The following is a 48,518-nucleotide window of genomic DNA, read 5'->3' as shown; positions in this document are numbered from 1 at the left end:
CATCTAGCAAGCTAGATCTGTTACCGCTCGACTTGCATGTGTTAGGCCTGCCGCCAGCGTTCAATCTGAGCCATGATCAAACTCTTCAGTTTACAATCATTGTGATCCTTACTCGCTTACCCAAGGACTAGCCGAAGGCAGCAAAAGCGGATCAAACTTGGCTCAAGGTTCAAACGAATTCATTCAAAACAGGTTTCGAAAAACCTTATTGCTTGAGTCGCTTGCCTTGATATTTGGTGATTTGCCACCAACATCAGCAAGCGCCCACATGAATTACCTGATCAAATTGTTAAAGAGCTGGTCATCAAGGCCGTGCCCCGTTGACGTGTGGCGTATACTACCCGAATCTCCGGCAAGGTCAACAGTGAAGTCCATATTTATTAGTAAAATATCACTACCAATCAACGCCCACCCACCAAAAACTGCCCAGACGCAAACATTGACCCAAGACAAAACAACATTTCCTCCCTTACGTAAGCTTAAGAATAAGCGGACTCAAACCGCCGTTCGTAAAAGCAAGGGAGAAATAATGATGACTATAAAAGCTATCGTCATACCTGTTCTGATAGCGGGTGCTATTCTTACAACCAATATGGCAAGCGCAGAGAACGGACTGGAAAACTATCGTAACCGCTTCGAAGCGCTGCCTCACTTACCGCCTATTCCAGCAGATAACTCACTTACAGAAGAGAAGATTGAGCTGGGTAATATGCTTTTTTTTGAACCACGTATATCTTCTAGCGGTGTAATCAGTTGCGCCACTTGCCATAATCCAGCCCTTGGCTGGGCTGACCGCATACCGCGAGCGGTGGGTCATGATGGGCAAATCGGGGAACGTAACACCCCTACCGTGCTAAACAGTGGTTTTTTGGGATCCCAGTTCTGGGATGGCCGAGCTGCTGATTTAGAAGCCCAAGCGTTAGGGCCAATTGAAGCACCAGTAGAAATGGCCATGGATTTAGAAATGGCGCTAGATCGGTTAGTCGGGTTCGAGCTTTATCAGGAAAAATTCAATGAAGCGTATCCTAACCAAGAAGACCCCATCACCGATGACAACCTAGCGCATGCACTGGCCGCGTTCCAACGCACACTCAACACACCCAACTCACCTTTTGATCGTTACCTACACGGCGATCAAGAAGCAATTAGCGAACAAGCCAAAGATGGCATGGTGGCCTTTGTTGATAATGGCTGTATCGCTTGTCATCGTGGTTCAAACTTTACCGACAGCCAATTCCATGCGATTCAAGTGCCGGGGTCAACCGACCTAGGTCGCTATGTTGTCACAGAAGAAGAGAGCGATAAGTACCGTTTCAGAACTCCCACGCTCCGCAATGTGGCGGTGACCTATCCTTATATGAATAACGGCGCCACCGAAACACTAGAAGAAGCTGTCGCCATAATGGGACAGGAAATGCTGGGGCGAGAGTTTGATGATGACACTATTGGTGACATAACTGCTTTTTTGAACACACTCACCGGCGAAATGCCCGAGTTTGAAGTCCCCGCACTGCCTTAAGTCACTTATTTTAACGAAGCAGCCGCCTGACCAGTATTGCCAGGCGGCAATATTTTATATCGCAACCAAACGGGCCAGCAGCTCTTCGCGACGCTCTTGAGTAGTAAAGGCTTCTTCAATAGCATTACGCGTTAACTGACGAAACACTGCCTCGTCCCAGCCAAATGCTTCAGCGCAAGCGATGTGATTAGTCAGCATGCCGCCACCAAAGTAGGCGGGATCGTCAGAGCTAATCGTCACTTTGAGCCCTTCAGCCAACAGCTTAGGAAGCGGATGATCGCGAAGATCCTCTACCACCTTTAAGCTCACGTTAGAAAGTGGGCAGACCGTTAGTACAATTTGCTCGCTGCGCAAACGCTCCACTACCTCAGCACTTTCTAAACAGCGCACGCCATGATCAATACGTTGAACATCAAGTAGATCCAGGGCTTCTTGAATATATTCTGCAGGGCCTTCCTCTCCTGCATGGGCCACTCGAACAAGACCAAGCTGCTTGGCACGCTCGAACACCTCGACAAACTCAGCAGGCGGATTATTTTGCTCAGCGCTATCTAAACCGACGGCATCCAGCATTTTCCAATAGGGAGCCGCCTGCTCAAGCACATGCAATGCCTCATCTGCAGGACGATCACGTAGAAAAGCCATAATCATGCCGATAGAGAGATCGAGTGTCTCCTCGGCTTCCTGCTTGGCTTTTAATAATCCAGCCATGACTACTTCGAGAGGAACGCCACGCTGCAGATGTGCTTGGGGGTCAAAATGCATGTCGATATGCACTACGCCCTCTCCCCGCGCACGCTTGAAATAGTCCATCGCCAAGTCGTAAAAATCCTCTTCATTACGAAGCACATTCATGCCTTGGAAATAGAGATTCAGGAAACCTTGCAGGTCGCTGAAATGGTAAGCATCTTTGGCTTCTTGCACCGAGGCATAGGGTAAATCAATGTCATTACGCTTCGCCAAGGCAAACATTAATTCTGGTTCCAGAGAGCCTTCGATATGCAAATGCAGCTCTACTTTAGGAAGGTTGCGTAAGAAATCGTGCATGGAGGGCTCCGTGCTGTCGTATTAACTAATTATTCACTCAAGCATTGGCTAAGTTTACCGGCATCTAGATGCCAGTGGTACTCGACGCCAGGCAATAGGTTCAGCGAACTAATTTGATGGACAAAGAAAATAGCCGTGCGATTAACAAGCCATTTATCAAGTGAAGCAGCGACATGCTGTGCCGTTTTGGCATCAACGCCCGCAAATGGCTCATCAAGAATCACTAGTTGCGGGTTGCATAGCATCAGGCGGGCCAATGCCAAACGCCTACCCTGACCACCCGAAAGCTGCTGGCCTTTCTCGCCCACCGCCGTAGCTAAGCCTTTCGGCAGCTGTTCAACCCAGCTATCCAAGGCAACGTCACTCAATACGTCCCAAAGCATGTTATCGCTAGCGGCGGGGCTGGCAATACGCAAGTTCTCGGCTAAAGAAGCATCAAACAGATCCACTTGCTGAGTGAGTATGGCGAAGTGTTTGGCACGGCTCTCCTCCGAGAGTTGCCACGCTGGCACGCCGCCTACCATCACCTCACCCTGCGTGGCTCTTAAACGTCCCACCAACACACTGGCTAAAGACGATTTACCGGCCCCGGAGTTACCGGTAATCACCGCTCGCTTTCCAGCGGGCAGCTGAAAATCAATACGACTTAACGCGGGCTCTAATGTTTGCGCATAATGAAGAGAGAACTGATTCGCCTGAATGCTTAAACCAACATCATTAGGTAGCGTAACCGCGGAGACAGCCGACGGTGGCTCACCGGTGAACTCATTTAACCGGCGCACCGCCGCGTAGCTCGCGCCCAGCTTCACAAAACTAGCGGGCAGCGTCAGGTAGGCTTCGTTCACCCCCAATGCAATCAATACCGCCATGACTACAATAGGCCCCGTCACCAGCTGCTGGCTAAATATCAAGCTGGCCAGCCACAGTACTGCCAACACCATCAAACCACTAACGGCACTCACCAAGCAGTTTAACAACGCTGTCTTGCGACCTAAACGGCGCTGATTACTGAACGCCTGCTTTTCTTGGCTAGCGATAAGCGTCCGGTGCCACTGGGTAGTTTGATAACTCATCAGCTCAGCCGAGGCCTGCACTTGATCAACCACTAGGCGGCGCAAGGACTGCTGATCCACTACCTGCTGATAGCTTTGCGAAAATCCCCAGGTAGCAGCAAAGAGAGTCACCAGCAACCAGAGCAAGCCCAATGTCACCGCCATCAGCAAGGCAACGCTGGGCAACCAAATAGCCACAAAAAGCGACACAGCCACCATGCCAAGCAGCGTCACTAACGGTGGCACTAAAAGGCGCAGGTATAAATTATCCAGGGTATCGATATCCGCCGTTAACCGGCTAAGCCAGTCACTGGCACGCTTACCATGCAAACGAGCATCGTCTAGCCGCGTTAAATAGCCAAACACGCGATAACGCAAGTCAGCAAGCAGCGTTAACACCGTATTATGGTTATAGAGCCGCTCAATATAACGCGCAATAGTACGTGCCAAGGCGAAGAAACGAATGCCGCCACCGGGAACATAAACATCGAGTCGCGCAGGAATACCCAGCGCTAAGGCGATACCGGCCAGGGCACTGGCCGTAATAAACCAGCCCGACAAACCCAGCAGGGCAAGCCCAGCGATAAGAGTGACCCAAACCAGCAAAGCACCCACCAAAAAGCGCTGACGCCGTCGCACTAACAGCTGCAGCCAGGGAAGGAAGTCTCGAAAAATGGAACTCATAGGATTGCCTCTACCAACTCGCCCTTATTAAAAGCAAAGTGGCGCTGGGCAACGGCAATCACCTCTGGATGGTGAGTCGCTATCACCAGAGTGCGTCCCTGCTGGGCAAGCTCAAGCAAAGCCGACATAACGAACTGCTCAGTCTCCTGATCTAAGCTCGCTGTAGGCTCATCCAACAGCACTAGCGGAGCATTGCTGAGATATACGCGCGCAAGAGCAAGGCGCTGGGCCTGCCCACCTGACAACCCGACTCCGCGTTCACCAATTAGCGTATCCAGGCCATCAGGCAGCTGGGTTAAAAGAGACCCAAAACCTGCTCGCTGAAGCGCAGCCACCATTTCTTCACGGGAAGCGCGAGGTGACGCTAAACAAAGATTATCAATCAAGCTGCCATGCAAGAGGCAAGGCTGCTGATCTAACCAAGCGTATTGGCTATTGTCTTGACGGCGATACTCACCTGAACTTGGGGCAATAAAGCCTGCAAGCAACGCCAGCAGGGTCGATTTCCCACTGCCCGAGGCTCCGCTAATCGCCACCACCTCTCCCTGTTTAATCGTAAGATTAATAGGGCCAATGACGTGCCCACGTACGGGATAAGCAACGCTAACGGTCGTTAACTCAATTACCGATGACGCCGATAACGGCGGTATAGAGTCACGCTCACTCACAAAGGAGGGTTGATTGAGTATACTCACCACGCTTTCAGCAGCCCCCAGCGCCGCCGCACGGTCATGGTAATGCTGAGACAGCGTGCGCAAAGGCTGGAAAAACTCAGGAGCCAGCAATAGCACTGCTAAGCCTGAAAAAAGCGTGAGTGACGATGAAGGCCCATACTCGATATAACCCAGCAGTCCGAAGCCCACATACATGGCCACAACGGCAATCGCTACCGAGGAAAAAAACTCAAGTACCGCGGAGGAAAGGAAGGCCAGGCGCAAAGTACGCATACTAAGACGCCGATAACTATCAGTGGCATGCCAGACATCCTGCTGGGCAGCTGACGTCCGCCCAAACAGTTGCAGCGTGGTCATACCGCGCACACGGTCAATAAAGTGGGCTGAAAGACGTGAGACGGCAACGAATTGATCACGATTAAGACGTTCAGCGCCCATACCCACCAGCGCCATAAAAAGGGGTATAAGCGGGGCAGAAAGCAGCAAAAACAGTGCTACCAAATAGTCCAGCCACCCCACCACCGCCACTATTAATAGCGGTAAATAAAGCGTAATTCTCAGTTGCGGATAAAAGCGTGCAAAATAGCCTTCCAACGTATCAATGTGCTCAACCACCTGACTGGCTAGAGAGCCGCTATGTTGGCTGGTCAGCCAAATCGGCCCTAGCGCGGACAATTTATCCAACAGCTGAGCCCTGGCGCGCTGACGGATTCGCAAGCTTGCCTCCAGGCTCAAGGTCTCATGGCCCCACTGAAAGGCTGCACGTAACAGCACGCTACCCACCAGCAGGGCAAATACCGGCAACAGATCAATGGGTAAACGATCATGCACAATCAGTTGATCAATCAGCCACGCCAAGCCAACGACTACCACAACCGTTTGACTGCCGGCCAGCACACCGCAAAGAGCAGAGCCCAGCAGACGTTTGCGCTCTCCCCTCGCCAGCGTTTTCAGCCAGCTGCGCGGCGTAAGGGAGAACGCCTCATCAGTTACCATCCGCTTAGTGGTATCCCTCGCCTACACGCACCTTGCCGCGGAACACCCAATACGTCCAAGAAGTGTACGCAAGGATGATGGGGATAACGAAGAGCATGCCAATCAATAAGAAAAGCTGCGATTCTGGGGCTGAAGCTGCATCCCACAACGTATAGTTCGGGGGCACAATGACCGGCCATTTACTGACAATCAAACCTAAATAGGTAAATAGATAAATACCGATGGTGGCGATAAAAGGAATACCTTCGTCCCGACGCTTAACCGAACGATAAACCATAAACGCCGATAGCAATGCCAGCGCAGGGAATATCCAGATCAATTGCAGATTGCCAAACCAGCGCTCCCACACCATTGGGTTAACGAACGGCGTCCAAATACTGATAATCGCGAAAACCCCTAGCACAAGCGCCAATAGCATAGGGGTAATTTTATAGGCCCAGTCTTGAATATGGCCTTCTGATTTAAGTATCAGCCAAGTAGCTCCAAGTAGCGCGTAGCCTGCCATTAAGCCAAGGCCGGTTAATACAGAAAAAGGCGTCAGCCAATCAAATGCCCCGCCCACATAGGCGAAATCCTCAACCGGGAAACCTTGAATATAAGCACCTACCACGGCACCTTGCGCAAAGGCAGCGATCGCCGACCCCCAGCAAAACGCGCGGTTCCACCAGTGCCGATTACGCCTGGACTTAAAGCGAAGCTCGAAAGCAACACCTCGGAAGATCAACCCAGCCAACATCAAGAAAACACCAATGTATAAAGCTGGCAAAAACACCGAATAAACCAGCGGAAATGCGCCTAACAACCCTGCACCACTTAGCACCAGCCATGTTTCGTTGCCATCCCATATTGGCGCCACCGAATTCATCATCACATCCCGAGCATCTTCATCAGGTGCAAAGGGATAAAGAATCCCCAGACCCAAATCAAATCCATCCATGAGCACGTACATCATAATGCCGAAGCCGATGATAAAGGCCCAGATCAACGTTAAATCAAACATTTCCATGTTTAGCTCCTCACCGGTTCAACGTCGTCATCATAGGGGGTATGGGCAGCCGACATAGGCCGCATCGGTCGCTTGAAGTGATTATCAGTCGTAGAGTCCTGCTCCTCAGGTAACATGCCGTTGCGCACGACCCGAGTGAGGTAATACACACCCGTATAAAACACTACGCCGTAGACTAAGACATAACCAATCAAAGTGAATAACGCCATTGGACCCGTCAATGAAGGCGTCAGCCCTTCTTCATGGGTCATCATGCCGTAAACCAACCACGGAGACCGACCTGATTCAGTGACAATCCAACCCGCCAATACAGCGACAAAAGGCATCGCAATCATGCCAGTGAGTGTCTTTAAAAACAGTGGCTGTTCATAAACACGCCCCTTGCGGCGCAGGATCAGTCCTGCGAACGCTACCGCTATCATCAACAGACCAATCCCCACCATTACACGGAATGCCCAGAACACAATGATGACAGGCGGTTGCTCTTCCGGTGGCGCTTCACTGATGCCAGGAATCTCCCCGTCAGGTGAGTGAGTAAGAATGAGGCTTGCTAGATTAGGAATACCAAACGCAAAGTGATTGGTCTGGGCCTCCTGGTCAGGAATGGCAAAAAGAAGCAATGGCACATTGGTAGAGGTCTCCCAATGACCTTCCATCGCAGCAACCTTGGTCGGCTGGTGCTCCAAGGTATTCAAACCGTGAAAATCGCCAATAACCGCTTGTGTAGGGGCTAAAAAAAGCAACAACCAAAGGCACATCGAAAGTGCACGGCGGTTTGCCTCCGGGTCGCGATCACGTAACAAGAACCATGCGCTAACCCCCGCCACCACAAAGCCGCCTGTTAAGAAAGAGGCAACGGCCATATGCAAGAAACGGTAAGGGAATGACGGGTTAAAGATTGCCTCGCGCCAAGAGGTAACATGGAAGCGAAAGTCAATCAGCTCAACGCCTGCTGGTGTATGCAACCAACTGTTGGCAGATAAAATCCAAAAAGCCGAAATGAACGTCCCAATCGCTACCATAATAGAGGCAAACAGATGCACCCCTTGAGGCACCTTACCTCGACCAAACAAGAGCACGCCTAAGAAAGCGGCTTCCAGAAAGAAAGCTGTCACCACCTCATAGCTCAGCATGGGTCCGAGGAAGTTAGAAGAAGCTAGGGAAAAATTGCTCCAGTTAGTACCAAACTGAAACGACATCACAATCCCGGACACGACTCCCATCCCAAAGACAACGGCGAACACCTTTGTCCAGAAAAGCGAGAGACGATCCCAAGCTGGATTGTTGGTCTTAAAGAATAGGCCATGAAGCAGCGCAATGTAGGACGCCAGTCCAATAGTAAACACGGGGAAGATCGCGTGAAACGACACAACGAATGCAAATTGCAATCGCGATAATACGAGCGGATCAAGTTCCATTTCACTCTCCTAAGGCCTGAATCGATATTCCATCAACGAGTTAACACAAGCTTAGTTGAGCCTTAAGGGCAGCGCACTTTTAGTTATAAGCACTAAGCTTATTTCTTAACTATGTTAATTTTTTAAACATATTATACATTAAGTCACCATCATACATTGACAGCCTAACACCCAAGATGGGTCGCATTGACGCACCAAGCACCATAGCGCTGCGCTATTAGGAACATACGTCTAACGAGACATAATCACGACGCTTACCATATAGCCGGTGTACGCGATAAAAAGCGCCAGCAATATCCCACCTTCCAAGCGATTAATACGCCGCGTGCGGCCACGCCAAGAAAACGCAAATAGAATCATCAGCAGTGTCATACCGGTCATCACGCTCCAGTCGCGCACCAATACTTCCCGACCTGCTTCAATGGGGGCAATGACCCCCGCCAGGCCAACGACCGCCAAGCTATTAAACAGGTTAGAACCGACCACGTTGCCCAACACCATGTCGTGTTCTTTCCGACGCAGAGCGCTGATAGAAGAGGCAAGTTCCGGCAGCGAGGTACCAATAGCGACGACGGTTAGACCAATAATCAAATCACTGACACCGAAGCGAACCGCAATTTCAACCGCCCCCCAAACCAACAGACGTGAACTAGCGATTAAAAACAGCAGCCCTACCAGGGTCCACATAATGGATTTACCCCGGGACATCGGCTTGCTATCCAGGGTCTCAGCTACTTCAGATACGATTGCGTCGTCAGGCTGACTACGTGAGCGAATAATGCTAACAACGATAAAAGCCACTAATGCCAGTAAAAGACAGACGGCTTCCCAGCGTGCTACAAAACCGTCCAGTAGCATTAAACCAGTCGCCAGCATGACCAGCATAAGTATTGGCATTTCTTTACGGATAACGCTGGAATGAACAGCTAATGGCGAAATAAGCGCTATCAGCCCCAGTATCAAGCCGATATTGGCAATATTAGAGCCGTAAGCATTACCTACCGCCAGCCCTGGGTTACCATCTATTGCCGCCAGCACTGATACCATCATTTCAGGGGCCGAGGTACCAAAACCGATGACAAGCATCCCAATCAACAGCGGCGAAAGCCCAAGCCAACGCGATGTTGCTGCAGCGCCATCAATAAATTTTTCGGCACTCCAAACCAATAAGATCAAACCAAACACAACCGCTAATGTGGGAAGCAACATTTCATTTCCTTCATGGCATAATGATCGGCACTAATTTCAATGTTTTGTATCTTAGTGCCACTTCATAGCGAGGGCGCTAAGATGATTTTACTAGCAACGCTAACTATCACGTTGCGACCTCTTGCTGAGGAGCTATCCTGGCAGAGAAGCAAACGGCAGTGCTGTTCATCCGCTGCCACTCGCCATTGCGCCGCAGCATCGTTGTCTAAACTGATGCCATGGTCAAGCGGCTTGTCTATGTTTTTGAACATTATTTCAGCCACATAGGCTTGCTATAATGTTCAATTAACAGCTTAATTCGCCATATCCTAGTAGCTTAGCTAGGGATTCGCACTGAGAGTTTTGGTTTTTGCCCTCACAAAGATTAACCAAGCGCCGCACATTACCGGTCAACACACCGCTCGTTGACCGCTCGCCACCTGAGGTAAGAACTCAGCGACGGCGTTTGCGTGCCTGTCATGAATGTGACTGGGTCTCGGCGCTCCCACCACTCAGCTCTGGTGAAAAAGCCAGCTGCCCGCGCTGCTCTCATGTGTTAGTCACACGCCACCGCTACCCAGCACAGCGGAGTATGGCATTGGCCATCGCATCACTGATCGCGCTGATAGTAGCGGTGTCATTTCCCTTTATTAGCTTTACGGTTAGCGGTGTTAGTAACCGTATTGAGCTGACTCAGACGGCCACCACGTTGATTGGCTTTCATCAGCCTATCGTCGCCATCGCCATCATAATGACGATTGTGGTACTGCCAGCCGTCTACTTATTCGGTGTACTTTGGCTTCAGTTTGGTCTTCTGCGCAATCATCCCATGCCCTATAGCCGGGATATTGCCCGCACATTAGCGCACTTAACGCCCTGGATGATGGCCGATGTATTTATTATTGGCGCTCTAGTAAGCCTGATCAAAATAGCTGGCCTAGCCGATGTTGATCTAGGCATATCCTTTTGGGCATTTTGCGTGTTTGCACTATTACTACTGATGACCACTCAATCTATCGACGCAGATTGGATGTGGTTCTCGCTAGAGGGAGAACCCTTGGCCCCAGACGGCACTCAAACTGGAATTCCTGCCGCTGGCCAAGGGTTAACTGGGTGCCCCACCTGCGGGCTTATTAATCGCCTATCGCCACAAGGACGAGGATATTGCATTCGCTGCCATGAAAAGCTTCACCAGCGGTTACCGAATAGTTTGCAGCGCACATGGGCACTGCTGGGCGCCTCAGCGATTATGTACATTCCTGCTAACGTTTACCCGATTATGACCACCACAAGCCTGGGCAGCTCTTCCCCGTCAACCATCATAGGCGGCGTCGTTCAACTGATACAGATGGGCTCCTGGCCAATTGCAGCCGTCATTTTCATTGCTAGCGTTATCGTACCCGTCGGCAAATTAGTTGCCTTAACCTGGCTTTGCCTAGTCGTTAGACGCAGCAGTGTCTTGAATGCCCAAAGCCGTACTCGGCTTTATCGCTTAACGGAATTTATCGGCCGCTGGTCGATGGTCGATGTGTTTGTGGTCGCTATTTTGGTGGCGCTAATCCGTGCAGGATCATTAATGTCGATTACACCAGGTCCCGCTGCACTCGCCTTCGGCTCTGTGGTTGTGTTAACCATGTTGGCGGCAATGACATTTGACCCACGCTTAATATGGGATAACTCACCTCCCCATAGAAACGCTTTTCGCCACTTTCTTCTTCGCCGTAAAACGGCCACCAAGGAACCTGTTGATGGCTAATGAAACAACTCCGCCTACTTCCAACCAGGCTAATGCTGACTCCACCAGCGAACAGGATTTAAATAAGGCTAAGACATCGCGTCAAACGCGCCTTTCGCCTATTTGGGTAGTGCCTATCGTCGCCATCGCGATTGGCTTATGGCTGGTATATGACAACTATTCCAGTCGCGGCACCCAAGTCACGCTTACCATGGATAATGCAGAGGGCATCGAGGCGGGCAATACACTGATCCGCAGCCGCAACGTTGAGGTTGGCCGTGTTCAGAGTGTGCGTCTATCCGATGATCTCTCTCATGCGGTATTAACCGCCCGCATCCAGCCGGAAGTCGAGGATATGCTGCGCGAAGATAGTCGCTTCTGGGTGGTTAAACCGCGCATTGGACGTGAAGGGATTAGTGGCTTGGGTACCGTACTATCCGGCGCTTACATTCAGCTTGAGCCCGGCACAGAAGAAGCACCAAGACGCGAGTTTCCTGTTAGCGACATCCCTCCCGTCGCCCCGGCCGGGCAGGCAGGCCTGCGCCTAAGCCTAACCAGCCAATTGGGAAACTCTCTTCGCGTTGGCGACCCGGTTTCCTATCAGGGCTACACCGTGGGACGCATTGAAGAAAATAGCTTTGAACCTGATTCACGCACTATGCAGCATCAGGTATTTATTGAAGAGCCGTATACCGACTTAGTGACCGACAGCACACGTTTTTGGACCTCTAGTGGTATCGATTTTCGTTTAGGTGCTGATGGTGTACGCGTTAACGTCGAATCCATTGAAGCATTACTCGGCGGCGGCGTTACGTTTGGCGTACCTGAAGACCTACCCATGGGGCAGCCAGTCGAAGCCAATACCCGCTTCACCCTTTATGCCGATGAAGATGCTGCACGAGAAGGAACCTTTAATCGTTATTTAGAGTATGTACTACTCGTAGATGAAACGGTTCGCGGTCTATCCAAAGGAGCCCCTGTGGAATTTCGCGGGGTGCGAATGGGCACTGTTGCCGCGGTACCCTGGAACTTTACCGCTCCTCAGCCTGACTCGCGCGCGCGCTTTGCAATTCCTGTCTTGATCAGGATTGAGCCGCAACGTCTGGGTATTGAAAATAGCGATATTAATCTAGAAGAGTGGCAAGCTCGTTTTGACCGCATGTTTGGCCTGGGGCTACGCGCGTCACTCAAAAGTGGCAACCTGCTGACAGGCGCACTGTTTGTCGACTTAAACTTCCAGCGTGACCTCGCCGACGAGTATGTCGCCGAACGATTCTCTGAGCGCGACGTATTCCCTACCGTGGCGGGCGGGTTTGCGCAGATTCAAGCACAAGTGACCGATTTGCTTGAGAAATTGAACAGCCTTGAGGTTGAACCGCTACTCGCTGGCTTGGATCGCAACTTGCAGGCCTCCGAGAGCGTACTTAATGAAGTGCGTGAAGTAAGCACTTCCATCAATCAGCTGCTGAACGACCCTGAGACCCAGGCTATTGGTGGCAATCTAAACGGGACTCTTGAGGAACTGCGTAGCACGCTGGAAGGGCTGTCTCCGTCATCGCCCGCTTACCAAGAGCTCACTACAGCAATCGAACGACTGGATCGCTTAATGCGTGATTTGCAGCCACTTACCCGCACGCTTAACGACAACCCTAGGGCTCTGCTGTTTGACAACCTGGATGCCCAGGACCCCATCCCGCGCGCGCCACGTGATTAAGGAGGCCTCCATGCTGATAGGAACAAGTATGACGAAATGGATCAAGTGTTTACTGCTAGTAATGGTCTGCGCACTGGTATCGGCTTGTGCCAGCAGTGTCGCCCCTCCTGCGCGCTATATGCTGCCGACCGACCAAATAAGCAGCACCACAAACCAGCCCGAGGGTACGCTCGTCCTGAGCGCGCCTCGGCTGGCCCACTACCTAGATGTAGACGGCATAGTGATGCAACTGGACGACATTACGCTGAACGCTGCACGTGAACATCAGTGGGCGGAAGGATTGAATAGGCAGTTAGAGCGCCGCATGCGCGCCAATTTATCGCAAGCAATGCCCACACTCAGGGTAATGCGCGCAGAGGGCGAGCCCGCTGACGCATTGACCCTGCGCCTTACTGTTGATCAATTCCAAGGCCGTTATGATGGTGTCGCCGTTGCAAGTGGCCAATGGCAATTAGTCAACGGTGCTGGCGAACTGTTGGTAATGGAGAATTTCTACTCGGAGACACCGCTTGAAAAAGATGGCTACCCAGCGCTTGTGCGCGCGCTGAGCGAAAGCTGGGATCAAGCCGCCGAGCTTATCGCCAATGAAATACGCCAAGGCCATTATTTTAATTAATGTAAGGCTTACTAACCGTGGTTTGCTGAACTACGCTAAATATCAGCCTTATCAGGGATGTTCTTATGATAGATGAAACGAACAACACTGCTGAATTGCCCGCTGAACAACTGCGCGAGGCGGTCAATGCGTTAATGCAGACAGTGACATCCCTGCTGGAGGGAGAGGCACCACTCGCAACCCTTGAAACAGCCCTGCATAGTCACGACGCCCTACTCGATCAGTTAGCCATTCACTCGCTCGACGCGTCAACACTAGCCGCGCTTGAGCGTATTGAGCAATTTATTACTCTGCACGCGGGGAATTACTATCAAACCGCCAGTGCCGAGCTCGATAACAAACAAAAAAATCGGTTTATTTCTCTCTTTGCACGCCGACTACTCGCCCTTGATGGGCTGGGGCCGGCAACGGCACAACAGCTATTTCAGCTAGGCGTACACACACCCGAGCAATTTTTTGCGTTAACACCTGGCGAGCTTGCCCAGCTGCAATTACCGCCCGCGACATTAGCTCGTTTAATCCCTCTTCATGCCCAGCATTCACCACTGACACGAGACAGCTAAACAGGCTGGCATCGTATATTCGTGGTACACTGCTCGGCTAATTACTGATACGTAAGTTTTCTGGTGTGCCCGTGCACATCAGTCTCAGCATTTCTTAGCGCTGTAATCTTCACGTCTCCTTTCACGGTCATCCACGGCTAACTAACGACCATCGCGGCATGCTGAGATATCTGGCACACTTCGCTGCCGCGAAGGTCAATCAACCTCGCTTTTTGAACATTACATCTAGTGACAACAACCACTTACCGGTATTAACTCACTAGGTGATTGCGGAGAACGCATGAGCTTTTCTGAACTTGGCCTGCACGCCGATTTATTACGCGCTGTCACAGCGCAAGGTTACACCGTCCCTACCCCGATACAGCGACAAGCTATCCCTGTCGTGCTAGAAGGTCGCGACATGTTAGCCAGCGCCCAAACCGGCACAGGCAAAACCGCCGGTTTCACACTGCCCATGTTGCAACGCTTAAACACAGGCAAGCGACCGGGCAAACGTCAGGTTCGCGCCTTGGTATTAACCCCAACCCGTGAACTCGCCGCCCAAGTAGGCGAAAGCGTCACCACCTATGGCCAACATTTAGCATTACGCTCGCACATTATCTTTGGCGGTGTCGGTCAACAGCCTCAAATCGATGCGCTTAAAGCTGGGTTAGATGTACTTGTCGCCACACCAGGGCGCCTTCTTGATCTTCACCAGCAGGGCCATGTAGATCTTTCGTCCGTTGAGATCTTAGTCCTGGATGAAGCTGACCGTATGCTTGATATGGGCTTCATCCACGACATCAAACGACTCCTGCGCCTAGTCCCTAAAAAGCGTCAAAACCTGTTGTTCTCGGCAACGTTCTCGAATGAGATTCAAACCCTGGCTCAACAGTTGCTGGACAACCCAGCGATGATTGAAGTAGCGCCGCGCAATACCACCGCGGAGAAAATTGAACAGGCCATTTACCGCGTAGATCGCGAGAAAAAACGCGAGCTGCTGGCCCACTTAATTCAGCAAAATGGCTGGTTCCAAGTATTGGTGTTCACGCGAACCAAACATGGTGCCAACCGCTTGGCTGAGCAGCTCTCTAAGCAAGATATTCCTTCGATGGCGATCCACGGCAATAAAAGCCAAGGCGCACGTACTCGCGCGTTAACAGCGTTTAAAAGTGGCGACCTGCAAGTATTAGTGGCTACTGATATCGCCGCCCGAGGCCTCGATATCAACGAGCTGCCCCATGTGGTCAACTTTGATCTACCCAACGTGGCGGAAGATTATGTGCACCGTATTGGGCGTACCGGACGCGCAGGCAGTAATGGCGAAGCCGTCTCGCTGGTATGTGTCGATGAGGACGCGCTGCTGGGAAATATTGAACGGCTGATTAAACAGACGTTGCCCAAGCATATAGAACCCGGCTTTGAGCCTGACCCAAGTATAAAACCTGAGCCCATCGAGAATGGTCGCCGCAATCAACGCCAGCCTCGCGCCAAACGCAAACCCGAAGGCCAGAGCGCAAATACTAGTGGCGAACGCAAACGTCGCGCCCGCCGCTAGCCTGATAGGCAGGAATATGCGAAGGTGTCGCCTTTGCATATTCCCCCTCCTATATTGAGCAGCTATTTTAAGCCGTTAGGCATGAACCCCTTATTCATGGAGTGATTATGGCGTCTTCTCAACTTATGGCCGATTACCGCCAATGGCTGACATTTCAACGTCAAGAGCAGCTCAGCCGTGAGCATCAAGGAATTGTGCAGCGTTTAGAGGACGCTCGAGCCTCAGCGAATCAAGTGTCTCAGGCTTACCGCAGCATGGCTGAAAAGGCATCTGTTGAAGGCGCTTGTTACCGCACGATTTTTTTACGCCAACGCGATGATAACCATGCACTGCCCTGCGAAGGGTGGTTGTTTGTGCGCCGCGTACTGAGTGAAGGTAACAGTACCCGTGTGCGTGTCACCCTGCTGGAAACGTTTACCCTGGAAGACGGCATTATGGCCCCAGGCGATAAGCCTGCACGCAAGCTCACGTTAGAAATATTTGACCAGCTGCTAATGGATAAAGGCATGCGCACTAACGTTAGAGTAGATAGCCTGGACTCCTCACAGGATTATCATTTCATCACGCTACTCGATGCTGTTCGCGGAGACTTGCGCCCTCACCTTAAATAAACGTTGGCGTGAAATAAGCATCGATATGGCATCCCGTCGTTCAATTACCTTTATTCTGCTGATGGTCGTGGTAGGGCTAAATTTACGCCCTGCCATGTCCTCAGTTGCCCCTTTGCTGACGCGCTTACAAGAGAGTGCGGGTCTCTCAGCCACTGCCGCGGGACTACTGACCACGCTTCCCGTGCTCTTTTTAGGCCTCTCCGCACCGCTAGCCCCTGCACTTGCCAAACGCATAGGCAGTGAACGCGCACTGAGTGCGGCGCTGATTCTTCTCGCAGCAGGTCTTATTTTGCGTGGCTTACCGCTTCCCGGCGTGTTATTCGTCGGTTCTGCAATGGCGGGGGGCGCAATAGGCATTGGCGGCACCCTACTACCCGCCTTGGTAAAACGCGAACTGCCCCAGAGTGCCGACCTGCTCACCGGCTTATATACCATGGCACTCTGCTTGGGTGGCGCCTTAGGGGCCGGATTTAGCGTACCGCTAACACAGCTGCTCGGCAGTTGGCAGGCAAGCTTAATGAGCTGGGCACTACTGGCACTGTTTGCGCTTGTTTTATGGCACTTTCAAATGCCACGCTCACTGCAATCGAACACGCTCAATCCGCCTAAAAGTGGCCTTTTACGACTGCTTAAGCAGCCGCTTACCTGGCACGTTATGCTGTTTATGGGTATTCAGTCCTCCATGGCTTATATCGTTTTTGGCTGGCTGCCCACCTTATTAGTTGCTCGCGGCTATAACGAGGCCGATGCAGGCTGGACCATGGCGGTTTCGATTATGTGTCAACTAGCCTCCGCGCTAGGCGCACCTTGGCTAGCACGTCTGGGGCGGGACCAACGTCCCGCTTTATTACTGGTGCTATTCAGTACGGCCGCGGGGCTGTGGATGCTGCTTATCGCACCATTAATATGGAAATGGCCCGGCGCGGCCCTCCTTGGCATCGGTCAAGGTGGCAGCTTTAGCTTAGCGCTCAGTTTGTTAGTGTTACGTACAGCCAACTCACGTCTTGCAGGGCAGCTTTCTGGTCTAGTTCAAGGCGGTGGTTATACATTGGCAGCGCTAGGACCTTTCGGCGTCGGGGTGATGCTTCAATCGGGCGCTAACATCTCGCATATCGCCTGGCTGTTAATCGCCCTGCTTACCGTATGCTGTGGCTTTGCATTGCTGGCTGGACGTAATCAGCGTCTAGATGACCAGAGTGGTGGACTTTTGGTAGAGCGCATTACACGCTCATAATGATTTCCCAGTATCGTAACAGGCCCAGGAGATGCCTATGCCCCCCTACTCCCCGCTAGCTAGCAGCAGCGCTTCCCAAGAGCGCATCTTGGTCATTTACACGGGGGGCACGATTGGCATGCAACAGCATGCCAATGGGCTTGCTCCCGGTGGCGACTTTGCCACTCGAATGACCAAGGCCCTTGCTCAGCTTCCGCTTGCTCACCAGCAGTCCCTTCCAGCCTATGACGTCGTTAGCTATTCGACCTTAATTGACTCAAGCGCCGCTACGCCGCTTACTTGGCAGCAGCTTGCACGCGATGTTAGCAGCCAATTAACGGTCTACGCAGGCTTTGTCATCATTCACGGCACCGACACCCTCAGTTGGACTGCTGCTAGCCTTGCCTATCAGCTACAAGGTTTAGATCGCCCGGTGATCGTGACGGGGGCCATGCGCCCGCTGGAAGCTCCCGGCAGTGATGCACTAGATAATCTGCACGGCGCGCTGCAGTTCGCCGCCAAGCCCGAGCTACAAGAAGTAGCTATTTACTTTGCCGGGCAGTTGCTTCGCGGTGTCCGCGCCATAAAACAGCACAGCGAAGCGCTCAATGCCTTTGCAAGCCCCAACTACCCCTTGCTCGGCGAACGGGTGGGCGACGATTTCGTTTATTACCCCAGTCGTGGGCTGGCCCTGCAACAACGGGGAGCACCACGCTTTGAACTGCCCGACTACCGTTTGATTAATCAAGGGGAAGTGGTTCGTATCATGCTCTGGCCTGGCATCACAGCCTGGCAGCTTGAGACGTGGCTAGGTGATTCGCGCGTTAAAGGCGCGTTACTCCAGCTCTGGGGCGCAGGGAACCTGCCCGACGACCCACACTTGCTGGACGTGCTGGCCAGAGCCAGTGGAGAGGGCAAGCTACTGGCCGCCATTAGCCAGTGCCCGCAAGGGAGCATCCAACTGGGCGCTTACGCTGCTGGCCACGGCCTGAGCGATGCAGGCATTCTGGCGGGCGACGACATGACACCGGAAGCAGCATTCACCAAACTGGCTCACTTACTGGCCCAGCCGATCTCATTAGAAGATCAGCGCCAGCGCTTTTTAACACCACTGATCGGCGAACGATAACGTAGCGGAATTTGCGCAGCGCTGGCATACCTTGAGATTCCGTCTATGGTGTAGAAGGGTAACCTAACAGTTTGAAGGAACAATAAATTATGGAAAAGCCAGTACATCATTTCAGTGAACTGTTTGAGCAGCTGGGCCTTGCGTCTGATGCTGATTCCATCGAGCGCTTCATTAAGCGCAATGCCCCGCTCCCCGAGTCAATGCCATTGGCAGAGGCACCCTGCTGGAACGAGGGTCAAGCGGCGTTTCTAAAAGAAGCCGTGGATGAAGATGCCGATTGGGCCGAAGTTGTTGATCATCTGGACGCTTCAATGCATAAGCCTCACTAACCTCGGCAACCACTCGTTGGGTGCGCCGTTAAAAAGCAGCGCCCTAACCGTTTAAACGCGCTTCAACGCGGTCAAGAATTTGCCGGCTGACTTTTCCCACCAGCGGCTTGGCCGCTTTGTTAACGGCCTTTTCCATTAGGCGGTTGCGAATTTCATAGCTTAGCGTCAGCGCCACTTCAGTCCCTTCCGGCACTTCGCGAAGACGGTATCGCCCCTGGTTTTTAACCCCATCCAGCGACTCCCAGGCAAGCACATGGGGCGGTTGAACTTCGGTGACCATGACATCAAACGCCCAATCCATACCGACAGCGCGCACGTGCCATCGATAGCGGTTCTCTCCCAATGTGTCGATGGAGCGGATTAGATCCGAGTAATCAGCAAAATCCTCGACGCGACGCAGTAACTCGAACACCTTTTCGGGGGGAGCGTTAACAATTTCACTGTGTTCAATGGTAGCCATTGGTTGCCCTCTAACAACGTGGATGATTAGCGTAGCATGTTGATATTAATGCTGCCCGCCCATGCCGCAATTACCCCAATATGCGCTAGAACTGGTCAGATTAGCCGCTATTGCGTAAACTGCCGCCTTTCCGGACCGGACCCCGGAACGCCGCGCCAGCAAATTGCTGCTCGCGATCAATAAATTCTCCGACAACGAGTGTTTTCTCATGTCATCAATACCCCCTGTGGCCGCTGATAGCGCCACGACTGTCGTTATCTATTCCGGTGGAATGGACTCTTTTACCGTGCTTCACCGCGCGCTGCGCGAAGGACTTACCGTCCACGCGCTCTCGTTTGACTATGGCCAGCGGCATGCTCGTGAACTCGACACTGCTCGTCAGGTCTGCGCCACGCTTGGCGTGCCCCATCAGTTGGTCGATATTCGCGCCATCCACGGTCTGATTGATAATTCAGCGCTGACCAACCCAGACCAAGCGATGCCCCACGGCGACTACGCCGCGGACAATTTACGCGCTACGGTGGTGCCTAATCGCAATATGATTTTACTCTCTTTGGCGATTGCCAAAGCGGTCAATATTGGCGCAGAGCGAGTCGATTACGGCGCCCATAGCGGCGATCACATATTGTACCCGGACTGCCGCCCCGAGTTCGTTGAGGCCATGAACCACGTCGCAGGCATTGCCAACTTCGAGCCCGTCACGCTCCACGCGCCTTACCTTTCTTCAAGCAAGGCAGAGATCCTGCGTGAGGGCTTGGCCATGGGCTTGGACTACCGCCACACCTGGACGTGTTACGAAGGCCGAGAACTAGCCTGCGGCGTTTGCGGTAGCTGCCGCGAACGACTAGCCGCCTTTGCCGCTAACGGGGTGACAGACCCATTGGCATATACCCCAGACACCGCAGGACAACGCTGATGTACCAAGTTAAAGAAGCGTTTTATACCCTGCAGGGGGAAGGCGCCCAGGCCGGAAGAGCAAGCGTTTTTTGTCGTTTTAGCGGCTGCAACCTGTGGTCGGGCCGCGAAGTGGATCGTACAACGGCTAAGTGCACGTTTTGCGATACCGATTTTATTGGTACTAACGGTATCAACGGCGGAAAGTTTGCCACTGCCGAGGCCCTTGCCGAGCACATTGCAGCCCTTTGGCCTGCCCAAAGCGGTGGTGAAAAGCCCAAGGCAACACCCTATGTCGTGTTTACCGGTGGTGAGCCTTTGCTGCAGCTTGACGAGACATTGATTGCCACGCTGCACCGCCATGGGTTTGAGGTAGCCGTCGAAACCAACGGCACGCTGGCGCCACCCCCTGGCATTGACTGGCTGTGCGTCAGCCCCAAGGGCAACAATCCCTTGGTCGTTACCCATGGCGACGAATTAAAGCTCGTTTACCCCCAGGCTGATGCGCCCCCGGAGCAGTTTTCAAGCTTGGACTTTCAGCACTTTTTTTTACAGCCGATGGATCTTGCTCCCCTCCACCAGGACAAGACAACCGTTGCTGAGACGACCGCTTACTGTATGGCTAATCCACAATGGCGTCTTTCGCTGCAAATGCACAAATTAGCAGGTTTTGATTAATGGCTTTATTCGTTCAACAACTGACCCATATCGACATCTCGCTTTGGTGCGCCAAGCGCGGCTTGGTCGGCTGTAGCTGGCAGGTAGACGCGGTGCTGGAGGGCGAGCTGGGTGAAGACGGCATGCTGTTCGATTTTGGTGAAGTGAAGCCGTGGATTAAGCGTACCCTGGACAGCGGGCTGGACCATACCCTACTGGTCCCCACCGAGGCATCAGGTATCAGTGTCTCCGAGTGCCCTGAAGGGTTATGCGTCCGTACCACGACGCCCTACCCAATGGAAGTACGCGGGCCGGAAGAGGCATTCACCCTGCTTCCCTGGCAAGCTATTACGCTTGAAATGGTCGCTGAACATTTAAGCCACCAACTGACCGAGCAGCGTCCTGAAAATGTTGATCGGGTTTCCCTAACACTTAGCGATGAACCCAACGACGGCGCCGCATACGGCTACAGCCACGGCCTGAAGCGGCACGCAGGAAATTGCCAACGCATTGCCCATGGCCACCGTTCACGACTGTATATCTGGCAGCAGGAAGCGCGCCAAACCCTGCTTGAGCAACAGTGGGCGGCATGGCTGAATAATCGCTACCTTCTTGAAGAAGCAGATATCGCGGCTCGCAATAGTGAAACCCTTACCTGCCGCTACCGAGCTGCCCAGGGGGATTTTTCCATTACCTTGCCACCGTCGTTGTGTACCGTGCTGCCCGGGCCAACCACGGTAGAAAATATTGCGGCCTGGCTGGCACGGGAAGTCGCCACACAGAGCGGTCAAGTCACACGCATTCAGGCGTTCGAGGGTATCAACAAGGGCGCGATTGCTATGTTTTCACCAAGTGCTGCGCTATGAGCGAAGGATGTCGTGCGGGGTGTGGCGCCTGCTGCATCGCGCCTTCGATTAGCTCTGCTATCCCCGGCATGCCAGAAGGCAAGCCGGCAGGGGTACGCTGTGTTCAGCTAGATGAATACAACCTGTGTCGTCTATTTGGTGACCCGAGCCGCCCCAAGGTTTGCGAACGTTTTAACTTTGATGCCAGCGTGTGTGGCGAGCACCGAGAAGAGGCGCTCGCCACGCTGACCTGGCTAGAAGAAGATACACGTTAGAAAGCGCACTTTCTCCACCTCCGCCAAAGCCAACTCCCTTGGGCTAACTCCCTAGGGGCTGGCTCCCTTGTGACTAGCTTTCAATACTCACGGGGTGTGGCAAACGGCGGTCCAGCAGGCTGATCCAGCGTGTCAGTACCGGGGCATCACTGTGACTGACTTCGCTCAACAAGCGCCTGAAACTCTCTTTGGCCTGCTGGTCATTAGGCTCAATGCGCGTCAACCATAGTTCAAGGGCCGCCAGTTCCTGGTGGCGGTTGCCATGCTCGCGAGCTTGATTAATCGCCATCTCAGCTAATGCTTTCACTTCATTGGCGGGATGCCCAAGCAGATCACGCACCTTGGCAAGCTGGGTGGCTAATTCCGGCAGGAATAGCGTTGTCCTTTCACGGGCGATCACTAAGCACTGATCCAGGTAATCCTCTGCAGCGTTTAGCTCGCCCAGCTCAATACACGCGTCCGAATACCAGAGTACTGGCCGCTGATAGCGGTTACGCCCTTTCAGCTCGGCCATCTGGTCTAGACTGTCACGCAGTTGGATAAGCCCCGCTGTATCCCCTGCCAACGCCCGCTGCCAGCCGAGAATAATTTGTGCGGAAATTTGCCATAACTGCAAATCTGGTGTGCCGGTCATAGCGGCCGCCCGTTCGGCGTGCCGAGCAGCCAGATGAACGTGTCCCAATTGACGATAAAGCGCCGCGGCAAATAATAGCGCCATCGCCAAAGTACCAGGGTGTGCAATCTTCTCCGCTAGGCGAATCGCCGACGAGACTTGACGTTCAGCGCGCTGATAATCGCCACGCAAACAAAGCGCCCAGCCTTGAAAGCAGGCAGCAGAGACTTGCGGGTGATCAGAGAATGGCAGCCACTCAATCATCATCTGCGCATTCAGCGGATCAATTTCATCCAAGTGATCGTGCGCCTGCTGAATGCGTCCAGCCCAATACTCGCAATTAGCCCGGGCATAATCGGCTAAACGGCGATAACGCGGGTCTTCGAGACGGGACGCGATATCGGCCAGAGTTGAAGCCAAAGCAAACGCATCCGCATGGGCATAGCGCTGGCTACGACCGACCCAGAGCCCCCATTTGACCAGGAATATCTGTTCCAGGTCTTCAGGGTCTTCGAGACTATCACTGCCCGATTCACGCAGTAGCTCCCGAGCACGCACAAAACTTTCGTGGGCAGTCGGTGAGCCGTGTCCCTCTAACGAAAAAGCCGCCTGACCGCGAACGGTGAGCAGGCTCACTTCACGCTCGATCTCGTGCTCAACATGGCGAAGGCTCGCCAAACCGAAATCCGCCATACGCAGAGCGGTTCGGTTGGCACTGACCTTGAGTGCTTCTCGAGCGGCCAGCTCAAAGTAACGGGCGCCACGAGCATAGTGCCCACTACGACGGAGGTGGGTAGCGAAATCACCGGGGTGACGGCTGATCCATACCGGAAAACGCTCTTCTATTAAAGTCACCACCTGCTGGTGCAGCTTGACCCGCACATCTCTCGGGCAAGAGAGATAAGCGGCTTCCTGCAGCAACTGGTGACTAAACTGGAACTCGTGGTCGCCACTCTCTTTATCAACCGGCTCAACGATTTCCAGCACTCGCATATGCTCAAGCGCTTGGTTCAGCCGACCTTTTTCCCAGCCACTGCACTCAAGTAGAAAATCCAACCGGAAGCGCTTACCCAGTACCGCTGCTACGTGGGCAATTTCACGGTCGCCCTCAAGTTGATCAATACGGCTTGCTAAAAGCCCTAACAACCCCTTGGGCAGTTCTTCAAACTGGACACTGCGCCCTTCTCGGCGATCCATATCCAAACGACGGCAAATCTCCTGCATATACAGAGGCACACCATCGCAGCGCTCAATAATTTGATTACGCAACCGCGGACTCAGATGGATGCGGTAACGGCGGGAAAGTTGTGATAAAAGCCGCGAGGACTGCAACGCATCCAGATTACCTAAGCTGATTTGCTGATCCCAATGCAGTTTCACCGGCAACGCTTCACGCCCATGATGACTAGCTACCAACATAAAAGCGGTGTTGATAGGTAATCTTGCCTGCAGCCCTGCCAATACTTTAAAAGAGGGTTCATCCAGCCACTGTAAATCATCAATCATTAACACCAGCGTGTGCGTCGTTGCTTGCCGCTCAATTAAGCGGTGCAAAAGCATCACGACCAGCTCAACGGCTTCGCCACTTTGGGCAAGCTGGGTAATCTCCTGTACTTCATGTACGCCAAGCGCCTGCTCCAGCAGATGCTGTCGGTCAGCCGCAAGCTGATCAAACCCTAGCGTTGTCTGTAGTTCGTGAATGGCTTCAACAGTAAGCGCTTGCTTGAGATACCAGCCAACCAATGTGCGGGCCACCCCATAAGGGTCTAGCACCGAAAGACGCGTAGTGGGCTGCCAGCATATCGCCGCATCACGACTAAGCTCTAATTGGCGAAAACCGACCATTAACGCCGACTTTCCCATCCCCGAGGCACCACGCACCAATACACTTTGGCGCAAGCCAATACCTGCCCGCGCCAGCGCATCGCGCAGGGTACGCAGCGATGTTTCACGGCCCACCAAGCTGGGGGGAAGTGCATCGCGGCCGCCTTCGTTTTGGCCCAACACCAGCGCACGCAAACGTACACGGCCATCACTGGCGATCAAACGCGACACCAGGCGTGGCTGAAGGTCAAGCGCGGGTGGCATATGCTGACTGGCTTCTTGTGAAATAACCAGCTCACTACCTTCTGCTGCGCTCATGAGCTCCAAAGACATTTGCGTGACTTGCCCTAACGGGTCCGCTAACTGACGCTCGGGTAGGTACACCACACGACCGCTGTGCAAGCCAGCGGCCAACTCAAAGTGCGGTATATTACCCTCACCAGTCCAGTGGCGCCCGCTCTCTTGGGGAAGGGCCTGACGACAATGCTCATAAAGCGCCACTAGTTCCGCCAACTGATGCGCGGGGCCATGAGTGCCGAAACAGGCCAAGCCTAAGCCGCCCGTAGCACCTGGAAGCCAAAAGCCACCTAAGTGATGGCACTGCTGCTCTAACCAGCGTAGTAATTCCAACTGCAGCGTAAGGCAGTGGCGTGTCGCCGCGCGATCTTGCCACTCCCCTTTTAGATGCAAGCGTATAGCCATCACGGAGAGCTGACGCAGTTCGATTTCATCTTCACGTAGCGGCTTACTATCCGCTGCCAGCGCGCGCGAAAAGGCGCCTTGAGGGCTCATCATTCGCGGGTCGTGGTGGCCATCTGACCAATAGCTGGCTAACTGCAGAAAGCTTGGCTCAGGCTGCTGGCCCGACAGCGCTAACAGCTGTAAATAGCTGTTGTATTGCTCATGGGCAGCAGCCATTTGGTTTTGTTCGGCGAGTTGACGAACCAAACGCTCATGAAAGGGACCGTAGCCTGAAAAGCGGCTGACCAACGCTTCCAAAATTGAATCAGGTACATCGGCGTGAGCTTCGAGCACCTGCTCAGCAAAACGAATGACACGCTGACGCCACTCATTACGAACTTGGACTAACCAGCGCTGAAATTCGCTACAGTTGGCCAGTTGCAGCTCTTCAATCAAGTCGCCTTGGTAACAAGACATCAGCGCTTCAAGGGTATTTAAATCGCGGGGTCCTTCTAGGAGCTGCTGCAGCGTATGGAGGTCAACCTGCCAGTTATTAGGAAGTTGAAAAGCAATCGTTTGCCGGGAGACGCTTAATACTTGGTCGGCGCTCTCACCTAACGATTGGCGCAAACAGTGCAGCGCATGGCGCAGGTTGGTTCTGCCTGATGACAAACCTTGGTCGGGCCACAACAGCTCTGCCAGAGCAGCCCGATTGACCGGCTGGCGGTGCAGCAAAAGATAAACAAGCAGCGCTTTCACTTTGTCGTAACTAAAGTGGGTCAATACATCTTCGCCCTGGGTAAGCGAAAAGTGGCCGAATAAGGTTAACTGGTCTGTCTCACGAGCATCGCGCATGATAAACATCCTGCCGGGCTAAGCGGCTTAAGCTGGCACACCGCTATGAAAACGAAAAGCCGTATCGGGCGAAGTAATCAGCTCCGCTTCACGCGCCACAAAAAAAGCGATCCGCTCGTCAATAGAGCTTGCTGTTTGCTGGCGAGCCAGCAACAAATAGTCTTCAAAATGACGGCCTTCTGACTTCACAAGCGTGCGATAAAACTTGGCAAGCTCTTCGTCTAAATAAGGAATCAAACAAGCAAACCGTTCACAGCTACGTGCTTCAATAAGTGCACCGATGATTAACACATCAATTAGCCGTTCGGGATCATTACTACGCAAGTGTCGCCTAAGCCCTTCAGCGTAACGTGATGCCGTTAAATGTTGGTAGGCAACGCCGCGTGCTTCCATAAGCGCGACTACCTGCTCGAAATGGAGCAGCTCTTCACGGGCTAATTGCGACATTTTGCTGAGCAACAGCGGCTGATCAACATAGCGATAGAGCAGACTCATTGCCGTAGAAGCGGCTTTTTTTTCACATTGCGCGTGGTCAATTAATAGCGTTTCAGGATTTTCGAGCGCCCACTGCAGCCATGCGTCAGGGGTTGCACAGGCCAGAAACTGGCGCAGGCTTTCAGGCAACAGATCATCCGCTTTTAACGCATGGTCAGCCCTTTGCAAGGCATTCGTTTGTAATTTATCAGTTTGGAAAGTACTGGTTTGGAAAGTACTGGGTTGTATCGACATAACACCATTACCAATCTTGTGTTTCACTATTGTACAACATATAAGCGCTCAAAACGCTCAGTCCCTGTTAGGTACAAATATTTATACCTTGCATCGCCTATTACTAATGTAGTTATTCGCTCAAAAATGCTCCACACACTTTATAAGCACACTATTAGTAGGATGCCTCTAAGGTTATAAATTGAGGTCTATGGTAACCCGCTGTAACCTCAATCACACCCGCACAAGCCTATGTTAACTTAGAAAATGGTAAAAACTTTCCTGAACTTGAGCCAAACGACTAATAAAAAGGTGTTTTTTGATTCATTTAGATCGTGACATCAACATAAAGTACAACAGAGGTCACGCCATGCCAGCTTAACATTGTCGACAGTTTGCCGTAGAATCTCGGCCATCCAACCATATGCTGTTTGTCAAGCGTATGTCCTATGTGATTGGTCCACTTTCCAACACTGCGCAGCCAATACGGTGCTACGTGTAGGCCGTCACCATAAAGTAAATCAGAACGTAGATGAGAGGGCCCCAACGTGCTTGAAGCTTACCGCCAACATGTCGAGGAACGTGCTGCTGAGGGCATCCCGCCCAAACCCCTAACCGCCGAACAAGTAGCGTCAGTAGTTGAGCTGCTTAAAACGCCACCGGCCGGTGAAGAGGAGTTTATTCTCGATTTAATCACCAATCGCGTACCGCCCGGTGTTGATGAAGCCGCCTACGTAAAAGCGGGTTTTCTAACTGCAGTCGCGAAAGGTGAAGCAAGCTCGCCGCTGATCGACAAGGTGCATGCTGTTAAACTGCTTGGCACCATGCAGGGCGGCTACAACATTGTTTCAATGGTTGAACTTCTCGATAACGAGGAGCTTGCCCGTGAAGCAGGTGAACAGCTCAAGCACACATTGTTGATGTTCGATGCCTTCCATGATGTCGAAACACGCGCCAAGAACGGCAATAGCGTTGCTAAAGACGTTATTCAATCGTGGGCGGAGGCTGAATGGTTCCTCTCTAAACCGGCCCTAGCTGAAAAAATCACTCTCAGCGTGTTTAAAGTACCCGGCGAAACCAACACGGATGACTTGTCGCCGGCGCCAGATGCCTGGTCACGCCCTGATATACCGCTGCACGCTAATGCGATGCTTAAAAACGAGCGTGATGGCATTGAACCCGTTGTGCCAGGCACAACCGGCCCGCTCAAGCAGATTGAAGACGTTAAAGCAAAAGGCTTTCCGGTCGTTTACGTTGGTGACGTCGTGGGCACTGGCTCATCGCGTAAATCAGCGACTAACTCCGTACTCTGGTTCTTTGGCGACGACATTCCTTACGCCCCCAATAAGCGCGCTGGCGGTTTCTGCTTTGGTAGCAAAATCGCGCCTATCTTCTTCAACACCATGGAAGACTCAGGCGCCCTGCCGGTAGAGATGGACGTCAACAACCTGAACATGGGCGACGTCATCGACGTTTATCCTTATGAAGGCAAAGTCTGCAAGCATGGCACCGATGATGTCATCACTACGTTTGAACTTAAAACGCAGCTGATCCTAGATGAAGTACGTGCTGGCGGCCGTATCCCGCTTATCATTGGTCGCGGACTAACCGGCAAGGCGCGTGAGTCGCTGGGACTACCCGCCTCTGACGTTTTCCGCTTACCCGATCAGCCCAAAGATACTGGCAAAGGCTTTACCTTAGCCCAGAAGATGGTTGGCAAAGCGTGTGGTTTGGACGGCGTTCGTCCGGGCATGTACTGCGAGCCTAAAATGACCACCGTTGGGTCTCAAGACACCACCGGCCCGATGACACGCGATGAGCTGAAAGACCTTGCTTGCCTAGGCTTCCAGGCCGATCTGGTCATGCAGTCTTTCTGCCATACCGCCGCTTATCCTAAGCCGGTCGACGTAGATACCCACCACACTCTGCCAGACTTCATCATGAACCGCGGCGGTGTTTCACTACGCCCCGGCGATGGCATCATTCACAGCTGGCTGAACCGCATGCTATTGCCTGACACAGTTGGCACCGGCGGCGACTCGCACACCCGCTTCCCGCTGGGCATTTCGTTCCCAGCCGGTTCAGGCCTGGTAGCGTTTGCTGCTGCCACCGGCGTCATGCCGCTGGATATGCCGGAATCGGTACTGGTTCGCTTTAAAGGCCAGCGTCAGCCGGGCGTTACGCTGCGCGATTTGGTTCACGCCATTCCGCTTTACGCCATCAAGCAGGGCTTGTTGACTGTCGACAAATCCAATAAGAAAAACGCCTTTTCAGGCCGCGTGTTGGAAATTGAAGGTTTGGAAGACCTAACCGTCGAGCAAGCCTTTGAGCTTTCCGATGCCTCTGCCGAGCGTTCTGCTGCTGGCTGTACGATTACGCTGTCAGAAGAGAGCGTGACCGAATACTTGAAGTCCAACATCACCCTATTGAAGTGGATGATGGGCAACGGTTACGGCGACGAACGTACCATTAGCCGCCGTATTGAAGGTATGGAAGCATGGTTGGCTAACCCGAGCTTGATGCGTGCCGACCAGGATGCCGAATACACTGAAGTTATCGAAATTGACCTGGCTGAAATTAAAGAGCCGGTTCTGTGTGCCCCGAACGACCCGGACGATGCTCGCCTGCTATCAGAAGTAGCTGGCCAGAAAATCGACGAAGTCTTTATCGGTTCATGCATGACTAACATCGGCCACTTCCGGGCTGCGGGCAAGTTGCTTGAAAAGCAGCCTGCCGGTAGTTTAAAAACCCGGCTGTGGCTGGCACCACCGACGAAAATGGATCAACACCAGTTGACTGAAGAGGGCTACTACGGCATTTATGGCCGTGCAGGCGCTCGAATGGAGATGCCGGGTTGTTCACTGTGTATGGGTAACCAGGCCCGCGTTGCTGCCAAGAGCACCGTGGTGTCTACGTCTACACGAAACTTCCCGAACCGCCTGGGCGATGGTGCCAATGTGTACCTTGCCTCAGCGGAACTGGCGGCTGTTGCCGCAGTAGAAGGACGCCTACCCAGCGTTGAAGAGTATCAACGTTATATGGGTGAGTTTGACGCCATGGCTGGCGAGATTTATCGTTATATGAATTTTCACGAAATAGAGGAGTATCAAAAGATCGCCTCTAACGTGATTCCGATCGCTCAAGAAGCTTAATTTAACGCTTGAGTCTGATCACCCCATCGCCGATGCTCGCACCATCGCAGAGAATGTGACAGATTGCATTTTCTGAGTCGATGACCGAACGCCCCGCCACTGTTCTTCAGGGCGGGGCGTTTTTTTTGCACTGCCTTTGGACACCAATTTAATATCAACAGCCTCTACCATTAGGAGCGTGTGATGACGAATTCAACGCAAATTGTGACACCCGATCTCTGTGATGCGCACCCAGAAGTCGCCGTACTCGACCCGCTGTTTGTTAACTTTGGTGGTCTTGAAGCCTTTTACGGTCCTATTCGCACCATTAAATGCTTTGAAGATAACTCCATGGTTAAGCAAGCGGTCGCCGAGCCAGGTAATGGCGCGGTACTGGTGGTCGATGCAGGCGGCTCGCATCGCTGCGCCATGCTGGGTGATATGCTGGCAGAGCAGGCCGTCGCCAACGGCTGGGCAGGCGTTGTGATGTACGGCTGCGTGCGTGATGTGGATATACTCGCCGCCTTGCCGATTGGCGTTCAGGCATTGGGAAGCCATCCCCGCAAGAGTGAAAAGCACGGTGAAGGTCAGCGCGACATCGACGTCACCTTTGCAGGCGTCACCCTTCAGCCCGGACAGTGGTTATATGCAGATAACAACGGCATTATTGTTGCTGCGCAAAAGCTGTCACTTTCCTGACTATTTTTACTACCTATAAAGGTTGATTACAGTCCACTTGCCAGGTGTGGTGCTTACTGCCACCCTGGTGATTCATTCTTACCGTTTAGTGACGATGCAGCCTTTGACCTACCTTGGCTCTGCCTTACTGCGCACGCTGCGCGATCATCTTCGCCCTCTGATCGCCTATCACCTGTTTTTTACCCTGCTCGCCTCAGCCTTACTGCTGCCAGCGATCACCTGGGTGACGCGTGGGCTGCTGGCCCAACTCAACCGCACCGTCGTCACCAATGATGAATTGATTGCTCTGCTCTTTAGCCCGCTGGGATTGATAGGCATGCTGATAGGGCTTGGGTTCGCTTTTCTGATTATTTACTGGCAGCAGGCAGGCATGCTGCAGGTAGCCGTCAGACCGCGCGATAACCATTACCGGCTCGCCCTTGAAGCACTCTGGCTGAGCACTCGTCGGCTGCACACCCTGGCGGGCCTTGTCATACTTCAAGTAGGCACACACTTATTATTGCTCGCGCCCTTTATGGCCGGCCTCACATGGCTTTACGACTTCTGGCTGAGCGACATAGACCCTTACTACCTTCAGCGTGTGCGCCCTCCTGCACTGTGGTACTTCATTGGCTGCGCCCTCCCCCTGATCATTGCCTGGATATGGGCGGCCTCATGGCTCTATCTGCGTTGGCTGCTCGCACTGCCCTTAGTGGCCCTGGAAAGTTGCAACCCCTGGCAAGCACTGAAGCGTAGCGTGAGCCTAACGCGCGGCTGGCGCCGTTCGATTGGTGCAGCGGTGTTGCTCTTGCTACTGATTATTATCAGCCTGCCGTTACTGACCACGTTGCTATTCGACCGGCTATTTACGCCCTTGCTGTGGTGGCTGCCTGAGCATAACGCCGTACTCATACCGGCGATGTTGGCGTACCTGTTGGGCTATGTGCTGATTACACTGACCATTACCTTTTTGGGTATTGCCACTAACGCCCTCCTTTCTGCCTGCTTGTACATGCAGCTGGCGCATCAAGAACCACGCCCAGCGGCCCCACCGGACGATACGAACGCAGGGCGCCTTGCCTGGGCGGTTGAGCTCAGTGTGCTTGTTTTTGCCGGCCTTCAAGCGTGGTGGATTCTGAATAGCTTCGAAATTCGTGACAACGTCGCAGTGATAGCCCACCGCGGGAGCTCCATGGTGGCTCCTGAAAACACCCTCTCTGCATTAGAGCAGTCACTTATTGATGGTGCTGACTATATCGAAATTGACGTACGCTTGAGCAGTGACCAGCAGGTAATGCTCTACCATGACCGCAGCATGGCACGGCTAACTGGCGACAGCCGTGAGTTTGGCGAGCTAACCAGAGACCAACTTAGCCAATTCGATGTGGGCAGTTGGTTTGGAGATGCGTTTCAAGGCGAGAACATTCCTGGCCTGGACGAAGCGCTCGAAAGAGTTCGCGGAAAAGCAGGGTTAATGATTGATATCAAGCCCTTGCCGGGTCAAGAGCAAGCGTTAGCCGATGCCGTTATTGATACCTTAAATACCGAGAGCGACATTCGATACCGCTGCTGGGCAACCCAACAAAGCGCCTTTGATGGTTATACCGCCTGCGGTTTCCCCAATACGCTGTTGGATATGCGGATGGCGACCATGTCGCCGTCTCTACTCGAGCATATTAATGCCCGGGCGCCAGAACTACGAGTTACTTTGTTGGCGCAGCTCATTCTGCCCGGCACACTCAATCGACGTGGCTTTGATGCACTCGGCCTACGCCATAACCGCATCACGGAAGGAGAAGTTCGCCTGGCACGGCTTTACGGCTACGAAATACACGCATGGACGGTTAATGATCGCGCCAGAATGTCGACGTTGATTGACCTAGGCGTCGATGCCATCATCACCGACTACCCAGATCGTTTAACAGAGCTTATTCAGATTCGCCGTGAGTTAAGTGACGGGGCGCTAATGCTAGTGAAACTGCGCAACTGGCTTCGTCAGTAGCGCTCCTAATCGCCCATCACCACACCCTCACGCCGTGGGTCAGCGCCACCAAACAGCGTACCATCGTTTAGCCGCCTAATGGCTTGTAGCCCGCTGGTCAACTCCCGTTCGCTAACCGTGTGGCCGCGCTCCCTTAGTGACTCAATAGTTTCCTCAGGAAAACGCCCCTCTTCGATGTAAACATCGCCGCCCAACGTAATGGCATGGGGAAGATTGAGTGCTTCCTGGGCACTCAGCCCCCAGTCACGCAGCGCGATTAGAGTGCGGGCCGTATAATGAATGATCGCCGCACCACCCGGCGAACCCAAGCTAGCCACTAGCTCACCGCTTTCTTGATCGAATACCAGCGTAGGGCTCATGCTAGAACGCGGGCGCTTGCCTGGCTCGACTCGGTTCGCCACCGGGTCGCCATCCACTTCAGGAGCAAATGAAAAATCGGTGAGCTCATTATTGAGCAAGAAACCACCCGCTAGGCCTGTTCCGCCATCCGAGAGAATGCGCGAACCGAACGCCTGCTCAATGGTGGTCGTCATGGCCACCGCATTGCCCTCCTCATCCACAATACTGATATGGCTAGTGCCATGCTCAGGCTGATCGGGCTGGCTGGCCCAACTAACGGCAAGCTCGCCGGGATTGCCCGGTTCAGCGCTGTCGCCCATGCTCATCTCTTTAATGAGCTCACTGCGTTGCTCAAGGTAGTCAGGGGCCAGCATCAATGACCAATCGCCCCCCGGTGCTTCGACAAAATCCGGGTCGGCGATATAACGACCGCGGTCAGCAAAAGCGAGCCGCGAGGCTTCCAGAAACTGGTGCAACCACCCGCTGCTTGGAGCGCCGTTATCTAACGGGGCTTCAAGCAGCGGCTGTTGGTCGAGCATGCCCAAGATCTGCATCACGGTGAGATGGCCCGACGAGGGAGGCGGAAAGCCGCATACTTCCCACTGCTGCCAAGGCGTACATAAAGGTTCGCGGTCAAGCGCCTCGTAGCCACGCATATCTTCAACCGACAAACTACCAGGCCGCTCAGGGTGATTCTGAACCCGCTCAACGATATCTTCCGCCACGGAACCTTCGTGCAAGGCAGCGCTGCCTTGGTTTGCTACGCGACGTAGTACCTCTGCCAAGGCCGGATTCTTGAGTATTTCGCCAACCGCGATAGCCTCTCCTTCGCTATCATAATAAAACTGGCTGGCTAACGGATCTTGGCGCAGAAACTCGTCACTCGTCAGGCTGGTATGCAACCGATTGCTGACAGCAAAGCCTTCTTCGGCCAGGGTAATAGCCGGTGTAAACAATTCTTCCCAGGCTAGCTCACCATGCTCTGCATGGGCTTTTTCAAGCATACGCAGCGTACCCGGCACACCGACAGAAAGGCCACTAACCACCGCGTCGTTAAACACAAGCGGCTCGCCATTCTCTAAAAACAGCTCGCCATTGACTCCCTGCGGTGCGGTTTCACGACCATCATAGGCGCGCACTTCGCTGCCATCGTAATGCATTAGAAAAGCACCACCACCGATACCGCTAGATTGAGGCTCTACCAAATTCAGTACCATTTGCACTGCAATGGCCGCATCAATAGCGTTACCACCGGCTTTCAATACTTGATAACCAGCATCGGTTGCGAGCGGGTTGGCTGCCGCCACCGCAAACGACTCAGCCTCCCAGCCTGGCTTCTCTTCATAGCCAGACTCGCTTTCAGGAGCAATGGAGGGTGTCTCGTAGCTAAACCCCCAACTATAAAGCGGCGTTACCAGCAGCACAGGTAGCGCAAACTTAGCTGATTTTGTGAACATTTCAGCGCTCTCCGCGACAAGTTAAATACAAAAACACACATAAAAGAGTAGTCTATAAAAACAGCAACGCCCGGCTCAATGTCCGGGCGCAAACTAAATGTTTTAGCAAACAAACTTATTCAATTTTTTGGCCTGCGAGCATAAACCACGTTTCCAGGACCGCATCGGGATTGAGCGATACGGAGTCGATCCCTTGTTCCATCAACCACTTCGCCAAATCGGGATGATCTGACGGCCCCTGGCCACAAATGCCGACGTATTTCCCCTTCGCTTTACACGCCTGAATCGCCATCGCAAGCAGCTTTTTAACCGCCCCATTACGCTCGTCGAACAGATGTGCAACGATGCCCGAATCCCGATCTAACCCCAATGTTAACTGTGTTAAATCGTTAGAGCCGATAGAGAACCCATCAAAGTACTCAAGGAACTCATCGGCTAGCAGGGCGTTAGCTGGCAGTTCGCACATCATAATCACTTTCAGGCCTGTCGGGCCGCCCCGTTCCAATCCGTTGGCGGCCAGCAGCTCTACCACCTCTCGCGCTTCGTCGGTGGTACGCACGAAGGGCACCATGATCTCGACATTCTCGAAACCCATCTCTTCACGCACCCGCTTCAGGGCACTGCATTCAAGCTCAAAGCAGGGCCGGAACGCTTCAGAAATGTAGCGCGACGCACCCCTAAAACCGAGCATCGGATTCTCTTCACCCGGCTCATAGAGCTTACCGCCAATCAGGTTTTCGTATTCGTTAGACTTAAAGTCTGACAGCCGCACGATCACACGCTGCGGGTGGAACGCGGCTGCCAGCGTCGAAATCCCCTCAACCAGTTTATCGACGTAAAAACTGACGGGGTCGGCATAACCGGCCGTCCGTAAATCGATCACCTGCTGCAAATCCACCGGCAGCGTGTCGTACTCCAACAGCGCTTTAGGGTGAACGCCGATCATGCGGTTAATAATAAATTCCAGACGCGCCAAGCCTACCCCCGCATGAGGCAGGCTGGCGAAGCCAAAGGCGCGATCAGGATTGCCCACATTCATCATGATCTTGAAGGGAATTTCCGGCATAGCGTCGACACTGGAGACTTTGCAGTCAAACTCCAGCAGCCCTTCGTAGACATTGCCGGTGTCGCCTTCTGCACACGAAACCGTAACGTCGATGCCCTCTTTGAGCTGAGTCGTTGCGTCGCCACACCCCACTACCGCGGGAATGCCCAATTCACGGGCAATAATGGCGGCATGGCAAGTGCGCCCGCCACGATTGGTGACGATGGCGGAAGCGCGTTTCATTATTGGCTCCCAATCCGGGTCAGTCATATCGGTGACCAGAATGTCGCCATCATGGATCTTGTCCATATCGTCAGGGCTGAGCACCACTTTAACGGTACCGCGGCCAATGCGCTGGCCAATTGCTCTGCCGGTGATTAATGTGCGGCCTTTTTCGCGCAGCTGGAAACGTTCAAGCTTGCCGCCTTCCTGCTGGGAGACGACCGTTTCAGGACGCGCCTGAACGATATACAGCTCACCATCATCGCCATCTAGCGCCCACTCAATATCCATGGGGCGCTGGTAGTGCTGCTCGATCGTCATGGCCTGACGAGCCAGCTCCATCACCTGTTGATCATTAATACAGAAGCGACCACGGTCTTGATGAGGCACATTGACGGTTTCAACGGATTTACCGGCGCTGGCATCCTGGCCATAAACCATCTTGATCAACTTGGAACCCAAGTTACGGCGCAGCACTGCCGGGCGGCCCGCCGCCAGGGTCGGTTTATGCACGTAGAACTCATCGGGATTGACTGCGCCCTGCACAACAGTTTCGCCCAAGCCCCAGGAGCCAGTAACGAAAACCGCATCGCGGAAGCCAGACTCGGTATCCAAGGTAAACATAACGCCCGACGCACCGATCTCAGAGCGCACCATTTTCTGCACACCGGCCGACAAAGCAACATTTTCATGGGCGTAGCCACGGTGGACGCGGTAGGAGATAGCGCGGTCGTTAAACAGCGAGGCAAATACTTCGTGCACGGCGCGCTTAATATTGTCGAAGCCGTCAATATTGAGAAAAGTTTCCTGCTGACCCGCGAAGGAAGCATCGGGTAAATCTTCAGCGGTAGCAGAGCTGCGTACAGCCACTTTTAACTGAGGATGCTGTTGCTGGAGCTGTCCGTAAGCGTCGCGAAGGGCTGTCTCAAAGCTAGGCGGCAACGGCGTATCAATAATCCATTGGCGAATAGTGCGGCCCGCCTCGGCGAGCGCTTTAACATCGTCCACATCCAAGCGCGCAAGCGTGGCATTAATGCGCTCGTTAAGGCCTTCGTGGGAGAGAAACTCGCGGTAGGCATGAGCGGTAGTGGCAAACCCGCCAGGCACCGTTACGCCAGCACCGGACAGATTGGAAATCATTTCACCTAGTGAGGCGTTTTTACCACCCACGCGTTCGACGTCTGACATGCCCAGTTGATCGAACCACAGAATGTACTCTTCCACGTAACCCCCTCGCTCATAGACATCGACACGATCACTAATATTGCCGTTTAGACGTAGGATCATGGATTATTGATTGAGACACCCTAGCACCGCGCTACTATATTCGCCATTGGTCTAATAGCGAAGGGAATGGAGGATTTTTACAACACGAAGGGTTTTTAGGTCATTTGTGTAGTCAGTCACTTTGCCCCTCCCTAGCCAGCACGCATAGCGAGTTGCTCTAGCAAACGGCTCAGCACACAATAGCGCAGTTACTTACCAGTGGATGTCACTATGAAACGTACGGCTTTTTTTATCTCTGATGGCACCGGGATCACAGCAGAAAGCTTAGGGCGCAGCCTGCTGGCCCAGTTCAGCGATGTTGAGATCGATATGCAAACCAAGCCTTATATCGATACGCTGGAAAAAGCTCAGGCACTAGCAGCCATTATCGAAGCGACAGCCAGCCGCGACGGTCATCGTCCGATCATCATTGATACCATCGTTGACCAACAAATTCGCAACGTCATTCGGCAAGCATCCGGCTTCAAGGTCGATATTTTTTCAACCTTCCTAGAGCCATTGGAACAGGAACTTAATACTCACTCTTCCTATAGCGTTGGGCGCACGCACTCAATTGGTAGCGATGACGTCTATATGGACCGGATTCACTCGGTGCACTTTGCGCTGGATAATGATGACGGAGCACGCACTCATCAATACGATAAAGCCGATATTATCCTGGTCGGCGTCTCACGCTGCGGCAAGACCCCTACCTCTCTCTATCTAGCACTCCAGTTTGGTATTCGAGCGGCCAACTATCCGCTGACGGAGGATGATTTAGACGAAGATGGCATGTTAAAACTGCCTAAGGCGCTCGCGCCCCACCGTCAAAAGCTGTTTGGGCTTACCATTGATGCGCGGCGTTTATCAGCGATACGCAATGAGCGGCGGCCGAATAGCCGTTACAGCTCCATTGATCAGTGTCTTCAAGAAGTTGGGCAAGCGGAGTCGCTTTATCGCACCATGCACATTCCCTTTATTGATGCGACGCGCTTCTCGGTAGAAGAGATCTCAACGCGGATGATTGCAGAAACGGGCTTAGCGAGGCGCTTTTCGCCCCGCTAACGATCCATTCTGCTGCTAACTTACATTCCTTTAGGGGCAAAAATTCCCGGCGCGTTTCGCCAGTAGCCTTTGTAATCCATCCCAAAACCAAACACATAACGGTCGGCGACTTCCAAGCTGCAGTAGTCGGCCTTTAAACCGGGCACCGCTTTGCGGTTATGCTGTTTATCCACCAGTACTGCTGTCGTGACACTGGCTGCCTGGGCTTCTTCGCAGTAAGCCAAAATGGCGGCTAGCGTGGCGCCTTCGTCCAAGATGTCGTCAACGATCACCACATGGCGCCCCGCCATCGGCACCTCAGGAGAGACACGCCAAAACAGCTCACCGCCGCGCAGCTCATTGCGGTATCGAGTGGCATGCAAGTAATCCACTTCAAGCGGAAAGCCCAGCCGGGTTAGCAAATGCCCTGTGGTGATTAAGCCGCCATTCATAACGCAGTAAAAGACCGGCAGCTTGTCGCCTAAATCTCGCGTGATCGCTTCCGCCATACGATCAAGTGCCCGCTCTACCTCTTGCTGAGAAATAAGGCAGTCGGCGTTATCCATCAATTCACGCATTGAGTCCAATGACTCTAAGGCTTTTTTATCCAACTTTGACATCTAAACTCCAGGCGGGTTAAAAGCTTCAATTACATCAGTCGTGTGAATTTACACAGCATTGGGTTTCGGTTTATCAGCCAATGCTTCCAACTTAGCGTGGGTACGACGCCATCTGCCCAACGCACTTAGGGCATCGATATCAGGCCGTGCACGGCTGTAGCGCAGTTTGGCGGGACGTTTGGTTTCAATACCCCGGCAGGCTTCAATCACCTCAAGTGCAGCGGCGCGATCATTGCATACCAGCAACATATCGCAACCAGCCGCTAGTGCTGCCTGGGCTCGCTGTTTGGGCCCACCCGCCTCGTGGGCGCCCGCCATACTTAAATCATCAGAAAAGATGCAGCCTTTGAAGCCCAACGATTCACGCAGCATACCCAACCAATGAGGGGAAAACCCGGCAGGACGCGTATCGAAAGCACTGTAAATCACATGCGCAGGCATTACACCGTCTAACGGCGCGGCCAAATGGGCAAAGGGCACCAGGTCACGTTGTTTAATCACTTCTAGCGGGCGGTCATCCACCGGCAGCGCAACGTGAGAGTCTGCCGCAACTCCGCCGTGACCGGGGAAGTGCTTCCCGACAGCGGCCATACCAGCCTCATGGAGCCCTTGAATAAAGGCGCTGCCGAGCTGCGCCACATGCTGGGGATCGCGGCTAAAACTTCGGTCTCCAATAACACTTGAGATGCCGCTTTCGACATCCAGTACCGGAGCAAAGCTAAGATCCAAACCGCAGGCGGCCATTTCCATGCCCAATAGCCAGCCAGCATCTTTTGCGAGCGCAAGACCATCATCGGGGTTGGCGCTATAACACTCACCAATGCGAGCCATGGCAGGAAGACGCGTCATCCCTTCTTTAATACGCTGAACGCGGCCACCCTCTTGATCAACGGCAAGCAATAAGTCCGCACGCACACGTCGAATATCGCTGCAGAGCTGGCGTACTTGGTAGCCGTTCTGGACATTGCGGGCAAACAGAATAACGCCCCCTACCACCGGTTCTAGCAGCAAGCGCTTTTCTGCGGCCGTTAATTTCGGGCCTTCAAGGTCGAGCATGACCGGGCCTAACGGTTGAGTCATCGTGATAGGTCCATTAAAAAAGAGGCGGTGATTCTAGACGATCGTCTAGCGGTGTCAAAACAGATTAGTCAAACGACTGACGACCGCCGTGCAACCAAACGGGGGTACCTGGTAACGCTAACGAAAAGATATAGAGCAAATCACTATTGCGTAAACGAATACAGCCGTGGGATGCAGCAACGCCCATGGGCTGATCAGGGGGCGTACCATGAAGATAAATATAGCGACGCTGTGAATCGACCTGACCACCACGGTTCACGCCTTTTTCTAGTCCGCATAGCCACAGGATGCGGGTCAAAATCCAATCCCGCTTCGGATATGCTTCAGCTAGCGCAGGAGAAAATGCCTCCCCCGTCCAGCGACGACCCCGAAATACCGCATTATCAGGCATCCCGTTGCCGATCGCGGCTCTTATATAGTGCCAACCATGGGGTGTTTTGCCACTGCCGTTGTGCTCACCAACGCCCGCGAGGCCAGACGATATCTCACACTCATGCAGCACCTTCGGCCCTCGCCAACAGCGTAGCTGCTGCTGTGTGGTATCGATTTCCAACCAGATGTCCTCTACAGGGGGAAGCTCAGCGAGCTTGGGCGTTCGCATATTTTCCTTCTTCAAGTGCTGGGGGCAACGGTGCATTCATGGCAGCCACCACTACTGGGCGCAACCGCCTAACCAAATCCCGCACGGTGACCTGCTCTTGATAATCCTTTTCAGCGATATCGCGCAGTGCATCAAGGCCTGAAAGCGTAAAAATCACCGTACCAAGCATAAAGTGTAGCCGCCAAAAGCGTTCCGCGTCAGGCAAGTCGGGCGTGGCTTGACGCACTAACTCGGTGAAACGGGTAAACACATCACCATACTCTTGCTGAATATGACGCCTAAGATGCCCCTGCGCTTGGCTATAGGCAAGGCCCAGCAAGCGCATAAACACCTTTAAACTGTTGCGCTCAGCAGGCACTGCCAGCACGGTGGTCGCCATGGTTTCGAGTAGCGTTTCCAACGGAATAACGCGCCCTGCATGCTGGGCTTCAAGTTCATCAAGCGCAGTATGAAAACGCTGGGTGAACGGGTCCAGATAGCGTGAAAACACGGCCTGAATTAAGGCTTTTTTGGAACCAAAATGGTAATTCACCGCCGCTAAATTGACGCGCGCTTTGCTAGTGATGTTGCGCAGCGATGTTTCAGCAAAACCTCGCTCAGCAAACAGCACTTCAGCGGTGTCGAGTATTCGAGTTACCGTATCAGATTGAGCCATGCCGCTCTCCGGGGAAACGAGTGTTTAAAACATAGCAAAATACTATGCCATATCGCTGGTGGGCTCAACGCTTGATTTTCTGATGAAATATGGCTGTCTATATGAGTAGAAGCTTAGTTTAAAACGATTAGGAAAAATTCGGGGGCCTTTCTAGAGAGGGGGTTGACAAGACATGTACTGGACAGAGGAACATACTGTATACTTAACCACTTATCGATTAAGTCGACTTTTAATTTGTTACTGTCTATTCACTATTTTTGGAGTCTGGTATGTCGCGTCCGCTAACCGCTCGCCAACAGCACGTATTTGATTTTATTGTTAAGACCATGGGCGAATTTGGCTACCCTCCGACCCGTGCTGAAATTGCGAAAGCACTGGGGTTCCGCTCACCTAACGCCGCGGAAGAGCACCTGCGCGCGCTCGAGCGTAAAGGCGCTATTCGCATTATTCGCAATACTTCACGCGGTATTCGCCTACCCAATCAAGAGCCCCAGGAGTTAGTAGACAGCACCGCAAGTGCGTTGCCAGCTGCCAATATTGAAGCCTCGCCTGCTGGGCTGCCTGTGATTGGCGAAGTAGCCGCCGGGAGCCCTATCCTAGCGGCTGAGCATATTGACCGTTACTGCCCTCTGCCAGCCGAGTACTTCACTCCTAAAGCCGATTATCTGCTGCGTGTGCGGGGCCTTTCGATGAAGGATATTGGTATTTTAGAAGGTGATTTATTGGCAGTTCACCGTACCGAGCGGGTGCGCGATGGCCAGATTGTCGTTGCGCGCCTGGATGATGAAGTAACCGTTAAGCGCTTCAAACGCCAGGGCCACCAAGTAACGCTATTTGCGGAAAATGCAGACTTTGCGCCCATTGAAATCGACCTGCGTTCACAGTCACTCGATATCGAAGGTGTCGGCGTTGGCGTTATTCGTGGCGGTAATGGCCAGGCACTGGGCTAACCACCGTCGCTACTGCATGTCGATATAGCGGTGGTCATTAAAGGTGGCCACCCAATTAGGATGATAGACCAGCAGAATACTCAGCAGCATCCCGGTAATAAACGCCTCTGAAGGCATTAGTAGAGGTAAGAAGCGAGCATACTCCTGGGCAAGATAGATAGCGTTAGGGTCTGTACCTGCCACGATGATCAGCAGCACGGCAGCCAGCCCTGCCCCTAATGTTGCCAACGCCGCCCCAAAAAATCCGCAGGCAAATAGAAACACCATCAGGTTATCCGGCAGGCGGCGATCTACCAGCCGCCACACTGTGCCAATAATGGCAGCCGGAACAATGCCCGTTACCAGTACATTCGCCCCCAGTAGCGTCCACTCATTGCGGCCGATAATTACCATTGCCACATTAATGAGTATATTGCTGATCAGCGCTAATGGCGCTTTAAACACGAGTGTCATCAATACCGTAAAGACGAGATGCAGCGTTAGCCAGTCGACCGCCTGAGCGCGTAGCTGCCACATCAGCGCCACTGCCAGCGTTGCGCCTAACCAACGGTGCTGAAGAGCAGTGTCTTCCAGTAGCACTTGCCAGGGCCGCCGCCAAAGAGCCCACACCACTACGCCTAACGAGAGTAGCGAGGTGAATATCAGCGCCCAGGGCGCCAGTACACTTTGTGCGAACGACATAGCGGCTTCTCACATTATCGAGCGTTAGCTAAACACCACGGTCTTGTTGCCATGCACTAAAACCCGATCCTCAAGATGCCAGCGTAAACCGCGTGCGAGAACGGCTTTTTCAACATCACGCCCAAAGCGGACTAGATCGGTTGGGGTATGGCAGTGGCTAACGCGATGAATATCCTGTTCGATAATCGGGCCCGCGTCGAGTTCCTCGGTAACATAGTGGCAGGTGGCGCCAATCAGCTTCACTCCGCGCTGATATGCCTGGTGGTAGGGCTTAGCCCCAGCGAAAGAGGGTAAAAAACTGTGATGAATATTAATCACCCGCCCTGCATAGCGTGCGCACAGGTCAGGCGGCAGAATTTGCATATAACGCGCCAGCACGACGCAATCAGCACGTGCACTATCGATTTCTGCTTGCACCTTGGCAAATGACACTTGCTTGTTATCGGGGTCGACTGGCACATAGTGATAAGGAATGCCGTACCATTCGGTCAATGAACGCATATCGTCATGGTTGGAAATGACGCCAACAATATCGCAATCCAACTCACCCGCCTGCCAGCGATAAAGCAAATCTACCAAGCAGTGTGACTCTCTAGAGACCATCAATACCACCCGGCGGCGCTGCTGTGTATCCACCAATGACCACTGCATATCGAATTCGATTGCCACCGGCTCGAACGCTGCACGTAGCGCTTCTACCGACATCCCCACTGAATCCGCCAAGATTTCGTAACGCATAAAAAAACAGCCCGTTTCTAAATCAGAGTGCTGGCTGGCTTCAGTGATAGACCCCCCTTGCTTAGCAATAAAGCTCGATACTCGGGCCACAATACCTACCCGATCAGGGCAGGACACAACTAAACGATAATAATGGGACATGTGAGCGACTCTTGACCTATTTCTAAGGTAATTATGACAAACCAACGGCTTAGGTTGCATAGTGTATCGGAAGGCCAAGGATGATTGTTAGCCGCCCCTGCCTTCCCGTATAGTTGAGTCACTACTTTTTAGGCTTTTCATAACTGATGCACTCTCCACGCGTTCAAATTCGTCCCCGTCGTCGTCCTCCGCTGCGCATGTTGCCGCTGGGGGGATGCGGTGAGATTGGTATGAATCTAACGCTCTACGGCTACGATGATCACTGGATTGTCGTCGACTGCGGCATGATGATTCGCCAGGATCTCCCCAACTCACCGCTACAAGTGCCTAATCTTGATACACCAAAAGCATTAGGGATAGTCCCGAAAGCACTATTTGTTACCCACGGCCATGAAGACCACATTGGCGCCGTCGCTTGGCTCTGGCCGATGTGGAATTGTCCTATTTATGCCACGCCATTAGCCGCAGGGCTGTTACGCCTTAAATTTTCTGAACATCAACTTAGCAGCGCTGCGATTCATGTCATCGAACCAGGTGAGGCACTTGAAAGCGGGCCGTTTACGCTGCGCTACTTGTCGTTGACGCATTCAATACCCGAAAGCTGTGCCATTATGATGATGGCTGGTGGTTATCGCGTTTTACATACTGGTGACTGGAAACTTGATCCTGAGCCGCTTATCGGTTTACCGGTAAGCGCGGCGCAGTTTAGAGCGCTGGCCCCGGTCGATTTAGTGGTCGGCGATTCCACCAACGCCCCCATGCCAGGCCACTCCGGCAGCGAGGGTGATGTGGCGAGAGCATTGGTAAAAACCCTCGCCAACTGTCAGGGCCGTGTGGTGGTCTCTTGCTTTGCCAGTAACCTTGCGCGGGTATTAGCTATCGGGCGCGCAGCGCATCAGTGTGGCCGTCGCATCAGCTTAATGGGGCGCTCAATGGAGCGAATGGTTAGCGTTGCGCGTGGGCTTGGCTATATGGATGACTTACCGCCGCTGGTACCCAATCACGACCTGGGGTACCTCCCCCCGGATGAAGTGGTCATTATCGCCACCGGCAGCCAGGGTGAGGCCCGTGCCGCGCTTCAGCGTCTTGCTCAGGGCCGCCACCCCTTTGTGGATCTTCAGCCCGGCGATAATGTCATCTTCTCGGCTAAAGCCATTCCAGGCAACGAACGCCCTATTGAACAGCTAAAAAAACGTTTAGCGCAGTTAGGTGTTCGTATTTACGACGAAATCAACCATCCCGAGTTACATGCTACTGGGCACCCCGCTCATGATGAGTTAATCAAACTCTATCAATGGATTAAGCCGAAGCACCTGATGCCTGTCCACGGCGAAGCAAGGCATCAGCAGGCGCATCAGGCAATTGCCCGTCAATTAGAGATCAGTGCGCCGTTGTCGCCAGTTAATGGCGATTTAATCAGCTTTGATAACCAAGGGCTGCGCTGCGAGGCACGCTATCCCCAGCCGCCCTGCATCGTCAGCCAAAACAGCGTGGTTCCTCACCCAGGGTTGGAAGTAAAAGACGCCAGTACGGCACGTCGTGGCAGTTTGTACCTAGCACTGCCGGTGACCGCGACTGATACGGGCTGGGCGCGCATTGGACGTTTGATGCTGGATGCGACGGGTGCCAGCCCGCTGGATGAAGATAGCTTTAGTGATTGGCTGGATGATCAGCTTGATGAGATTGCCGCCGACACACTGGCCGACCTTCGCCAAGCATTGCAGCCTCGCTTGGTACACTGGCTGGCGGAGCATATGCAGCACCTGCCCGATGTGCATCTTCAAATTATGGCCGCCGAAATGCCAGAAGCCCTTACCCTGGAAAATGCTGCCAATCGTTAGTGGTGCATCATTGCGGAGTAGCAAGACGTGGCAAACTCACTCCCAGCGTGCCGCGTCTTGTTGGTCAGAGTGGCGTTCTTTGACCCAATATTCTCCCCGAGTGGAGTGCTCTTTCTTCCAAAAAGGCGCCTGGGTTTTTAAAAAATCCATAATAAAATCGCAGGCTTCAAATGCCTCTCGGCGGTGAGCACTAGCTACAAGCACCCGCACGATGGGGTCGCCAGGGCCCAGATAACCAACGCGATGAATTATCCGCACCGCTTGTAGCGACCAACGCTGCCACGCCTGCTCGCCAATCTCCGTTAGCGTGCGCTCGGTCATACCGGGGTAATGCTCCAGTGTTAACCCCGTAACATCGGGCGTCTCGTTGAAATCACGCACCAGTCCGGTAAAGCTCACCACCGCGCCAATATCGCTGCGCCCGACTAATGCATCGCTATAGCCGTAGTCCATCGAGAATGGCGCTGCTTGAACCGCTACTTTAATATCCAACGTTAACCCCCTGTGACCGGTGGGAAAAACGCCACTTCGTCATCATCGGTCACTAGCGCATCATCGTTTGCCATTACCTGATTAATGGCACATAACGTGCGCTGATCAGTAAGCAGTTTAAACCGATCATCGCGCTCGGCCAGCGCTGCCTTTAAACCACTGATATCGCGGCTAGCAAGCTGGTCCAGCCCAACAGTCGCCTCGCTTTCTCCTACCCGCTCGCGCAGTTCAGCCAGAAATTTAACCCGCACGCAGGGGGAAGGACAGCGCTCACCCAGGCTTACTTCTCCTGAGGTGCCTTCGCCCGTCACGATAGGCGACTGCCTATTCACACGCTGATAATCCCCGCGTTGGCCGCCCTGCTTGCTGTCGAGCTGGATCGCTTCAATATGCATGCCCTTATCGACCGCTTTGCACATATCGTAGAGGGTTAAGCAGGCGACTGAAACGGCTGTAAGCGCCTCCATCTCAACACCGGTGCGACCATTTAAACGACACAGCGACGTTACATGCACACAGGACTCGGCCATGTCGATCTCGAATTCAACCGACACCTTTGATAGCGCCAATGCATGGCAGAGTGGAATCAATTCATGAGTGCGTTTTGCAGCCTGAATGCCCGCGATACGGGCGGTGGCGAGGACATCTCCTTTCGGCAATCCCCCTTCGCTGAGCAATGTCAGCGTTTCAGGCAGCATTACAATGCGCCCCGAGGCGACGGCTTCGCGGCGCGTTTCTTGTTTATCGCCGACATCCACCATGTTGGCTTCGCCCCGGGTATTGAGGTGGGTTAGATGCATGCTGGTCACCTTTCCTTTTTTGAAGCCACAGTTTGGTTTTTTGCGTTTATCCAGGTCACTATCCAGCGCGCGATTGCGTCGCTGTCATCAAGATTTAACTGCGCTACGCAAGAAGTTAAATCAATTGGCGATGGCGCGCTTAATGCAACCGCCTCGACCCATGGGTCGGTCAAAATTGCCGAGTCCCCTACGCCATCGCGATAAAGCACCAGCTTAGGGATCGGCCAAGCTTTAAAGCCTTCGACAATCACTAGGTCGGGATGGTGCGGCACCATCATGGTTATTAAGCTGGCTAAATCGGGTTCTTCCTGGTCGGGCGTTTCCTGCATCAGCGCAAATCGTTGCCGTGAAGCGACTAGAACAGGGGCCGCGCCCGCACTACGCAGTTTATAGCTATCCTTTCCAGGCTGGTCGACTTCAAACGAGTGATGAGCATGCTTAATCACGGCTACTTTCAAACCATACGCAGCTAATAGAGGCAGCAGCTTCTCTAACAGTGTCGTTTTGCCGGTACCGCTCCAGGCAGCAATCCCTAGAATGGGGAAGGATGCGGTTAGTTCGTTACTCATACAGCCTACCCCCCTACTTGCCATTCATACGATGCTTACAGCGTTAAAGTGGATGACTTTACTCGCCCTCTTGCGCCTTGGGTAATAGCCAGTTCAACGCAATACCTACCAGTGCAGCCAAGCTCACGCCTTGCAGGGTAAATTGACCGCTCCCGAACTGCATACCACCTATTCCGAATACCAGTATGAGCGAGACCACTACTAAGTTGCGAGGTGCCGTCAGCGACTGCCCTGCTCGCACTAGCGTGTTCATACCAACGACCGCAATAGAACCAAACAGCAATGTCATAATCCCCCCCATGACCGGGCCGGGTATAGTCTGCAGCAGCGCACCAAGCTTAGACACAAACGCCAGCACAATGGCAAAAATCGCAGCAACAATCATGTACTTGGGGTTAAATGCCCGAGTCAGCGTTACCGCCCCCGTGACTTCCGAGTAGGTTGTATTCGGGGGGCCGCCAAATAGCGCTGCCACACTGGTCGCCAACCCATCGCCTAACAGGGTGCGATGCAGGCCGGGTTTTTCCAAATAGTTTTTGCGGGTCACTGAGCCAATAGCAACCATGTCACCAATGTGCTCTACCGTCGGGGCGATAGCGACCGGGATCATAAATAGAATAGCGGCCCAGTGAAAACTGGGTGCGGTAAAGCTGGGCACCGAAAACCACGCCGCTTCGCGTACCGGGGTAAAATCTACTAATCCCATTAACAACGCCAAGCAATAACCCGTGACGATACCCCCCATAATCGGCACTAGGCGGAGCAGGCCGCGGCCAAAAACGGCCAGCAACAAAGTCACCAACAAGCTGGTCATTGAGAGAAAAATGGCCGGACCATAGCCGATGTTGTCACTGGTTTCACCGGTTGCCATGCTGACTGCCACAGGCGCCAGCGCCAAGCCAATGACCATGATTACCGGCCCGACCACAACGGCAGGGAGTAAGCGGTGCAGCCAAGCGGTACCTTTTAATCGCACCGCTTGTGAGATCGCGACATATACCAGCCCTGAGGCCATCAGACCGCCCATCGTGGCCGGCACACCGAAGCTTGCTACCGCCCCCTGAATAGGCGCGATAAAAGCAAACGAAGAGGCCAAAAAAACGGGCACACTTTGCTTCGTCACTGCATGAAATATCAACGTGCCAGCCCCAGCAGTAAACAGTGCGACACTCGGGTCAAGTCCGGTTAAAAGCGGTACTAATGAGTTATAGTCAAATCTGGTGGATGGCAGTCAGGCGGCAGTCCTGTCTGATTGATCGGTTACCTGCTCCCCATCCTGAAACCGGACGTTGTTCACGACCAGCTCCAGCTTGCTGAACCCCT

The 48,518-nt window shown here is 53.2% G+C and carries 41 protein-coding genes and 1 rRNA gene; 20 read left to right on the top strand and 22 right to left on the bottom strand.

Features of this window, described 5'->3' with window-relative positions; genetic code table 11:
• Positions 1-92: ribosomal RNA gene (locus tag V8L70_RS19410) — 16S ribosomal RNA — on the bottom strand; the annotation flags it as partial.
• Between the two features lie 65 nt (positions 93-157).
• On the opposite strand from V8L70_RS19410, the gene V8L70_RS19405 reads away from it, so the two are divergent.
• Positions 158-1,519 carry a cytochrome-c peroxidase gene (locus tag V8L70_RS19405; protein WP_336270376.1) on the top strand — a complete coding sequence of 454 codons (1,362 nt, stop codon included), beginning with the start codon at positions 158-160 and terminating at the stop codon, positions 1,517-1,519.
• Positions 1,520-1,573: 54 nt separating this feature from the next.
• On the opposite strand, the gene V8L70_RS19400 is transcribed toward V8L70_RS19405, so the two are convergent.
• The 6 genes from V8L70_RS19400 to V8L70_RS19375 all read right to left on the bottom strand — a co-directional run bounded on the left by V8L70_RS19400 (position 1,574) and on the right by V8L70_RS19375 (position 9,605).
• The gene (locus V8L70_RS19400) at positions 1,574-2,566 is read right to left on the bottom strand and encodes an adenosine deaminase (RefSeq protein WP_101145401.1); all 993 of its coding nucleotides are present in this window, start codon (positions 2,564-2,566) and stop codon (positions 1,574-1,576) included.
• 29 nt (positions 2,567-2,595) lie between these two features.
• Positions 2,596-4,302, bottom strand: a complete 1,707-nt coding sequence (gene cydC / locus V8L70_RS19395; protein WP_008956269.1) for a thiol reductant ABC exporter subunit CydC — start codon at positions 4,300-4,302, stop codon at positions 2,596-2,598.
• Positions 4,299-5,972, bottom strand: coding sequence for a thiol reductant ABC exporter subunit CydD (cydD, locus tag V8L70_RS19390; RefSeq protein WP_008956268.1), 1,674 nt, complete (start codon positions 5,970-5,972; stop codon positions 4,299-4,301). The genes cydC and cydD overlap by 4 nt, the downstream gene beginning before the upstream one ends.
• A 4-nt stretch (positions 5,973-5,976) precedes the next feature.
• Complete coding sequence (cydB, locus tag V8L70_RS19385) at positions 5,977-6,978, bottom strand: cytochrome d ubiquinol oxidase subunit II (protein ID WP_101145402.1); 1,002 nt, start codon at positions 6,976-6,978, stop codon at positions 5,977-5,979.
• A 2-nt stretch (positions 6,979-6,980) separates the two neighbouring features.
• A complete protein-coding gene (locus V8L70_RS19380) occupies positions 6,981-8,396 on the bottom strand; it encodes a cytochrome ubiquinol oxidase subunit I (protein ID WP_008956266.1) in 1,416 nt (471 codons plus the stop codon).
• A 231-nt stretch (positions 8,397-8,627) separates the two neighbouring features.
• A complete protein-coding gene (locus V8L70_RS19375; protein WP_101145403.1) occupies positions 8,628-9,605 on the bottom strand; it encodes a calcium/sodium antiporter in 978 nt (325 codons plus the stop codon).
• A 349-nt stretch (positions 9,606-9,954) separates the two neighbouring features.
• Between V8L70_RS19375 and V8L70_RS19370 the strand changes: the two genes are divergently transcribed.
• The 9 genes from V8L70_RS19370 (at position 9,955) to V8L70_RS19330 (ending at position 19,031) form a co-directional block, all read left to right on the top strand.
• A complete protein-coding gene (locus tag V8L70_RS19370) occupies positions 9,955-11,340 on the top strand; it encodes a paraquat-inducible protein A (protein ID WP_101145404.1) in 1,386 nt (461 codons plus the stop codon).
• Positions 11,333-13,033 carry an intermembrane transport protein PqiB gene (gene pqiB / locus V8L70_RS19365; protein WP_101145405.1) on the top strand — a complete coding sequence of 567 codons (1,701 nt, stop codon included), beginning with the start codon at positions 11,333-11,335 and terminating at the stop codon, positions 13,031-13,033. Before V8L70_RS19370 ends, pqiB begins: the two co-directional genes overlap by 8 nt.
• A 10-nt stretch (positions 13,034-13,043) precedes the next feature.
• Positions 13,044-13,649 carry a PqiC family protein gene (locus V8L70_RS19360; RefSeq protein WP_232774571.1) on the top strand — a complete coding sequence of 202 codons (606 nt, stop codon included), beginning with the start codon at positions 13,044-13,046 and terminating at the stop codon, positions 13,647-13,649.
• Between the two features lie 65 nt (positions 13,650-13,714).
• On the top strand, positions 13,715-14,212 hold the full coding sequence (locus tag V8L70_RS19355; protein WP_101145406.1) for a hypothetical protein: 498 nt from the start codon (positions 13,715-13,717) through the stop codon (positions 14,210-14,212).
• A gap of 280 nt (positions 14,213-14,492) precedes the next feature.
• Complete coding sequence (locus V8L70_RS19350; protein WP_101145407.1) at positions 14,493-15,749, top strand: DEAD/DEAH box helicase; 1,257 nt, start codon at positions 14,493-14,495, stop codon at positions 15,747-15,749.
• Between the two features lie 107 nt (positions 15,750-15,856).
• Complete coding sequence (locus V8L70_RS19345; protein ID WP_008956259.1) at positions 15,857-16,360, top strand: hypothetical protein; 504 nt, start codon at positions 15,857-15,859, stop codon at positions 16,358-16,360.
• A 25-nt stretch (positions 16,361-16,385) separates the two neighbouring features.
• Positions 16,386-17,594 (top strand): MFS transporter, encoded by a 1,209-nt coding sequence (locus V8L70_RS19340; protein ID WP_101145430.1) that lies wholly within the window; start codon positions 16,386-16,388, stop codon positions 17,592-17,594.
• Positions 17,595-17,631: 37 nt separating this feature from the next.
• A complete protein-coding gene (locus tag V8L70_RS19335; protein ID WP_232774573.1) occupies positions 17,632-18,702 on the top strand; it encodes an asparaginase in 1,071 nt (356 codons plus the stop codon).
• Positions 18,703-18,791: 89 nt separating this feature from the next.
• The gene (locus V8L70_RS19330) at positions 18,792-19,031 is read left to right on the top strand and encodes a DUF2789 domain-containing protein (protein WP_101145409.1); all 240 of its coding nucleotides are present in this window, start codon (positions 18,792-18,794) and stop codon (positions 19,029-19,031) included.
• A gap of 43 nt (positions 19,032-19,074) precedes the next feature.
• Here the strand turns inward: V8L70_RS19330 and V8L70_RS19325 are convergent, their stop codons facing one another.
• Complete coding sequence (locus V8L70_RS19325) at positions 19,075-19,491, bottom strand: SRPBCC family protein (RefSeq protein ID WP_101145410.1); 417 nt, start codon at positions 19,489-19,491, stop codon at positions 19,075-19,077.
• 208 nt (positions 19,492-19,699) lie between these two features.
• Here V8L70_RS19325 and queC point away from each other — a divergent pair, with 208 nt between their 5' ends.
• From queC to V8L70_RS19305, 4 genes are read left to right on the top strand one after another with little or no spacing between them, the layout of a single operon-like run.
• Positions 19,700-20,407, top strand: coding sequence for a 7-cyano-7-deazaguanine synthase QueC (gene queC, locus V8L70_RS19320; protein ID WP_101145411.1), 708 nt, complete (start codon positions 19,700-19,702; stop codon positions 20,405-20,407).
• Complete coding sequence (queE, locus tag V8L70_RS19315) at positions 20,407-21,063, top strand: 7-carboxy-7-deazaguanine synthase (RefSeq protein ID WP_101145412.1); 657 nt, start codon at positions 20,407-20,409, stop codon at positions 21,061-21,063. The genes queC and queE overlap by 1 nt, the downstream gene beginning before the upstream one ends.
• Positions 21,063-21,908: a 6-pyruvoyl trahydropterin synthase family protein gene (locus V8L70_RS19310; protein WP_101145413.1), complete on the top strand. Its 846-nt coding sequence runs from the start codon at positions 21,063-21,065 to the stop codon at positions 21,906-21,908. Before queE ends, V8L70_RS19310 begins: the two co-directional genes overlap by 1 nt.
• Positions 21,905-22,162, top strand: a complete 258-nt coding sequence (locus V8L70_RS19305; protein ID WP_101145414.1) for a YkgJ family cysteine cluster protein — start codon at positions 21,905-21,907, stop codon at positions 22,160-22,162. Before V8L70_RS19310 ends, V8L70_RS19305 begins: the two co-directional genes overlap by 4 nt.
• A 73-nt stretch (positions 22,163-22,235) precedes the next feature.
• Here V8L70_RS19305 and V8L70_RS19300 read toward each other — a convergent pair whose 3' ends face one another.
• Together V8L70_RS19300 and V8L70_RS19295 are read right to left on the bottom strand one after the other, a co-directional pair.
• The gene (locus tag V8L70_RS19300; protein ID WP_101145415.1) at positions 22,236-26,135 is read right to left on the bottom strand and encodes an ATP-binding protein; all 3,900 of its coding nucleotides are present in this window, start codon (positions 26,133-26,135) and stop codon (positions 22,236-22,238) included.
• Positions 26,136-26,162: 27 nt separating this feature from the next.
• Positions 26,163-26,864, bottom strand: a complete 702-nt coding sequence (locus V8L70_RS19295; RefSeq protein WP_101145416.1) for a MiaE family protein — start codon at positions 26,862-26,864, stop codon at positions 26,163-26,165.
• A 527-nt stretch (positions 26,865-27,391) separates the two neighbouring features.
• On the opposite strand from V8L70_RS19295, the gene acnB reads away from it, so the two are divergent.
• From acnB to V8L70_RS19280, 3 genes are all read left to right on the top strand, one after another.
• Complete coding sequence (gene acnB, locus V8L70_RS19290) at positions 27,392-29,995, top strand: bifunctional aconitate hydratase 2/2-methylisocitrate dehydratase (RefSeq protein ID WP_101145417.1); 2,604 nt, start codon at positions 27,392-27,394, stop codon at positions 29,993-29,995.
• A gap of 183 nt (positions 29,996-30,178) precedes the next feature.
• Positions 30,179-30,673: a ribonuclease E activity regulator RraA gene (rraA, locus tag V8L70_RS19285; protein ID WP_176303724.1), complete on the top strand. Its 495-nt coding sequence runs from the start codon at positions 30,179-30,181 to the stop codon at positions 30,671-30,673.
• A gap of 37 nt (positions 30,674-30,710) precedes the next feature.
• On the top strand, positions 30,711-32,654 hold the full coding sequence (locus V8L70_RS19280; RefSeq protein ID WP_101145418.1) for a glycerophosphodiester phosphodiesterase family protein: 1,944 nt from the start codon (positions 30,711-30,713) through the stop codon (positions 32,652-32,654).
• 5 nt (positions 32,655-32,659) lie between these two features.
• Here the strand turns inward: V8L70_RS19280 and ggt are convergent, their stop codons facing one another.
• A complete protein-coding gene (ggt, locus tag V8L70_RS19275) occupies positions 32,660-34,450 on the bottom strand; it encodes a gamma-glutamyltransferase (protein ID WP_101145419.1) in 1,791 nt (596 codons plus the stop codon).
• A gap of 115 nt (positions 34,451-34,565) precedes the next feature.
• Positions 34,566-36,941 carry a phosphoenolpyruvate synthase gene (ppsA, locus tag V8L70_RS19270; RefSeq protein ID WP_101145431.1) on the bottom strand — a complete coding sequence of 792 codons (2,376 nt, stop codon included), beginning with the start codon at positions 36,939-36,941 and terminating at the stop codon, positions 34,566-34,568.
• Between the two features lie 273 nt (positions 36,942-37,214).
• Between ppsA and ppsR the strand changes: the two genes are divergently transcribed.
• Positions 37,215-38,048 carry a posphoenolpyruvate synthetase regulatory kinase/phosphorylase PpsR gene (gene ppsR / locus V8L70_RS19265; protein WP_101145420.1) on the top strand — a complete coding sequence of 278 codons (834 nt, stop codon included), beginning with the start codon at positions 37,215-37,217 and terminating at the stop codon, positions 38,046-38,048.
• Between the two features lie 20 nt (positions 38,049-38,068).
• Here the strand turns inward: ppsR and V8L70_RS19260 are convergent, their stop codons facing one another.
• From V8L70_RS19260 to V8L70_RS19245, 4 genes are all read right to left on the bottom strand, one after another.
• Positions 38,069-38,647, bottom strand: coding sequence for a hypoxanthine-guanine phosphoribosyltransferase (locus tag V8L70_RS19260; protein ID WP_101145421.1), 579 nt, complete (start codon positions 38,645-38,647; stop codon positions 38,069-38,071).
• 48 nt (positions 38,648-38,695) lie between these two features.
• The gene (gene nagZ / locus V8L70_RS19255) at positions 38,696-39,727 is read right to left on the bottom strand and encodes a beta-N-acetylhexosaminidase (RefSeq protein ID WP_101145422.1); all 1,032 of its coding nucleotides are present in this window, start codon (positions 39,725-39,727) and stop codon (positions 38,696-38,698) included.
• A 64-nt stretch (positions 39,728-39,791) separates the two neighbouring features.
• Positions 39,792-40,328, bottom strand: a complete 537-nt coding sequence (locus V8L70_RS19250) for a L,D-transpeptidase (protein WP_101145423.1) — start codon at positions 40,326-40,328, stop codon at positions 39,792-39,794.
• A complete protein-coding gene (locus V8L70_RS19245) occupies positions 40,306-40,983 on the bottom strand; it encodes a TetR/AcrR family transcriptional regulator (RefSeq protein WP_035557501.1) in 678 nt (225 codons plus the stop codon). The genes V8L70_RS19250 and V8L70_RS19245 overlap by 23 nt, the downstream gene beginning before the upstream one ends.
• Positions 40,984-41,252: 269 nt before the next feature.
• On the opposite strand from V8L70_RS19245, the gene lexA reads away from it, so the two are divergent.
• Complete coding sequence (gene lexA, locus V8L70_RS19240; RefSeq protein WP_035557499.1) at positions 41,253-41,933, top strand: transcriptional repressor LexA; 681 nt, start codon at positions 41,253-41,255, stop codon at positions 41,931-41,933.
• 9 nt (positions 41,934-41,942) lie between these two features.
• On the opposite strand, the gene V8L70_RS19235 is transcribed toward lexA, so the two are convergent.
• On the bottom strand, positions 41,943-42,614 hold the full coding sequence (locus V8L70_RS19235) for an energy-coupling factor ABC transporter permease (RefSeq protein ID WP_101145424.1): 672 nt from the start codon (positions 42,612-42,614) through the stop codon (positions 41,943-41,945).
• A 24-nt stretch (positions 42,615-42,638) separates the two neighbouring features.
• Positions 42,639-43,493, bottom strand: a complete 855-nt coding sequence (purU, locus tag V8L70_RS19230; RefSeq protein WP_008956237.1) for a formyltetrahydrofolate deformylase — start codon at positions 43,491-43,493, stop codon at positions 42,639-42,641.
• 230 nt (positions 43,494-43,723) lie between these two features.
• Here purU and V8L70_RS19225 point away from each other — a divergent pair, with 230 nt between their 5' ends.
• Positions 43,724-45,334: a ribonuclease J gene (locus V8L70_RS19225; protein WP_101145425.1), complete on the top strand. Its 1,611-nt coding sequence runs from the start codon at positions 43,724-43,726 to the stop codon at positions 45,332-45,334.
• A 36-nt stretch (positions 45,335-45,370) separates the two neighbouring features.
• Here the strand turns inward: V8L70_RS19225 and moaE are convergent, their stop codons facing one another.
• From moaE to V8L70_RS19205, 4 genes are read right to left on the bottom strand one after another with little or no spacing between them, the layout of a single operon-like run.
• Complete coding sequence (gene moaE, locus V8L70_RS19220; RefSeq protein WP_035557489.1) at positions 45,371-45,826, bottom strand: molybdopterin synthase catalytic subunit MoaE; 456 nt, start codon at positions 45,824-45,826, stop codon at positions 45,371-45,373.
• 2 nt (positions 45,827-45,828) lie between these two features.
• A complete protein-coding gene (moaC, locus tag V8L70_RS19215) occupies positions 45,829-46,626 on the bottom strand; it encodes a cyclic pyranopterin monophosphate synthase MoaC (RefSeq protein WP_101145426.1) in 798 nt (265 codons plus the stop codon).
• 5 nt (positions 46,627-46,631) lie between these two features.
• The gene (mobB, locus tag V8L70_RS19210; RefSeq protein WP_035557484.1) at positions 46,632-47,195 is read right to left on the bottom strand and encodes a molybdopterin-guanine dinucleotide biosynthesis protein B; all 564 of its coding nucleotides are present in this window, start codon (positions 47,193-47,195) and stop codon (positions 46,632-46,634) included.
• A 58-nt stretch (positions 47,196-47,253) separates the two neighbouring features.
• Positions 47,254-48,426 (bottom strand): uracil-xanthine permease family protein, encoded by a 1,173-nt coding sequence (locus V8L70_RS19205; protein WP_336270377.1) that lies wholly within the window; start codon positions 48,424-48,426, stop codon positions 47,254-47,256.
• Between the last annotated feature and the right edge of the window lie 92 nt (positions 48,427-48,518).

This window comes from Vreelandella arctica (assembly GCF_037070215.1).
GTDB lineage: Bacteria > Pseudomonadota > Gammaproteobacteria > Pseudomonadales > Halomonadaceae > Vreelandella > Vreelandella arctica.
Note: the sequence above shows the minus strand (reverse complement) of the source record. Positions and strands in the feature narration are given on the sequence as shown.

What these genes read in the sequence shown, in the direction of transcription:
- V8L70_RS19305 (WP_101145414.1), top strand. Translation starts at nt 21,905, where the DNA reads ATGAGCGAAGGATGTCGTGCGGGGTGTGGCGCCTGCTGCATCGCGCCT.
- queE (WP_101145412.1), top strand. Translation starts at nt 20,407, where the DNA reads ATGTACCAAGTTAAAGAAGCGTTTTATACCCTGCAGGGGGAAGGCGCC.
- V8L70_RS19310 (WP_101145413.1), top strand. Translation starts at nt 21,063, where the DNA reads ATGGCTTTATTCGTTCAACAACTGACCCATATCGACATCTCGCTTTGG.
- V8L70_RS19345 (WP_008956259.1), top strand. Translation starts at nt 15,857, where the DNA reads ATGGCGTCTTCTCAACTTATGGCCGATTACCGCCAATGGCTGACATTT.
- V8L70_RS19295 (WP_101145416.1), bottom strand. Translation starts at nt 26,864, where the DNA reads ATGTCGATACAACCCAGTACTTTCCAAACCAGTACTTTCCAAACTGAT.
- V8L70_RS19235 (WP_101145424.1), bottom strand. Translation starts at nt 42,614, where the DNA reads ATGTCGTTCGCACAAAGTGTACTGGCGCCCTGGGCGCTGATATTCACC.
- V8L70_RS19250 (WP_101145423.1), bottom strand. Translation starts at nt 40,328, where the DNA reads ATGCGAACGCCCAAGCTCGCTGAGCTTCCCCCTGTAGAGGACATCTGG.
- pqiB (WP_101145405.1), top strand. Translation starts at nt 11,333, where the DNA reads ATGGCTAATGAAACAACTCCGCCTACTTCCAACCAGGCTAATGCTGAC.
- V8L70_RS19325 (WP_101145410.1), bottom strand. Translation starts at nt 19,491, where the DNA reads ATGGCTACCATTGAACACAGTGAAATTGTTAACGCTCCCCCCGAAAAG.
- ppsR (WP_101145420.1), top strand. Translation starts at nt 37,215, where the DNA reads ATGAAACGTACGGCTTTTTTTATCTCTGATGGCACCGGGATCACAGCA.
- rraA (WP_176303724.1), top strand. Translation starts at nt 30,179, where the DNA reads ATGACGAATTCAACGCAAATTGTGACACCCGATCTCTGTGATGCGCAC.
- V8L70_RS19300 (WP_101145415.1), bottom strand. Translation starts at nt 26,135, where the DNA reads ATGCGCGATGCTCGTGAGACAGACCAGTTAACCTTATTCGGCCACTTT.
- cydB (WP_101145402.1), bottom strand. Translation starts at nt 6,978, where the DNA reads ATGGAAATGTTTGATTTAACGTTGATCTGGGCCTTTATCATCGGCTTC.
- V8L70_RS19350 (WP_101145407.1), top strand. Translation starts at nt 14,493, where the DNA reads ATGAGCTTTTCTGAACTTGGCCTGCACGCCGATTTATTACGCGCTGTC.
- V8L70_RS19260 (WP_101145421.1), bottom strand. Translation starts at nt 38,647, where the DNA reads ATGTCAAAGTTGGATAAAAAAGCCTTAGAGTCATTGGACTCAATGCGT.
- lexA (WP_035557499.1), top strand. Translation starts at nt 41,253, where the DNA reads ATGTCGCGTCCGCTAACCGCTCGCCAACAGCACGTATTTGATTTTATT.
- V8L70_RS19375 (WP_101145403.1), bottom strand. Translation starts at nt 9,605, where the DNA reads ATGTTGCTTCCCACATTAGCGGTTGTGTTTGGTTTGATCTTATTGGTT.
- V8L70_RS19380 (WP_008956266.1), bottom strand. Translation starts at nt 8,396, where the DNA reads ATGGAACTTGATCCGCTCGTATTATCGCGATTGCAATTTGCATTCGTT.
- V8L70_RS19330 (WP_101145409.1), top strand. Translation starts at nt 18,792, where the DNA reads ATGGAAAAGCCAGTACATCATTTCAGTGAACTGTTTGAGCAGCTGGGC.
- V8L70_RS19400 (WP_101145401.1), bottom strand. Translation starts at nt 2,566, where the DNA reads ATGCACGATTTCTTACGCAACCTTCCTAAAGTAGAGCTGCATTTGCAT.
- queC (WP_101145411.1), top strand. Translation starts at nt 19,700, where the DNA reads ATGTCATCAATACCCCCTGTGGCCGCTGATAGCGCCACGACTGTCGTT.
- V8L70_RS19245 (WP_035557501.1), bottom strand. Translation starts at nt 40,983, where the DNA reads ATGGCTCAATCTGATACGGTAACTCGAATACTCGACACCGCTGAAGTG.
- purU (WP_008956237.1), bottom strand. Translation starts at nt 43,493, where the DNA reads ATGTCCCATTATTATCGTTTAGTTGTGTCCTGCCCTGATCGGGTAGGT.
- ggt (WP_101145419.1), bottom strand. Translation starts at nt 34,450, where the DNA reads ATGTTCACAAAATCAGCTAAGTTTGCGCTACCTGTGCTGCTGGTAACG.
- V8L70_RS19335 (WP_232774573.1), top strand. Translation starts at nt 17,632, where the DNA reads ATGCCCCCCTACTCCCCGCTAGCTAGCAGCAGCGCTTCCCAAGAGCGC.
- V8L70_RS19225 (WP_101145425.1), top strand. Translation starts at nt 43,724, where the DNA reads ATGAATCTAACGCTCTACGGCTACGATGATCACTGGATTGTCGTCGAC.
- cydD (WP_008956268.1), bottom strand. Translation starts at nt 5,972, where the DNA reads ATGGTAACTGATGAGGCGTTCTCCCTTACGCCGCGCAGCTGGCTGAAA.
- moaC (WP_101145426.1), bottom strand. Translation starts at nt 46,626, where the DNA reads ATGCATCTAACCCACCTCAATACCCGGGGCGAAGCCAACATGGTGGAT.
- V8L70_RS19360 (WP_232774571.1), top strand. Translation starts at nt 13,044, where the DNA reads ATGCTGATAGGAACAAGTATGACGAAATGGATCAAGTGTTTACTGCTA.
- V8L70_RS19340 (WP_101145430.1), top strand. Translation starts at nt 16,386, where the DNA reads ATGGCATCCCGTCGTTCAATTACCTTTATTCTGCTGATGGTCGTGGTA.
- nagZ (WP_101145422.1), bottom strand. Translation starts at nt 39,727, where the DNA reads ATGACTCAACCGTTAGGCCCGGTCATGCTCGACCTTGAAGGCCCGAAA.
- mobB (WP_035557484.1), bottom strand. Translation starts at nt 47,195, where the DNA reads ATGAGTAACGAACTAACCGCATCCTTCCCCATTCTAGGGATTGCTGCC.
- cydC (WP_008956269.1), bottom strand. Translation starts at nt 4,302, where the DNA reads ATGAGTTCCATTTTTCGAGACTTCCTTCCCTGGCTGCAGCTGTTAGTG.
- V8L70_RS19355 (WP_101145406.1), top strand. Translation starts at nt 13,715, where the DNA reads ATGATAGATGAAACGAACAACACTGCTGAATTGCCCGCTGAACAACTG.